Origin of the sequence: Streptomyces specialis (assembly GCF_001493375.1) — a bacterium.
Taxonomy (GTDB): domain Bacteria; phylum Actinomycetota; class Actinomycetes; order Streptomycetales; family Streptomycetaceae; genus Streptomyces; species Streptomyces specialis.
On sequence record NZ_LN929894.1, the window covers coordinates 147,882 to 203,339 of the forward strand.

Annotated in this window: 56 protein-coding genes, 1 pseudogene and 1 riboswitch (1 of these 58 cut by a window edge); of the genes and pseudogenes, 31 read left to right on the forward strand and 26 right to left on the reverse strand. The window is 72.3% G+C overall.

The features are described from left to right. Window positions 1-130: 130 nt before the first annotated feature. From BN2279_RS12735 to BN2279_RS30595, 6 genes are all read right to left on the reverse strand, one after another. Window positions 131-745, reverse strand: a complete 615-nt coding sequence (locus tag BN2279_RS12735; protein WP_059008990.1) for a YdcF family protein — start codon at window positions 743-745, stop codon at window positions 131-133. Window positions 746-829: 84 nt separating this feature from the next. Next, the gene (locus BN2279_RS12740) at window positions 830-1,192 is read right to left on the reverse strand and encodes a hypothetical protein (RefSeq protein ID WP_059008992.1); all 363 of its coding nucleotides are present in this window, start codon (window positions 1,190-1,192) and stop codon (window positions 830-832) included. After that, entirely contained in the window at window positions 1,189-2,118 is a 930-nt protein-coding gene (gene ribD / locus BN2279_RS27675) for a bifunctional diaminohydroxyphosphoribosylaminopyrimidine deaminase/5-amino-6-(5-phosphoribosylamino)uracil reductase RibD (RefSeq protein ID WP_079032118.1), read from the reverse strand. Before ribD ends, BN2279_RS12740 begins: the two co-directional genes overlap by 4 nt. Before the next feature lie 219 nt (window positions 2,119-2,337). Then, window positions 2,338-2,562, reverse strand: a complete 225-nt coding sequence (locus BN2279_RS27680; protein ID WP_079032119.1) for a DUF397 domain-containing protein — start codon at window positions 2,560-2,562, stop codon at window positions 2,338-2,340. Between the two features lie 97 nt (window positions 2,563-2,659). After that, entirely contained in the window at window positions 2,660-3,022 is a 363-nt protein-coding gene (locus BN2279_RS12750; protein ID WP_059008995.1) for a hypothetical protein, read from the reverse strand. A gap of 18 nt (window positions 3,023-3,040) precedes the next feature. Next, a complete protein-coding gene (locus BN2279_RS30595) occupies window positions 3,041-4,462 on the reverse strand; it encodes an NsdA family TPR-like regulatory protein (RefSeq protein WP_234347809.1) in 1,422 nt (473 codons plus the stop codon). Window positions 4,463-4,651: 189 nt separating this feature from the next. On the opposite strand from BN2279_RS30595, the gene BN2279_RS12755 reads away from it, so the two are divergent. The 3 genes from BN2279_RS12755 to BN2279_RS12770 all read left to right on the forward strand — a co-directional run bounded on the left by BN2279_RS12755 (window position 4,652) and on the right by BN2279_RS12770 (window position 6,789). Next, entirely contained in the window at window positions 4,652-4,990 is a 339-nt protein-coding gene (locus tag BN2279_RS12755; RefSeq protein ID WP_159037209.1) for a hypothetical protein, read from the forward strand. Between the two features lie 614 nt (window positions 4,991-5,604). Continuing rightward, entirely contained in the window at window positions 5,605-6,042 is a 438-nt protein-coding gene (locus BN2279_RS12765; protein ID WP_159037210.1) for an NUDIX hydrolase, read from the forward strand. 36 nt (window positions 6,043-6,078) lie between these two features. Further along, entirely contained in the window at window positions 6,079-6,789 is a 711-nt protein-coding gene (locus tag BN2279_RS12770) for a response regulator (protein WP_059009004.1), read from the forward strand. A 4-nt stretch (window positions 6,790-6,793) separates the two neighbouring features. On the opposite strand, the gene BN2279_RS12775 is transcribed toward BN2279_RS12770, so the two are convergent. The 3 genes from BN2279_RS12775 to nadA all read right to left on the reverse strand — a co-directional run bounded on the left by BN2279_RS12775 (window position 6,794) and on the right by nadA (window position 10,505). Beyond that, window positions 6,794-8,161: a S41 family peptidase gene (locus tag BN2279_RS12775; protein WP_059009009.1), complete on the reverse strand. Its 1,368-nt coding sequence runs from the start codon at window positions 8,159-8,161 to the stop codon at window positions 6,794-6,796. 258 nt (window positions 8,162-8,419) lie between these two features. Beyond that, entirely contained in the window at window positions 8,420-9,271 is an 852-nt protein-coding gene (locus BN2279_RS12780; protein WP_059009010.1) for a GNAT family N-acetyltransferase, read from the reverse strand. Between the two features lie 34 nt (window positions 9,272-9,305). Further along, entirely contained in the window at window positions 9,306-10,505 is a 1,200-nt protein-coding gene (gene nadA, locus BN2279_RS12785) for a quinolinate synthase NadA (protein ID WP_104531020.1), read from the reverse strand. A 247-nt stretch (window positions 10,506-10,752) separates the two neighbouring features. Here nadA and BN2279_RS12790 point away from each other — a divergent pair, with 247 nt between their 5' ends. Continuing rightward, entirely contained in the window at window positions 10,753-11,103 is a 351-nt protein-coding gene (locus BN2279_RS12790; protein WP_059009012.1) for a HesB/IscA family protein, read from the forward strand. Window positions 11,104-11,172: 69 nt separating this feature from the next. On the opposite strand, the gene BN2279_RS12795 is transcribed toward BN2279_RS12790, so the two are convergent. Then, window positions 11,173-12,762, reverse strand: coding sequence for a hypothetical protein (locus tag BN2279_RS12795; protein ID WP_059009013.1), 1,590 nt, complete (start codon window positions 12,760-12,762; stop codon window positions 11,173-11,175). Window positions 12,763-12,903: 141 nt separating this feature from the next. Between BN2279_RS12795 and BN2279_RS12800 the strand changes: the two genes are divergently transcribed. Then, complete coding sequence (locus BN2279_RS12800; RefSeq protein ID WP_059009015.1) at window positions 12,904-13,878, forward strand: carbohydrate kinase family protein; 975 nt, start codon at window positions 12,904-12,906, stop codon at window positions 13,876-13,878. Window positions 13,879-13,905: 27 nt separating this feature from the next. Here the strand turns inward: BN2279_RS12800 and BN2279_RS12805 are convergent, their stop codons facing one another. Then, window positions 13,906-15,318 carry a cysteine desulfurase/sulfurtransferase TusA family protein gene (locus BN2279_RS12805; RefSeq protein ID WP_059009632.1) on the reverse strand — a complete coding sequence of 471 codons (1,413 nt, stop codon included), beginning with the start codon at window positions 15,316-15,318 and terminating at the stop codon, window positions 13,906-13,908. Between the two features lie 189 nt (window positions 15,319-15,507). Between BN2279_RS12805 and ctaC the strand changes: the two genes are divergently transcribed. From ctaC to BN2279_RS12825, 4 genes are all read left to right on the forward strand, one after another. Continuing rightward, a complete protein-coding gene (gene ctaC / locus BN2279_RS12810; RefSeq protein WP_059009017.1) occupies window positions 15,508-16,473 on the forward strand; it encodes an aa3-type cytochrome oxidase subunit II in 966 nt (321 codons plus the stop codon). Continuing rightward, the gene (gene ctaD, locus BN2279_RS12815; protein ID WP_059009018.1) at window positions 16,470-18,197 is read left to right on the forward strand and encodes an aa3-type cytochrome oxidase subunit I; all 1,728 of its coding nucleotides are present in this window, start codon (window positions 16,470-16,472) and stop codon (window positions 18,195-18,197) included. The genes ctaC and ctaD overlap by 4 nt, the downstream gene beginning before the upstream one ends. Before the next feature lie 38 nt (window positions 18,198-18,235). Next, window positions 18,236-18,592, forward strand: a complete 357-nt coding sequence (ctaF, locus tag BN2279_RS12820) for an aa3-type cytochrome oxidase subunit IV (protein WP_407702250.1) — start codon at window positions 18,236-18,238, stop codon at window positions 18,590-18,592. Between the two features lie 128 nt (window positions 18,593-18,720). After that, window positions 18,721-19,971, forward strand: coding sequence for a L,D-transpeptidase (locus BN2279_RS12825; RefSeq protein ID WP_059009021.1), 1,251 nt, complete (start codon window positions 18,721-18,723; stop codon window positions 19,969-19,971). Window positions 19,972-19,994: 23 nt separating this feature from the next. Here the strand turns inward: BN2279_RS12825 and BN2279_RS12830 are convergent, their stop codons facing one another. Continuing rightward, window positions 19,995-20,396 (reverse strand): DNA-binding transcriptional response regulator, encoded by a 402-nt coding sequence (locus tag BN2279_RS12830; protein ID WP_059009023.1) that lies wholly within the window; start codon window positions 20,394-20,396, stop codon window positions 19,995-19,997. 146 nt (window positions 20,397-20,542) lie between these two features. Between BN2279_RS12830 and ctaE the strand changes: the two are divergent. The 5 genes and pseudogenes from ctaE to trpD all read left to right on the forward strand — a co-directional run bounded on the left by ctaE (window position 20,543) and on the right by trpD (window position 25,930). Then, window positions 20,543-21,162: pseudogene (gene ctaE, locus BN2279_RS12835) on the forward strand (aa3-type cytochrome oxidase subunit III). Window positions 21,163-21,230: 68 nt separating this feature from the next. Beyond that, window positions 21,231-22,040, forward strand: a complete 810-nt coding sequence (gene qcrC / locus BN2279_RS12840) for a cytochrome bc1 complex diheme cytochrome c subunit (RefSeq protein ID WP_059009024.1) — start codon at window positions 21,231-21,233, stop codon at window positions 22,038-22,040. Then, complete coding sequence (gene qcrA, locus BN2279_RS12845) at window positions 22,037-23,107, forward strand: cytochrome bc1 complex Rieske iron-sulfur subunit (RefSeq protein ID WP_079032120.1); 1,071 nt, start codon at window positions 22,037-22,039, stop codon at window positions 23,105-23,107. Before qcrC ends, qcrA begins: the two co-directional genes overlap by 4 nt. Continuing rightward, entirely contained in the window at window positions 23,104-24,741 is a 1,638-nt protein-coding gene (gene qcrB, locus BN2279_RS12850; RefSeq protein ID WP_059009026.1) for a cytochrome bc1 complex cytochrome b subunit, read from the forward strand. Before qcrA ends, qcrB begins: the two co-directional genes overlap by 4 nt. Window positions 24,742-24,865: 124 nt before the next feature. After that, a complete protein-coding gene (trpD, locus tag BN2279_RS12855; protein WP_059009027.1) occupies window positions 24,866-25,930 on the forward strand; it encodes an anthranilate phosphoribosyltransferase in 1,065 nt (354 codons plus the stop codon). A 61-nt stretch (window positions 25,931-25,991) separates the two neighbouring features. On the opposite strand, the gene BN2279_RS12860 is transcribed toward trpD, so the two are convergent. Further along, window positions 25,992-26,273 carry an Lrp/AsnC family transcriptional regulator gene (locus BN2279_RS12860; protein ID WP_059009028.1) on the reverse strand — a complete coding sequence of 94 codons (282 nt, stop codon included), beginning with the start codon at window positions 26,271-26,273 and terminating at the stop codon, window positions 25,992-25,994. Window positions 26,274-26,427: 154 nt separating this feature from the next. Here BN2279_RS12860 and BN2279_RS12865 point away from each other — a divergent pair, with 154 nt between their 5' ends. From BN2279_RS12865 to BN2279_RS12875, 3 genes are all read left to right on the forward strand, one after another. After that, window positions 26,428-27,774 carry an NYN domain-containing protein gene (locus BN2279_RS12865; protein ID WP_059009636.1) on the forward strand — a complete coding sequence of 449 codons (1,347 nt, stop codon included), beginning with the start codon at window positions 26,428-26,430 and terminating at the stop codon, window positions 27,772-27,774. 276 nt (window positions 27,775-28,050) lie between these two features. After that, entirely contained in the window at window positions 28,051-29,106 is a 1,056-nt protein-coding gene (locus BN2279_RS12870) for a C40 family peptidase (protein ID WP_059009030.1), read from the forward strand. Window positions 29,107-29,152: 46 nt separating this feature from the next. Then, on the forward strand, window positions 29,153-30,307 hold the full coding sequence (locus BN2279_RS12875) for a glycosyltransferase family 4 protein (protein WP_059009032.1): 1,155 nt from the start codon (window positions 29,153-29,155) through the stop codon (window positions 30,305-30,307). An 8-nt stretch (window positions 30,308-30,315) separates the two neighbouring features. Here BN2279_RS12875 and BN2279_RS12880 read toward each other — a convergent pair whose 3' ends face one another. Next, window positions 30,316-32,118 (reverse strand): AMP-dependent synthetase/ligase, encoded by a 1,803-nt coding sequence (locus BN2279_RS12880; protein WP_059009034.1) that lies wholly within the window; start codon window positions 32,116-32,118, stop codon window positions 30,316-30,318. A 136-nt stretch (window positions 32,119-32,254) separates the two neighbouring features. On the opposite strand from BN2279_RS12880, the gene BN2279_RS12885 reads away from it, so the two are divergent. The 5 genes from BN2279_RS12885 (at window position 32,255) to BN2279_RS12905 (ending at window position 36,275) form a co-directional block, all read left to right on the forward strand. Beyond that, a complete protein-coding gene (locus BN2279_RS12885) occupies window positions 32,255-32,707 on the forward strand; it encodes an SRPBCC family protein (RefSeq protein ID WP_059009035.1) in 453 nt (150 codons plus the stop codon). Then, on the forward strand, window positions 32,704-34,008 hold the full coding sequence (locus BN2279_RS12890) for an ArsA family ATPase (RefSeq protein WP_059009037.1): 1,305 nt from the start codon (window positions 32,704-32,706) through the stop codon (window positions 34,006-34,008). The genes BN2279_RS12885 and BN2279_RS12890 overlap by 4 nt, the downstream gene beginning before the upstream one ends. A gap of 35 nt (window positions 34,009-34,043) precedes the next feature. Further along, the gene (locus BN2279_RS12895) at window positions 34,044-34,508 is read left to right on the forward strand and encodes a DUF5304 family protein (RefSeq protein ID WP_059009638.1); all 465 of its coding nucleotides are present in this window, start codon (window positions 34,044-34,046) and stop codon (window positions 34,506-34,508) included. Window positions 34,509-34,583: 75 nt separating this feature from the next. Next, window positions 34,584-35,525 carry an ROK family glucokinase gene (locus BN2279_RS12900; protein ID WP_059009039.1) on the forward strand — a complete coding sequence of 314 codons (942 nt, stop codon included), beginning with the start codon at window positions 34,584-34,586 and terminating at the stop codon, window positions 35,523-35,525. Window positions 35,526-35,597: 72 nt separating this feature from the next. Continuing rightward, window positions 35,598-36,275 carry an endonuclease/exonuclease/phosphatase family protein gene (locus BN2279_RS12905; RefSeq protein WP_159037211.1) on the forward strand — a complete coding sequence of 226 codons (678 nt, stop codon included), beginning with the start codon at window positions 35,598-35,600 and terminating at the stop codon, window positions 36,273-36,275. Here the strand turns inward: BN2279_RS12905 and BN2279_RS12910 are convergent. Then, window positions 36,272-36,742 carry a hypothetical protein gene (locus BN2279_RS12910; protein ID WP_059009044.1) on the reverse strand — a complete coding sequence of 157 codons (471 nt, stop codon included), beginning with the start codon at window positions 36,740-36,742 and terminating at the stop codon, window positions 36,272-36,274. The genes BN2279_RS12905 and BN2279_RS12910 overlap by 4 nt on opposite strands. Beyond that, a complete protein-coding gene (locus tag BN2279_RS12915) occupies window positions 36,729-37,502 on the reverse strand; it encodes an alpha/beta hydrolase (RefSeq protein ID WP_059009046.1) in 774 nt (257 codons plus the stop codon). Before BN2279_RS12915 ends, BN2279_RS12910 begins: the two co-directional genes overlap by 14 nt. A gap of 110 nt (window positions 37,503-37,612) precedes the next feature. Between BN2279_RS12915 and BN2279_RS12920 the strand changes: the two genes are divergently transcribed. Then, window positions 37,613-38,323 carry a lysophospholipid acyltransferase family protein gene (locus BN2279_RS12920; RefSeq protein WP_059009048.1) on the forward strand — a complete coding sequence of 237 codons (711 nt, stop codon included), beginning with the start codon at window positions 37,613-37,615 and terminating at the stop codon, window positions 38,321-38,323. Window positions 38,324-38,373: 50 nt separating this feature from the next. On the opposite strand, the gene BN2279_RS12925 is transcribed toward BN2279_RS12920, so the two are convergent. Beyond that, window positions 38,374-40,311, reverse strand: coding sequence for an anthranilate synthase family protein (locus BN2279_RS12925; RefSeq protein ID WP_059009052.1), 1,938 nt, complete (start codon window positions 40,309-40,311; stop codon window positions 38,374-38,376). Between the two features lie 106 nt (window positions 40,312-40,417). Beyond that, window positions 40,418-40,474, reverse strand: coding sequence for a trp operon leader peptide (locus BN2279_RS31480; protein ID WP_159037222.1), 57 nt, complete (start codon window positions 40,472-40,474; stop codon window positions 40,418-40,420). Between the two features lie 96 nt (window positions 40,475-40,570). On the opposite strand from BN2279_RS31480, the gene BN2279_RS12930 reads away from it, so the two are divergent. After that, window positions 40,571-41,923, forward strand: coding sequence for a class II 3-deoxy-7-phosphoheptulonate synthase (locus BN2279_RS12930; RefSeq protein ID WP_059009054.1), 1,353 nt, complete (start codon window positions 40,571-40,573; stop codon window positions 41,921-41,923). A 117-nt stretch (window positions 41,924-42,040) separates the two neighbouring features. After that, window positions 42,041-42,265 carry a (2Fe-2S)-binding protein gene (locus tag BN2279_RS12935; RefSeq protein ID WP_059009056.1) on the forward strand — a complete coding sequence of 75 codons (225 nt, stop codon included), beginning with the start codon at window positions 42,041-42,043 and terminating at the stop codon, window positions 42,263-42,265. On the opposite strand, the gene bfr is transcribed toward BN2279_RS12935, so the two are convergent. Beyond that, window positions 42,221-42,751, reverse strand: coding sequence for a bacterioferritin (gene bfr, locus BN2279_RS12940; RefSeq protein ID WP_059009058.1), 531 nt, complete (start codon window positions 42,749-42,751; stop codon window positions 42,221-42,223). The genes BN2279_RS12935 and bfr overlap by 45 nt on opposite strands. A 201-nt stretch (window positions 42,752-42,952) precedes the next feature. On the opposite strand from bfr, the gene BN2279_RS12945 reads away from it, so the two are divergent. Next, window positions 42,953-43,594, forward strand: coding sequence for a sulfite oxidase-like oxidoreductase (locus tag BN2279_RS12945; RefSeq protein WP_059009060.1), 642 nt, complete (start codon window positions 42,953-42,955; stop codon window positions 43,592-43,594). 18 nt (window positions 43,595-43,612) lie between these two features. Here BN2279_RS12945 and BN2279_RS12950 read toward each other — a convergent pair whose 3' ends face one another. The 7 genes from BN2279_RS12950 to thiO form a co-directional block, all read right to left on the reverse strand. Further along, window positions 43,613-44,500, reverse strand: a complete 888-nt coding sequence (locus tag BN2279_RS12950; protein ID WP_059009061.1) for a deoxyribonuclease IV — start codon at window positions 44,498-44,500, stop codon at window positions 43,613-43,615. Between the two features lie 41 nt (window positions 44,501-44,541). Next, window positions 44,542-45,321 carry a transglycosylase SLT domain-containing protein gene (locus BN2279_RS12955; RefSeq protein WP_059009063.1) on the reverse strand — a complete coding sequence of 260 codons (780 nt, stop codon included), beginning with the start codon at window positions 45,319-45,321 and terminating at the stop codon, window positions 44,542-44,544. A 273-nt stretch (window positions 45,322-45,594) separates the two neighbouring features. Next, window positions 45,595-47,802: a Stk1 family PASTA domain-containing Ser/Thr kinase gene (locus tag BN2279_RS12960; protein WP_059009065.1), complete on the reverse strand. Its 2,208-nt coding sequence runs from the start codon at window positions 47,800-47,802 to the stop codon at window positions 45,595-45,597. Window positions 47,803-47,914: 112 nt separating this feature from the next. Continuing rightward, a complete protein-coding gene (locus BN2279_RS12965) occupies window positions 47,915-49,126 on the reverse strand; it encodes a septum formation family protein (RefSeq protein WP_059009066.1) in 1,212 nt (403 codons plus the stop codon). A 90-nt stretch (window positions 49,127-49,216) separates the two neighbouring features. Beyond that, window positions 49,217-49,963 carry a thiazole synthase gene (locus tag BN2279_RS12970; RefSeq protein ID WP_059009640.1) on the reverse strand — a complete coding sequence of 249 codons (747 nt, stop codon included), beginning with the start codon at window positions 49,961-49,963 and terminating at the stop codon, window positions 49,217-49,219. A 109-nt stretch (window positions 49,964-50,072) separates the two neighbouring features. Beyond that, entirely contained in the window at window positions 50,073-50,282 is a 210-nt protein-coding gene (gene thiS, locus BN2279_RS12975; RefSeq protein ID WP_059009067.1) for a sulfur carrier protein ThiS, read from the reverse strand. Continuing rightward, window positions 50,279-51,463: a glycine oxidase ThiO gene (gene thiO, locus BN2279_RS12980; protein WP_059009068.1), complete on the reverse strand. Its 1,185-nt coding sequence runs from the start codon at window positions 51,461-51,463 to the stop codon at window positions 50,279-50,281. The genes thiS and thiO overlap by 4 nt, the downstream gene beginning before the upstream one ends. Continuing rightward, window positions 51,432-51,543: riboswitch (TPP riboswitch) on the reverse strand. (Overlaps the previous gene by 32 nt.) Before the next feature lie 79 nt (window positions 51,544-51,622). Here thiO and BN2279_RS12985 point away from each other — a divergent pair. The 5 genes from BN2279_RS12985 to BN2279_RS27695 all read left to right on the forward strand — a co-directional run. Then, window positions 51,623-52,858, forward strand: a complete 1,236-nt coding sequence (locus tag BN2279_RS12985; RefSeq protein WP_059009069.1) for an NAD(P)/FAD-dependent oxidoreductase — start codon at window positions 51,623-51,625, stop codon at window positions 52,856-52,858. A 32-nt stretch (window positions 52,859-52,890) separates the two neighbouring features. Beyond that, window positions 52,891-53,256 carry an Rv2175c family DNA-binding protein gene (locus BN2279_RS12990; protein ID WP_059009071.1) on the forward strand — a complete coding sequence of 122 codons (366 nt, stop codon included), beginning with the start codon at window positions 52,891-52,893 and terminating at the stop codon, window positions 53,254-53,256. A gap of 120 nt (window positions 53,257-53,376) precedes the next feature. Next, the gene (thiE, locus tag BN2279_RS12995; protein WP_059009072.1) at window positions 53,377-54,027 is read left to right on the forward strand and encodes a thiamine phosphate synthase; all 651 of its coding nucleotides are present in this window, start codon (window positions 53,377-53,379) and stop codon (window positions 54,025-54,027) included. 26 nt (window positions 54,028-54,053) lie between these two features. Next, window positions 54,054-54,980 (forward strand): methylenetetrahydrofolate reductase [NAD(P)H], encoded by a 927-nt coding sequence (gene metF / locus BN2279_RS13000; RefSeq protein ID WP_059009073.1) that lies wholly within the window; start codon window positions 54,054-54,056, stop codon window positions 54,978-54,980. A 22-nt stretch (window positions 54,981-55,002) separates the two neighbouring features. Then, window positions 55,003-55,458, forward strand: partial view of a hypothetical protein gene (locus tag BN2279_RS27695; RefSeq protein WP_079032123.1) — the 5' portion only. 333 nt of this gene lie beyond the right edge of the window; the window shows 456 of its 789 coding nt (coding positions 1-456); its start codon is at window positions 55,003-55,005; its stop codon lies beyond the right edge, outside the window.

A 55,458-nucleotide genomic window follows, 5' to 3' on the forward strand; every position in this document is an offset into this window, starting at 1 on the left:
AGCGTGTGAGATGACGAGTGTTCTGTTTGTGTTGAAGAGGAAGAAGAGGGAATGTGTTAGTCCGGCGTGCCTGGGGGGGTGGGAAAGGTTAAAAAAAGAAGGGAGAAGCCCAGGGGACAGGCGGACGTACTCATAAGGGGGAGGGCCACGCGCCATCGACACGGCGCACGTCCCGGAAACTGCCGTCCTCGACACGGCGGGACACTTCCCGCCACTCGCGGATCACTCTCCGTCGGCCGTCCGGAATGGCGGGCCAGTCGGTACGAGTGGTCCGCTTGCCCGCATAGACGGGTTCCCACGCGATCGCATAAAAAGGTCCGAGGTCGGGCAGCAGGGTCGCGAGGGAGTGAACCGTGCGGCGGTGGAACCACTTGCTGATGGCTGTGATTCTCCATCCGGACTCCAGCGCCTCGCGCAGGAACGGGAGGGCGAACTCCACGTTCTGCCACGTGTTCGTAGACCTGTCCTCATGGCGGATGACGGAGTCGGGGACGCCACGCTCGATGAGCAGCCTGCGGAACTCGCTGCCTTCCACGATGCCGTTGTGGCGGTTGACGCCACCTGTTGCGATGATCAGGGGCGCCAGCCCCCGGTGGTACCGCTCGGCCGCGATCTCGACAGGCTGAAGCCGGTTGGTACCGAAGAGGAAGTGGGCGGTCGGCTCCCCCTCCGGCGGTGACGCCTCGATGTCGACAAATCTGGTGATTTCATCGACCTGACCAGGACTCAGTTCCTCTTCGCTCATGTGCGACCCCCAAGATTCTCGGCTGTCTCCGGGCCTTCGCGTTGACGCCTCTGGCCGGTCCGACGTCGGATCACCGGGGGAGCGTCACCCTGGAAGATCCTCGATAAATGTGAAGATGTCGGCGTCGGTTTCGCGCTGCCAATCCGGCAGGTCATCCCAATCGGCGACGTAGCTCGGTTTCGGGTCAGGGATGTGCTTGTGAATCTGCGCGACCCAGCAGACGGCCACGAAGCGCCCTTTCTGCTCGCGAGTGAGCTTCGAAGTCTTACCGTCGCTGATCTCGATGAACTGGCGCACCTGTTCGTACACGGCTGCGGCGGCTTGTTTTTCCCATGCGGGCATCTCTTCCCACGGTGCGATGTAGCCCGGCTTGGGCTCGCCCGGGAAATGTTCCTTCACGCCACGGATCCACGCTTCCCGAAAGAGGCGCCCCGGCTCGTCGGTCATGTCATCTCCTTATCGGTGCTGCGGTTACCCGACCAGGCCCTGTCCGCGACCAGCCGGGTGAATCCCTGAAGGCGTCGTACATCGGTGAGGCGATAGCCATCGAAGAGGTCCACGAATTGCCATGGAGGTGGCGCCCAGGAGGCCCGAGTGGCAGGCAGGTAGGCAATCACCCGGTCTGCCGGGTATGCGTCCATGAGAGTCAAGGCTTGAGGGGATGCGCCTTCGATCAGCAGTGAGCGTGCTCCCGCCTGCTGGCAGCCTTCCAGTGCTTTGCTCGGATCATCGGAGATCGGCCCGGCAGGCACGGTGAAGACATCCGGATTGTGGTTCCCGGGGTGGCCTTCTTCCAGCATTCCTTGCCGGGTCAGCACGAGGTCATGTGAGGAGCGAAGCGCCAGGGTTTCCTCGGCTACCGGGCCGATGACGGCGACGTCTGGGCTGCCGTCCGAGGCTGCCCCGTAGACCCAAGTAGTGAAGGGCCGTCCGGTATGGGTGGATGCCAGCCATGGACCTAGCACGAGGAGTGCTTCCTGTGCGAGAACGCCTTGTTCCACATGGATGCCGGCTTGTCGAAGCACAGCGGCACCGCCTTCGCCGCGCGAGGTGGGATCCATGACGGCAATGAGGACTTTGGCCACCCGGGCGTCGATGAGGGCTTGTCGGCACGGCGGAGTGCGACCGTAATGGTTGCAAGGCTCCAGAGTCACGACCGCTGTTCCACCGACCGCGCGTGGCCCGGCGGCAGCGAGCGCGTTGACTTCGGCGTGGGCCTGCCCTTTTCGCAGGTGGTATCCCTCGCCGATTGCGTTTCCTCGCTCATCGAGAATCACGCACCCCACCGGCGGGTTAGGGCTGGTGGATCCTAGCCCTTGGGCTGAGATCACGATCGCACGCCGCATCGCGGCCAATTCTTGCGTGTTTGCCATCTCAACACTCCGCAGAGACACCTCGGTATCAAGGGGTTCGGTGGTCTAATCTGGTCCCAGATGCCCATTACTTGTATGCAACCTTCAGGGAATGCAGGGCGTTGTCCAGGAGTGGATATCCAGAGACCCCCTTCCTGCTTTTTTCGGGCAGGGAGGGGGATTCCTCGTTTTGTCGGCTTCGAGGCCCTGCGGTCGGCTGTTCGGTGCGGAAGCCGAAGGCTAGCGGTCGAAACCTTGCGACCGAACAGCCGATACGAAGGATGCGAAGGATGCTGCCGAAGCCAAGATTATCGGGCCATGATCTGCCTTCTTGCTGTCGTGGATCGGAACCATGCCGGCAACTCCGTCCGCTACCTCGACGCAATCGCCGTTGTTCATCCCGCCGCCCTGGCGATAGCTGCTCTTCCGCCAGTTGAGGCCATCGGGAATCAGGTTCTCGCTCATTCGAACTCCATCACGTAGTCTCTGATCATGTCCAGGAATTCGATTACGGAAGCGGAGCTGCTATCCGCGCGTGCGGATGGCGATCCCGGATGGACCGTCAAGCTGAATGACTCTCGATCGCTTCGAAGATCTCCGTATCAGTTTCTCGCTGCCATTCCGGCAGGTCGTCCCAATCGGCAACGTAGCTCGGTTTCGGGTCGGGGATGTGCTTGTAGATCTGCGCGACCCAGCAGACGGCCACAAAACGTCCCTTTTGCTCACGAGTAAGCTTCGAGGTCTCACCATCACTGATTTCGATGAACTGACGAACCTGCTCATGTACGGCTGCGGCGGCTCGTTTTTCCCAGTCTGGCATGTCTTCCCATGGCGCGATGTAGCCCGGTTTGGGCTCGCCGGGGAAATATTTCTTTACCCCACGGATCCATGCATCACGAAAGAGGCGGCTCGGCTCGTCGGTCATGATCTCTCCTTTGGCAAGTCATCCCACATGACGAAGTGTCGAGATCTGGTCATTCAGTTGCAGAATTCGTTGATCGGTGAGTAGCGGCGCCAAGCGAACTTGCAGAGCTTGCAACTTACGCCCGACATATCCTGAGCCGGTTCGTTGAGCTAGCTCAACAGCCGCGTGAGCATAAGCCAGTATTTTCTCGACGTCTCGCTGCTGAATTCCAGTATCTGCCAGGTCGACAAGTACACCGCCTCTTCGACGCGAGGAAAGAGGTTGCTTGAGTGCTTCTGTCAGCGCCGCTTCCGCTTGGTCGGGCCTATCCAAGGCTGCGAAACACGTACCACGCTCCTCGGCAAGTCTGGAGCCGTCGAACCGCAGCCATCCGCCATTATGCATGCCACTACCGAGTGAGCGTACTTGCTCAGCTTTATCCAGTGAACGGCTACACGCCTCGTAGTCTCCTACTTTTGCGAACACTTCCGCCTGCACGGCAGCCACCCAGTGGCGAGTAGACAATTGACTGTCTCCACGCCGCGCGATTCGCTCGGCAGTTTCCAGCAAATGCACAGTGGTACTGTACGCGCCTTCATAAAGCCCGACGAAGGCATGTCGCGTAAGTGCGCATGCCCAAAGATCGAATGCGCCGGCTTCTTTGCTCGCGCTCGCGGCCACCGTGTAGCAGTGGGCTGCCTCGGTGTAGTGATTGCTGTCGAAAAAAATCTCTCCGGCGAGCTGGAAGAGATTCCCAGCAGCGCCACATAGACGCCTGTGTTGTTCTTCATCGGCGGCATTCTTCAGACCGTCCACGAGTCCCGCTAGCTGCCCTCTCACGACGGGATAAACCGCGTTCTTAGACGAGGAAAGTGCGAATACCTGCCAAAGGTGCGAGTTCATGCGATCACAATCCTCGATGAAGCCTCGACTATCGGCGGCAGGAAGACGCGTCTCGCAGAGCATGTTCACTTCGGGGGCTACAAGAGAAGCATTTGCTATGCTCATGAGCCGCAAGAATTCTCGCCTGATCATTTCGTCCAGAACGCTCGCATCCAGATAGTCCTCTCCCCGAGACGACGGGAACTTCGCTGCTGCACTTTGCGGTGAGGAATATGCTGCGACCTCACGCGAGGGACGTTCCTGGGAGGAACCCTCCCATGGCCTTCTCGGCAGGCCGAGCATTTCTCCGGGGATGCCGAAACCATCGGCAATGCGTTCGATGACGTGCTGGCCTCGAATGCCCCGAACCCCGCGAATCACGTCACTGATACGCGAATTGGTCATCTTGCCGATGGCGGCTGCCATATCAGCGTAGCTGGAGCCGGTACGTCGGTTGACGAGTCGGAAGATTTCCCGGAAGTCGCGGGCCTCGCAGGCTCGTCGCATGGCCTCGCTATTGAGCAACGCGGCGGGGATCGTGAGCGGGTAGCCGCTCCGCTGGGCTTCGCGTTCGTCCATGGGCCACCTCGCGGGACGGGATTGGACCAGTCCCAGGATAGTGCGTGGCCCGGGTGCGGGGTTCCCCAAAGCCGGTGGCACCGTTCCCCGTTCGCGGTTCCGTCCGAGGCTCCACCGCCTAGAAGCTCGTGGGACAGCGCATTCGTGCGGAACCAGCACCCCCGCGACCGGTCCGTGTCGGTCCGGGGCATGGACCACCTGAACGAAGGACAGGCAGTCATGACAAAGCCTTCGGCCCGAGGGGCCGGACTCGCCCCGCCGCCGGGCCTTCCGGTCGACGAGGAGGCGTTCTTGCGGTTGGTCTACGCCGACCTCACGCCCCGGCTCGGTTCCTTCCGCCTCCGCCGGGTCCGTGACCGGGCGACCGGGCGGGAAGGCACGTTGCGGGAGGCGTTCGTGCGTTTCACGACCGACAGCATGGGTCGGCGCAAGCGGGCGGACACCGAGATTTACATTCGTCCCACCGGCGGCGGATGTGAGTGGTGCACGGCTCCCGAAGAGATCGAGTTTCTCGGGGAGACGTCATGAACCTTCCCGTCGTGCGCCCCCGGTCGCGCAGGACCGCGATACCCACCCTGATCCACGTCGTCATCATTCGGGACCACCACCCACGGACGCAGAAGGACAGGGAAATGGGCAGCCGATGCGGGCACCACGGTTCTCACCTGGAAGATTCACCGGAGGGCAAGCGGTGCCCTCACTGCAAGACGGTCATCTACCTCCCCCGGGAACGCCACGTTCCCGCCGGTACGGAACAACGATCCGAAAGCGGGGAAGGCCAAGGCCCGGCCCACCACCGGAGCGGCGAGGACGCCCGCGCGTGGGTGGTCGCCCACAAGAAGCATGTCGTGGACCGCTACCTCCTCGATGAGGAGCCGATGAGCCGTCTCGCGCGGAGCCTCAACGTCTCCGCCACGTGGCTTTCGCATCAGTTCGACGCCTGGGGAGTGCCCCGGCGTGGAAGGGCGGAAGCCGCCGTGTTGCGAGGCCCCGGCGTCAATCCGTATCAGGGCCGGTAGAGAAACGGGCGGCGAGCGCCCGGGAATCCCGTCCCCCCGGGAGCACGGGCCTCACCTGTCGAATCAATGCGTAAGGCGAAGATGAATTCCCCCGATATCCGTGTCGTCGTCCGTGTTCTTGTCATGGCGATCGACGCGCCCTCCATCCTGTTCGTGCGGCTCCCCGGGGAGACCGGGCCGGTTCTGCCCGGGGGCTCCGTGCCTCGACGCACCCCTGTCAGGGAGTGCGCCGCGGACTATCTGCTGGCCCAGACGAACCTGCCCATTCCTGTGGGGCGACTCCTTGTCTTCGATCAGACCTTCGGGGACGGCCCCGCCGAGCAGCCGGAAACGCACACCTTGGTCATGGCCGCGGCGTGGGTGGACCGGGCGAAGATTCCCGTCACACTCCCCGCCGCGACCGAATGGCTCTCCGTCGAGAGCCAGGCCACATCCTCCGGAATCGTCAAGTACGCGGTGTACGCGGCGGGGGCCCGCGTCCCCTTCTCCGCCGTCCTGCTGAACGGCGAGGGGACCGACGAAGAACGACGGCAGGCGCAGGGGCCGTTCGCGCCCGCGTGAGAACTCGGTGCCGGCTGTTCGGCCTAGGCTGGGGGTATGACCGCTACGCGTCCCGAGGGGGCCGGTGGGCGACCGGTGCGAGTCGTGCTCGTCGATGACCAGGCGTTGTTGCGCAGTGCGTTCCGGGTGCTGGTCGAGTCCGATCCGGGCATGACCGTGACCGGTGAGGCGTCGGACGGTGCCGAGGCGCTGGAGGTGATCCGCGAGCGGGGCGCGGACGTGGTGCTGATGGACATCAGGATGCCGGGGCTCGACGGGCTGGCGGCGACCCGGGCCATCGGCGCGGATCCGGCGTTCGACGGGGTGAGGGTGGTGATCCTGACCACCTTCGAGTCGGACGACTACGTGGTGGAGGCGCTGCGGGCCGGGGCGTCCGGGTTTCTCGGCAAGGGCGCCGAGCCCGCCGAGCTGCTGAGCGCGATCCGGCTGGTGGCCGCCGGGGAGGCGCTGCTGTCACCGGCGGCGACCCGGGGGCTGATCGCGCGCTTCCTGGAGCAGCGGGACGACGGGCAGCGGGCGGCGCCGGACGCGTCCGCGCTGGACGTGCTCACGGTCCGCGAGCGCGAGGTGCTGGCCGAGGTGGCGGGCGGGCTGTCGAACGACGAGATCGCCGGCCGCCTGTCCGTCAGCCCCCTCACCGTCAAGACCCACATCAACCGGCTGCTCACCAAGCTCGCCGCCCGCGACCGCGCCCAGCTCGTCGTCCTGGCCTACGAGACGGGCCTGGTCCGCCCCCGCTCCGCCTGACGGGTCAGTCCAGCAGCCGCAGCGCCGTCTCCAGCGCGCTGTCCCGGCCCTCGGACAGCTCCTCCTCGGTGAAGACCGGGGTGAGGTGCTGCGGCGGGATGCCGGTCACGTCGTAGGTCGTGCCCTCGGCGGTCCGGTACTCCTCGTTGGGCAGCCGGAACTGCCAGCCGTTGGGCAGCGCGCGGTCCATCGTGTCGGAGAAGACGCCCTGGGTGTTCTGCCCGATCAGGATCGTCTCGGCGGGGCGTTCCGTCAGCGCCTGGGTGAACGTCTCGCCCGCGCTGATCGTCAGCGGCCCGGTGAGCACCGCGACCGGGCCGGTGTAACGGGGGCCCGGGGCCGGCCGGACGGTGATGGGCCGGCCCGCGGTGTACCCGGCGGGGTCGTCCGGGTCGTTCCGCACGTACTTGGTGTAGGCGGTGTAGGTCCGGCCGGTCAGCCGGGAGGCGATGCTCAGGGCCAGCGGGTCGGCGCCGCCGCCGTTGACCCGGACGTCCACGACGAGTCCGTCGAGCCGCCGCCAGGGGATCTCGTCCAGCGCGGTCTCCAGCTCCTCCTCCCACCGGACGTACGACGGTTCGTCGCTGAAGCCCACGAAGCGGGTGACGCGCAGGTAGCCGGTGCCGTCCGGCAGGCGGGCGAAGGAGAGCGCGCCGTTGGCGTAACTCGTCAGCGGGACGCCGACCGCCTCCTCGACGGCCGCGTCGATGCGGGCCAGGTCCTCCAGGTCGAAGGGCGGGGTGTCCTCCCGCATGCCGTTGAACTCGCGGTCGCCGCCGTCGGAGAGGCCGGTGTGGGCGTCGTGCAGCGGCTCGATCATCGCCCGCAGGACGGCGAACAGCTCGTCGTCGCCGGTGTCCTCGCCGATCAGGGGCCGGTACTGGTCGCGCACCGCCTGCCAGTCGACGCCCCGCTCGTCGAAGAAGGGGTAGTGCTCGGCGTAGGTCTGCCAGAAGACGTCGAAGACGGCGAGCGGATCGGTGTCGGGCTGTGTCCCGCAGATGTCCGGCAGTGCCGGGACGCGGTGCAGGGTGCGGGTGCCCACGCTGGAGGCGATGGCCAGCGTGGCGCTGCCGTCCCGGCTCGGGGTGACGGTGATCCGGCGGTCACCGGCGGCGGTGTAGCTCCGGGCGCCGTTCCGGCCGGTGGCGTCGGCCGACCGCTCGGCCGCCATGGTGCCCGGCAGGCAGCTCACGGCCGTGAGGTCGTACGTCGTGAGGCTGTCGGGGCCGACGACCACGGCCATGCCGTAGCCATCGGTCTGCCAGACGCCCTCGACCGACGGCGGAGCGGCGTGCGGCGGTGGGGCGGCGCCGGTGGCCGCGAGGGCGGCGACAACGGCGACGGAGGCGGCGAGCGTCTTGGCATGCATGATCGAATCTTTCCGTGGCGGGCCGGTGCGCGTCCATCCTGTTTGGTCGCGGCGGTCGGGGACGATGGCGCGAGCCCCCCGGCGGGGGCCGGGGGGGGGCCCCCCCCCCTTTCTTTTTCTCCTCCGGCGCCGGCCGCGGAAGAGGATAGTTGTGTTTCTGTGGGGTTGCGGTGGTTAACAACTGCGCTGGCTCCTCAGCCGGTTTCTTCTTTGCGTGACTCTCTTCCTTCTGTCGAGCACCTTCACAGGCCCCCTCCGTCACAAGAACTGGACCGACGGCAGGTACGGCGCGGGCGGGCGCCTGCCGCGCAGGCACAGGTAGCCGTCGGCGGACAGGTCCAGGCCGGCCGCGAACCCGACGTCGAGCGCCCACTCCTGTTCGGCGGTCAGGTGCCGCACGGTGGCCGTGGCGCCGGGCGGCAGGCTGAGCAGCGCCGATGTCAGCAGCCGTACGGCGATCCGGCGGGAGGTGGCGGCGAGGAGTTCGACGGTGCCGTCCTCGTCGAGGTAGCAGTACCCGCTGCCGGCCAGGTCGTCGGCCACGACCACCCGGCAGTGCAGCAGCAGTTCGCCGTGGTCGGGGCCGTGGGCGGCGCCGCGCAGCCGCCGGTCCACCGAGTCCATCAGGTCCCGCTGCGCCGGGCCGCCCTCGATCGCCGGGCCGTCCGGGACGGTGAGCCGGGTGGCGTCCACCGTTCCCGACAGCCGCATCGTCGGGTGCAGGCTGAACCCGGCGGCCCGGTAGACGCGGGCGGCGCCGGAGTGCGGCCGGGCGCAGATGACGCCGCGCAGCGTGCCCCGGCCGTACGCCGCCGCCCGGCGCATCAGCTCGGTGCCCACGCCCTTGCCCTGCGCGCCGGGCACCACCGCGAGCAGCGACAGCCCCCACAGGCCCTCGCGCAGGGACGCCAGGGCCACCCCGACCGGGTCGCCCGCGTCGTCCTCGGCGAGCCAGCACCCGGCCGGGTCGGTCCCGGCCAGGTGCCGGACCCGGCGCGTGAAACGGACGGTCCGCCGTTCGCTCCACTCGTCGCCTCCGAAGGCGGCGGCGGTCACGGTCCGCACGGCCTCGGCGTCCGCTCGGTTGTCTCGTACCCGGCGCAGGATCATGCGGTCCATGGTCGCCCGGAGCGCGGCGGGCGGGCTACGGCAGGGCGAGCATCCGGTCGAGGGCGAGCTTGGCGAAGTGCTCCGTCTCGGGGTCGACGGTGATGCGGTTGACGACCTTCCCGTCGGCCAGCGACTCCAGGGCCCACACCAGGTGCGGCAGGTCGATGCGGTTCATGGTGGAGCAGAAGCACACCGTCCGGTCGAGGAAGACGATCTCCTTGTCCTCGGCGGCGTAACGGTTCGCCAGCCGCCGGACCAGATTGAGTTCGGTGCCCACGGCCCACTTGGAGCCGGCGGGGGCGGCGTCCAGCGTCTTGATGATGTACTCCGTGGACCCGACGTGGTCGGCCGCCGCGACGACCTCGTGCCGGCACTCGGGGTGGACGAGCACGTTGACGCCGGGGACGCGGGCGCGGACCTCGTTCACCGAGTCGACCGAGAAGCGGCCGTGGACCGAGCAGTGGCCCCGCCACAGGATCATCCGGGCCCGGCGCAACTGGTCGGCGGTCAGCCCGCCGCCCGGCTTGTGCGGGTTGTAGACGACGCAGTCGTCCAGCGACATGCCCAGGTCCCGCACGGCGGTGTTCCGGCCGAGGTGCTGGTCGGGGAGGAACAGGACCTTGCCGTCGCCGTCGCCCCGCTGGGAGAACGCCCACTCCAGCGCGCGGGTGGCGTTCGAGGAGGTGCAGACGGTGCCGCCGTGCCGGCCGGTGAACGCCTTGATGTCGGCGGAGGAGTTCATATAGGTGACGGGGACCGTGACATCGGCCACGCCCGCGTCGGTCAGCACGTCCCACGCCTCGGCGACCTGCTCGGCGGTGGCCATGTCGGCCATGGAGCAGCCGGCCGCGAGGTCGGGGAGGACGACGGCCTGGGCGTCGGAGGTGAGGATGTCGGCCGACTCGGCCATGAAGTGCACACCGCAGAAGACGATGTACTCGGCCTGCGGCCGGGCAGCGGCGTCGCGGGCCAGCTTGAAGGAGTCCCCGGTGACGTCCGCGAACTGGATGACCTCGTCCCGCTGGTAGTGGTGGCCCAGCACGAACAGCCGCTCGCCGAGCCTGGCCTTGGCCGCGCGGGCCCGTTCCACCAGATCGGGGTCGGACGGCGCCGGCAGGTCGCCTGGACAGTCCACCCCGCGCTCGCTGGCCGGATCGGCGTTCCGGCCCAGCAGGAGGAGGGCGAGCGGGGTCGGCTCGACGTCGAGGGTCTGGGCGGTGTTCACGGCTCCCACCCCTTCTTTCTGTGCGCGTCCGACGCCTTTTCGTCGGATTGACGTTATGGATCATAACCTCTTCGCGTCAGCTTGACGATGGCCATAGCGTCACTGTGACGCATTCCGCGACGCGCCACGGTGTGCGAGCATGAGGGAAACGAGAAGAGACGCGCCGCGGCCGGAATGAAACCGGCCGGACTTCTGTTGGCGCACTCGGCAGAGCACTCCGCACACAGTGCACCCGGACTACTTGGGAGATACGCAGATGTCCGTAACGGAAGAGACCGTTAAGGACGGCATCGTCCTTTCCGACACGGCCGTGGCGAAGGTCAGGAGCCTGCTGGAGCAGGAGGGGCGTGACGACCTCGCGCTCCGCGTCGCGGTTCAGCCCGGTGGATGCTCCGGTCTGCGCTACCAGCTCTTCTTCGACGAGCGCTCGCTCGACGGCGACGTCGTCAAGGACTACGACGGCGTGAAGGTCGTCACCGACCGGATGAGCGCCCCCTACCTCGGTGGCGCCTCGATCGACTTCGTCGACACCATCGAGAAGCAGGGCTTCACCATCGACAACCCGAACGCCACCGGCTCCTGCGCCTGCGGCGACTCCTTCAGCTGATCGGCACGGCGGAGGCGGCGGACCGATCCATCCGGTCCGCCGCCTCCGCCGTCGCTTTTCCCGGTCCGCTCAGCGGACCGGGATGGGCTCGCCCCGCTCGTCCACCAGGGTGCGGGTCCCGACCGGCTCGTCGAGGGAGATCTCCGTCGTCTGCTCCTCGGCGACCAGGATGCACTGCCGGGTCGGGTCCGGGTTGGTGGCCTCCAGGGTCACCGTGATCTCGTCGTCCGACTCCTCGGCGACGGCGGCGTACTCGTCGCACACGCCGCCCCAGAAGCGCAGGGTCAGCTCCGTGTCCGACTCCTCGTACGGCGCGACCGACCAGCCGGTCTCCGTGACGTCCGGGCTCTCGCCCGGATCGCCCGGCTCGGTGCCCGCGCCGGAGCCCGGGTCGGCGGGTTCGGCGGGCTCCGCGGGTTCGGCGGGCGCGGGGGTGTCGGGCGTTCCGCCGGTCGTTCCGTACTCGACCGCCACCGCCGGGTGGCTCACCACGACCGGCACCCCGGCCGTCAGCGTCCCCGCGAAGAGCCAGGACGGCACCAGCACCGGCTCCTGCCCGGAGTAGTGCAGCGCCAGTCCGAACTCGGCCGTCACCTCCGTCGGCGCGGGCTTCTCCCCGTCGGACGGGCAGGCGGGCGCCGTCTCCGGCTCCGCCGGCGGCACCGGCTCGCCCGGCTCGGCCACCGGCTCCTGCTCGGCCGCCGGCTCCCGGGCGTCGTCGGGCGCCGGCTCGGCGCAGGCGATCTCGGGCACGGGCAGGTCGCCCAGCGTCTCGTTGTACTCCTCGACGGCCTCGGCCGCGCCGCGTGTGACCTCGCGCTCCTCGCCCGCCTCGGGCGCCGCCAGCGCGCCGGTGGCGCTGGTCACCTCGCCGTCCGCGTCCACGTGCAGCTCGGTCGCCAGGCCGTGCACCGGCAGCCCGTCCACGACGGGGAACGCCCGTACGACGCGCTGCGACGCCACGGTGAGCGTCGCGTCCAGCTCGGCGCCGGACAGGCCCAGCTCGTCCAGCAGCGGTCCGGCCGCGTCCAGGGCCTCCCGCTCGGACGGCGGGGAGCCGCCCGCGTCGTCCACCGGCATCTCCGGGCTCGCGACGGAGGCGTCCGGGTCGGCCGGGTCCATGTCGAGGTCGCTGGTGAAGATCGCCCCGCCGTACGACCAGGAGCCGGGCGCCTGGCCCGTCACGGTCAGCGACGCGCCGTCCGGCTCCGAGCCGGGCACCGTCCACGCCGTGCCGCCGTCGCCCGACACCTCGCCGTCCAGGCCGAAGACCTCCGCCAGCCCGGCGACCTGCTCCTCGGTGACCTCCGCGAAGCCGTACGCCGCCGCCCGCTCCGGGCCGTCCGGCGGGTCCCCGGCCAGCCGCAGGGCACCGGGGCCGGCCAGTTCCAGGGCCGTGTCCGCGTCCCACTGGGCGTCGACGCGGGACGCGGCGAGGCCGTCCAGCAGCAGGGGGGCCGACGCGTCGCCGGCCACGGTCCCGGCCGGGGCACCGTCCTCGTCGCCGTCGCCGCCCAGCAGGCCGCTCACTCCGTACAGACCGCCCGCGACGACCGCGACAGCCACCGCCACGCCCGTGATCACCGGCCACCGGGCGCGGCCGTTCCCGTCCCGGCCCTCGGGGGTGTCCGCGTCCTCGCGGGTCTCCTCGTCAGCCACGTCATCGCTCCTCGGATCAGCGGATGGTATGCCGGTTGGACGGGGCGGCCAGCGCCCCGGTTCCACCGCCAACCGGCGCTTCACACAGGGCCGGTAGCCTGGTGCCCCCTGTCACCTGACGCCCTCGGGAGCGGAACCGCCGTGCGTATCGCCGTCTCGGGCTCGATCGCCCATGACCATCTGATGACCTTTCCCGGCCGGTTCGCCGACCAGCTCGTCGGGGATCAGCTCCACACCGTCTCGCTGTCCTTCCTCGTGGACTCCCTCGAAGTGCGCCGGGGTGGCGTCGGCGCCAACATCTGCTACGGCATGGGCCAGTTGGGCGCGTCCCCGATCCTCGTCGGGGCGGCGGGCGCGGACTTCGAGGAGTACCGGGCCTGGCTGGACCGGCACGGCGTGGACACCGCCTCGGTCCGCATCTCCGAACTCCTGCACACCGCCCGTTTCGTGTGCACCACCGACGCCTCCCACAATCAGATCGGCTCCTTCTACACGGGCGCCATGAGCGAGGCCCGGCTGATCGAGCTCCAGGCCGTCGCCGACCGGGTCGGCGGCCTGGACCTGGTGCACATCGGCGCCGACGACCCGGAGGCGATGCTCCGCCACACCGAGGAGTGCCGGACCCGGGGCATCCCGTTCGCCGCCGACTTCTCCCAGCAGCTCGCCCGGATGGAGGGCGACGAGATCCGGACCCTGACCGAGGGGGCGGCGTACCTGTTCCACAACGAGTACGAGAAGGCGCTCGTCGAGAGCAAGACCGGCTGGTCGGCCGATGAGGTCCTCGACCGGGTCGGCACCCGCGTCACCACGCTCGGCGCGCGCGGGGTGCGGATCGAGCGGTCCGGCGAGGAGCCGCTCGAGGTCGGCTGCCCCGAGGAGGAGACCAAGGCCGACCCGACCGGCGTCGGCGACGCGTTCCGCGCCGGTTTCCTCTCCGGCCTGGCCTGGGGCGCCTCCCTCGAACGCAGCGCGCAGGTCGGCTGCATGGTCGCCACGCTGGTGATCGAGACGGTCGGCACCCAGGAGTACACGCTGCGCCGGGGCCCGTTCCTGGAGCGCTTCGCCAAGGCGTACGGCGCGGACGCGGCCGACGAGGTCCGCGAGCGCCTCGGCTGAGCCGCCGCCCCCGCGCGCCGGGGAGCGTCAGGACACGCGGCGGACCCGGTAGGCCGTACCGGGCCCGTCGCCGTGAGGGCTCTCGCCCCCGTACTCCTGGCCGCGCATCGCGCACCAGGCCGGGATGTCGAGGCGGGCCGCCGCGTCGTCCGACAGAACGGTGATCACACCGCCCACCGGCACGCGGCCGATCGCCTTCGCCAGCTCGATCACCGGGATCGGGCACCGCTTGCCCAGCGAGTCCACGGTCAGCGCGTCCCCGGCCCCCTCCCGTTCGTCCGGCACCACCGAGGGCCGGGCCGGAGCCGGGGCCGGCGGGGCGAGCGCCGCGCGGACCGAGGCGACCGCGCCGGGCAGCGCGGCGAGGAAGCGCTCCACGTCCTCCTCCGCCGTCCCGGGCGGCAGCGACAGCCGGACGTTGCCCTCCGACAGCACGCCCATGGCCCGCAGCACATGGCTGGGCGTCAGCGTGCTCGACGTGCACGACGAGCCGGACGACACGGCGAAGCCCTCCCGGTCCAGCGCGTACAGCAACGCCTCCCCGTCGGCGTACAGGCAGGAGAACGTCACCAGGTGCGGCAGCCGGCGCACCGGGTCGCCGACCACCTCCACGTCGGGCACCAGCTCCGGCACCCGTTCCCTGATCCGGTCCACCAGCGTCCGCAGCCGGGCCGCCTCCGCGTCCGCCGTTTCCCGCACCGCCCGCAGCGAGGCCGCCGCCGCGACCACGGCCGGGATGTTCTCGAAGCCCGCCGCCCGGCCCGACTCCCGCTCGTCCACCGGCCGCGCGGGCGCGAACCGCACCCCCTTGCGCACCGCGAGCAGCCCCACCCCGGGCGGGCCGCCCCACTTGTGGGCGCTGGCCGCCAGCAGCGACCAGCCGTCCTCCACCGGCCCCCAGGCCAGCGACTGCGCCGCGTCCACCAGCAGCGGCACGCCCGCCGCGCGGCACACGGACGCGATGGCGCCCACCGGCTGACGGGTCCCCACCTCATGGTTGGCCGACTGCACGCACACCAGCGCCGTGTCGTCGCCCAGCGCCGCCGCCACCGCCTCCGGCGCGACGCGCCCGGCCCGGTCCACGCCGACCTCGGTGACCTCGCCGCCCGCGTCCCGGTGCGCCCCGGCGGCGTGCAGCACCGCCGAGTGCTCCACGGCCGACACCACCAGCCGCCGCCCGGCCCGCGCCCGGCCCGCGAGCGCGCCCGCCACGCCGGTGTGCAGGGCGCGCGTCCCCGAGGAGGTGAACGTCAGCTCGTCCGGGCGGCAGCCCACGGCCTCGGCCGCCGTCTCCCGGGCCGCGTCCAGCAGCATCCGGGCCCGCCGGCCCTCGCGGTGCGGACGGGCCGGGTCCGCCCAGCCGTCCTCCAGCGCGGCGGCCAGCGCCTGCCGGGCGACGGGGTGGAGCGGGAGCGAGGACGCGGCGTCGAAGTAGGGCACGTCCGCCACGCTAACAATCCCCCTGTTCCGCCACCCCGGCGCGTTGGGTGACCCTCCCCGCGTGGCCCCGGGGGACGTCCAGTAGGGTTTGGTCCGCATAAACATCCAAACCCCTGCCCGTGTCAGGGCCGGCCCCGCTCCGCGCGAAGGCAGCCCGGACCATGGGCGAGACTCTCGGGAAGGCGCTACGTGAGTCCCAACGGCTCCGACCGCTCGTCGCGGCGCCCGATGCGGCGGATCCTGCCGCAGGCGCTCATCGCGGGCCTGGTCCTGGCAACCGCGACAGGTTGCACATCGGAGGACTTCCCCCGCCTCGGCATGCCCACCCCGGTGACGGAGGAGGCGCCCCGCATCCTGTCCCTGTGGCAGGGCTCGTGGGCCGCCGCGCTCGCCACGGGGGTGCTGGTCTGGGGCCTCATCCTGTGGAGCGTTTTCTTCCACCGCCGCTCCCGGACGAAGGTCGAGGTTCCCCCGCAGAACCGGTACAACCTCCCCATCGAGGCCCTGTACACGCTCGTCCCGCTGATCATCGTCTCGGTGCTCTTCTACTTCACCGCCCGGGACCAGACCGAGCTGCTGGAGACCTCGGACGAGCCCGATCACGTGATCAACGTGGTCGGCTTCCAGTGGAGCTGGGGTTTCAACTACATCGAGCACGTGGGCGACCACGAGGGCGACGCCCGGGAGGCGTCCGAGCTGGAGGCGATCCCCGACCGCATCCAGGAGCGCTTCCCGGCGGACGCGAACGGCGTCTACGAGATCGGCACCCCCGCCGACCGGAACCCCGACACCGGCAACCCGGGCCCCACCCTGGTGCTGCCGGTGGGGGAGACCGTCCAGTTCGTCCTCACCTCCCGCGACGTCATCCACTCCTTCTGGGTCGTGCCGTTCCTGATGAAGCAGGACGTCATCCCCGGGCACACCAACACCTTCGAGGTCACCCCCACCCGTGAGGGCACCTTCCTGGGCAAGTGCGCGGAGCTGTGCGGCGTCGACCACTCCCGCATGCTCTTCAACGTCCAGGTCGTGTCGCCCGAGGAGTACGACGCGTACCTGGAGGACCTGGCGGAGCAGGGCCAGACGGGGTACATCCCGGCCGGTATCGAGCAGACCGACGCCGCCCGCAACTCCCAGACCAACGAGGGGCAGTCGTGAGTATCCTCGAAAAGAACCAGGAGTCGGACGTCGCGCCCGCGATCCGCGCCGCCGCGCGCCGCCCGCAGCCGGGGTCCGTCGTGGTCAAGTGGCTCACCACCACCGACCACAAGACGATCGGCTCGATGTACCTCATCACGTCGTTCTTCTTCTTCATCGTCGGTGGCGTCCTCGCCCTGCTGATGCGCGCCGAACTCGGCCGGCCGGGCAACCAGTACCTGAGCAACGAGCAGTTCAACCAGCTCTTCACCATGCACGGCACGGTGATGCTGCTGCTCTTCGCGACCCCGCTGTTCGCCGGCTTCGCCAACTGGATCATGCCGCTCCAGATCGGCGCCCCGGACGTGGCGTTCCCCCGGCTGAACATGCTGGCCTACTGGCTGTACCTGTTCGGCGGCCTGATGGTCGTCGGCGGCTTCTTCACCCCGCAGGGCGCGGCCAGCTTCGGCTGGTTCGCCTACACCCCGCTGTCCGACGCGGTCCGCTCGCCGGGCGTCGGCGCCGACATGTGGGTGATGGGCCTGGCCCTCGGCGGCTTCGGCACCATCCTCGGCGCGGTGAACTTCATCACCACGATCATCTGCATGCGCGCGCCCGGCATGACGATGTTCCGGATGCCGATCTTCACCTGGAACGTGCTGCTCACCGGTGTGCTGGTGCTGCTGGCCTTCCCGGTGCTCGCCGCCGCCCTGTTCGCGCTGGCGGCCGACCGGGTCTTCGGGGCACATATCTTCGACGCGGCCAATGGCGGCGCGATCCTGTGGCAACACCTGTTCTGGTTCTTCGGCCACCCCGAGGTGTACATCATCGCGCTGCCGTTCTTCGGCATCGTCTCCGAGATCATCCCGGTCTTCAGCCGCAAGCCGATCTTCGGCTACATCGGCCTGGTCGCCGCGACCATCATGATCGCGGGCCTCTCGGTGACGGTGTGGGCGCACCACATGTACGTCACGGGCGCGGTGCTGCTGCCGTTCTTCTCCTTCATGACCTTCCTGATCGCGGTCCCGACCGGTGTGAAGTTCTTCAACTGGCTCGGCACCATGTGGAAGGGCTCGCTCAGTTTCGAGACCCCGATGCTCTGGTCGGTCGGCTTCCTGATCACGTTCCTCTTCGGTGGTCTCACCGGTGTGATCCTGGCCTCGCCGCCGCTGGACTTCGCCATCTCCGACAGCTACTTCGTGGTGGCCCACTTCCACTACGTGGTGTTCGGCACGGTCGTCTTCGCGATGTTCGCCGGATTCCACTTCTGGTGGCCGAAGTGGACGGGCAAGATGCTGGACGAGCGGCTGGGCAAGATCACCTTCTGGACGCTGTTCGTCGGTTTCCACACGACCTTCCTCGTCCAGCACTGGCTGGGCGCCGAGGGCATGCCGCGCCGCATCCCCGACTACCTGGCCGCGGACGGGTTCACCGCCCTCAACACCGTGTCCACCATCGGGTCGTTCCTGCTCGGCATGTCGATGCTCCCGTTCTTCTACAACGTCTGGAAGACCTGGAAGTACGGCGAGAAGATCACCACCGACGACCCGTGGGGCTACGGCCGTTCGCTCGAATGGGCGACGTCGTGCCCGCCGCCCCGGCACAACTTCACCACGCTGCCCAGGATTCGTTCCGAGTCCCCGGCGTTCGACCTGCACCACCCCGAGGTGGCGGCGCTCGACCAGCTTGAGAACGACGCCCGCCACGAGGCCGAGGCGCTCACCGGAAAGGAGGCCGGCCAGTGAGGGTGCAAGGGCATCTCTTCGCCTGGGTCGCGGTCTTCATGCTCGCCGTGGCCGTCGTCTACGGGCTGTGGTCCAAGGAGCCGGTCGGCACGACGGCCCTGTTCCTGTCGTTCGGCCTGACGGCGATGATCGGGTTCTACCTGATCTTCACCGCCCGCCGGGTCGACACGGGCGCCCAGGACGACAAGGACGCCGACGTCGCCGACGACGCGGGCGAGCTGGGCTTCTTCAGCCCGCACAGTTGGGCCCCGCTGGTCCTCGGCGCGGGCGCGGCGGCGGCGTTCATGGGTCCGGTCTTCGGCTGGTGGTTCCTGTACTTCACCGCGCCGCTGGTCGCCATCGGCCTGTGGCTGTGGGTCTTCGAGTACTACCGCGGCGAGAACCAGAACCAGTGACGCCCCGCGCCGGACACGGCGCTCCCGCGTGACATGGGGTGGCCCCCCGGAGGCGAGTCCTCCGGGGGGCCACCCCATTCGCAGCAAGCCGACGCGCCCTTTCGGGCCAATGTTCTTAGTTTGTGGCTATGAGTCACATATCTCGGACCACGCTCAGCGCCGCTCTGCTGGCCGCTCCGCTGCTGGCCGGGCTGACCGCCTGCGGTGAAGGCGACCACCCCCTGTCGGCCGACCCGTACGACGCCACGGAGGCCCTCTCCTTCGGCGCCGCGGACGGCGACGAGGCCACCGCCGTCGATCCCGACTCGCCCCTGAAGATCAGCGCCAAGGGCGACGACACCCGCATCACGGACGTCGTCGCCACCGACACCACCGGCCGCCCCCTGGCGGGCGAGCTGGCCGCCGACGGCCGCGGCTGGCGCAGCACCTCGCCCCTGGCCGCCGACGCCACCTACACCGTCCGCGTCAGCACGGAGAACGGCGGCGGCGCCCCCGGACGCGGCGTCCACAGCTTCACCACCCGCGCCTCGGACACCAAGCGCCTGGACGTCAGCTTCGGCCCGGAGGCGGGCACCTACGGCGTCGGGCAGCCCATCACCGCGACCCTCAGCCGCGCGATCTCCGACGAGAAGGAACGGGCGCTGGTCGAGGCGGCCCTGACGGTCCGCTCCGAGCCCGCCGTCGAGGGCGCCTGGCACTGGGTGGACGACAAGGAGCTGCACTACCGGCCCGAGGAGTACTGGCCCGCCCACGCCCGCATCTCCGTGGCGTCCAACCTGGAGGGCCTCAGCATCCGGGACGGCCTGCGCGGCGGCAGCGGCGAGCCGCTGGAGCTGCGGACCGGCGACCGGGTCGAGGCCGTCGCCGACATCAGCTCCCACACCATGACGGTCTCCCGCAACGGCGAGGAGCTGCGCACGATCCCCATCACCACCGGCAAGGAGGGCTTCCGCACACGCAGCGGCAAGAAGGTCGTCCTCGGCCGCGAGGCGCGGGTGCGGATGACCGGCACCAGCATCGGCATCCCCGCCGGCAGCGCCGACTCCTACGACCTGAACGTCGAGTGGGCCGCCCGCCTCACCTGGAGCGGCGAGTACGTCCACGGCGCCCCCTGGTCGGTCGGCTCCCAGGGCGTGGACAACGTCAGCCACGGCTGCACCGGACTGAGCACCGCGAACGCCCGCTGGTTCTACGAGCTGATCAAGCCGGGCGACATCGTGGAACACGTCAACGGCTTCGGCGAGGACATGGCCCCGTTCGGCAACGGCTTCGGCGACTGGAACCTGTCCTGGGACGCCTGGCTGGACGGCAGCGCCCTCCAGGGCGGCGACCACCCCGCGGCCGGCCCGGCCGAGGGCCGGCTCGCGCCGGGCATCTGAAACGGCGGCCCGCCGTGCCCCGCTCAGACCGCGCTGGGCAGCCGCCCGCGCAGCAGGGACGCCAGGGACGAGGCCAGCTCCGCCGGGTCCACCGGGTGCGCCACCGCGGCCTCCGCGCGGCTCCAGGTGGCGAGCCAGGCGTCCTGCGGGCGCCCGATCAGCAGCAGCACCGGCGGGCACTCGAAGATCTCGTCCTTGATCTGACGGCACACGCCCATGCCCCCGGCCGGCACGGCCTCGCCGTCCAGCACGCAGACGTCCACGCCGCCCTTCTCCAGCTCCGACAGCACGGCCGGCAGGGTGGCGCACTCCAGGTACTCGATCGCCGGGACATCGTCCGCGGGACGCCGCCCCGCCGCGAGGCGCACCTGCTCGCGGGTGTTGGCGTCGTCGCTGTAGACCAGCACCGTGGCGGTGCTCTGCATCGTTCCTCCGCGGGGTCGGGCGGGTGTCGTCGCCGCGGATGCTACTCCGTCCAGGCGGCCCTGGGCAGGCCGTCGGCGTGCCGCCGGGTCACGGGGACGCGCCGAACCGGACCCCCGGGGCGAGCCCCGGAAAACCGCCCGACATAATGACGGGCGTGGCGACAGCAACAGCAGTAGATACCGGGCACGCGATCCCCTCGGTCAACAGGCCGAACGTCACCAGCGTCGGGACCGTCATCTGGCTGAGTTCCGAGCTGATGTTCTTCGCGGCCCTCTTCGCGATGTACTTCACCCTGCGGTCGGTGATGGGTGCGGAGTACTGGCAGGAGAGCGCGGAAGCGCTCAACCTGCCCTTCTCCGCGCCAATACGACGATCCTGGTGCTTTCCTCCCTGACCTGCCAGCTCGGCGTGTTCGCCGCCGAGCGCGGGGACGTGAAGAAGCTCCGCGGTTGGTTCGTGGTCACCTTCATCATGGGAGCCGTCTTCATCGGCGGCCAGGTCACCGAATACGTGGAACTGGTGGAGCACGAGGGCATCTCCCTCTCCTCCGGTCCCTACGGTTCGGCGTTCTACCTGACGACCGGCTTCCACGGTATGCACGTGCTGGGCGGACTGATCGCCTTCTTGTTCGTGCTGGGCCGGACCTACGCCGCGCGGCGCTTCACCCACGAACAGGCCACCACGGCCATCGTCGTGTCGTACTACTGGCACTTCGTCGACGTCGTCTGGATCGGCCTCTTCGCCACCATCTACCTGATCCAGTAGCGGCCGGTCGACGCACTGTACGTACTTATCAAGCACCGACGCAGAAGATCCTGACACCGGGGTAATCCGTGAAAAAGCTCTCCGCACGACGACGCCATCCCATGGCGGCACTCGTCGTCCTCCTCCTCGCGCTGGCGGCCACAGGGGGGCTGTACGCCGCGTTCGCGCCCGCGGACGAGGCCAAGGCCGACGACGCGGCCCAGTCCCTCGCCATCGAGGAGGGCAAAAGGCTCTACGACGTCGGCTGCTCAAGCTGCCACGGCGCGGGCGGCCAGGGAAGCAGCGACGGCCCCAGCCTGGTGGGCGTCGGCGCCGCGGCCGTCGACTTCCAGGTCGGCACCGGCCGTATGCCCATGCAGCAGCCGGGCCCGCAGGCGCCCGACAAGCCCGCGGTGTACACGCAGGCCGAGATCGATCAGCTCGCCGCGTACATCGCCTCGCTCGGCCCCGGCCCCGCGCAGCCGAACCCCAGCGCCTACGACCCCGCCGAGGGCAACGCGGCGGAGGGCGGTGAGCTGTTCCGGACCAACTGCTCGCAGTGCCACAACTTCACCGGTCAGGGCGGCGCCCTGACGCACGGGAAGGAAGCGCCCGGGCTCGACGACGTCGATCCCCGGTACATCTACGAGGCCCTGCTCACCGGCCCGCAGAACATGCCCTCCTTCCCCGACTCGACTCTCCCCGAGGAGCAGAAGCAGGACATCATCGCGTTCCTCCAGGAGGTCAACACCTCGGAGTCCGAGAACCCGGGAGGCTTCACGCTCGGCGGCTTCGGTCCCGTCAGCGAGGGTCTCTTCGCCTTCACGTTCGGCATCGGCGCCCTGATCGCCGTCACCGTGTGGGTCGGCGCCAGGACCGCGAAGGCCAGGAAGTCATGAGTAGCAACGACAACGAACGAAACGACCAGGTGCTCTCCGACGACCACCTGCCCGCGAGCCCGGAGGGGAAGAGCCAGGTCGCCGTCGCCGACGACCCGTTCGCCGACCCGGGGCTGCCGCACCACGAGCCGCGCCGCCAGGACATCGACGAGCGCGCCGCGAAGCGCTCCGAGCGCACGATCTCGCTGCTCTTCACACTGGCGATGCTGTCCACGGTCGGCTTCATCGCGGTCTACTCGACCGTCAGCGTCGAGAAGATCGTCTACATCTTCCCGTTCGGGCACGTCAGCGCGACGAACTTCGGGCTCGGACTGACGCTCGCCCTGGCGCTGTTCGCCACCGGCGCCGGCGCCGTCCACTGGGCCAGGACCCTGATGTCCGACCTGGAGGTCGCCGACGAGCGGCACGCGGTCGAGGCCGCGCCCGAGGTCCGGCAGAAGGTCTTCGACGACTGGAAGCAGGGCGTCGCCGAATCCCAGTGGACCCGCCGGAAGATGGTCCGCAACACGATGCTCGGCGCGCTCACCCTGGTCCCGCTGACCGGTGTCGTGCTGCTGCGCGACCTCGGCCCGCTGCCGTACAGCAGGCTGCGGCACACGGCGTGGGAGGAGGGCTCGCTGATCATCAACGAGGCCACCATGCAGCCGCTGCGCCCCGAGGACATCGTGGTCGGCTCGCTCACCCAGGCCATGCCCGAGGGTCTCGACCCGCACGCCGAGGACTTCCACGCGGAGATCGCCAAGGCCGCGGTCATGCTGGTGCGGCTGGAGCCCGAGGACATCAAGGACGCGCGCTCGGCCGAGTGGGGCCACGAGGGCATCCTGTGCTACTCGAAGATCTGCACGCACATCGGCTGCCCGGCCACGCTCTACGAGCAGCAGACGCACCACGCGCTCTGCCCCTGCCACCAGTCGACGTTCGACCTCGCGGACGGCGCGCGGGTGCTCTTCGGCCCGGCAGGCCACCCCCTGCCGCAGCTTCGCATTTCGGTGAACGACGAAGGCTATCTCCAAGCGCTCGGCGACTTCGAGGAGCCGCCCGGCCCGAGCTTCTGGGAGCGCGGATGAGTACGACAACTGACGCCCCGAAGACGAGGGGCAAGGCCGGCCCGGGCGAGCGTCTCGCCGACTGGACCGACGGCCGGCTGGGGCTCTACACCCTGGCCAAGGCCAACATGCGGAAGATCTTCCCGGACCACTGGTCGTTCCTGCTGGGCGAGATCTGCCTCTACAGCTTCACCATCCTGATCCTCACCGGCACCTACCTGACGCTCTTCTTCGTGCCGAGCATGGCCGAGATCGAGTACGACGGCCCCTACGTGCCGATGCAGGGCGTCATGATGACGGAGGCGTACGCCTCGACGCTCGACATCAGCTTCGAGGTCCGCGGCGGTCTGCTGGTCCGGCAGATCCACCACTGGGCCGCGCTGATCTTCGTCGTCGGCCTGCTGTTCCACATGTTCCGGGTGTTCTTCACCGGCGCGTTCCGCAAGCCGCGCGAGCTGAACTGGCTGTTCGGCTGGACGCTGCTGATCCTGGCCATCTTCACCGGCCTCACCGGCTACTCGCTGCCGGACGACCTGCTCTCCGGCACCGGTATCCGGTTCATGGAGGGCGCGATCCTGGCGACACCGGTGATCGGCACCTATCTCCAGATGTTCCTGTTCGGCGGGGAGTTCCCCGGGCACGACATCATCCCGAGATTCTTCGTCATCCACGTGCTGCTGCTGCCGGGCATCATGCTGGGGCTGGTCGCCGCCCACCTGATCCTGGTCGTCTACCACAAGCACACCCAGTACGCCGGGCCCGGCAAGACGAACACCAACGTCGTCGGCATGCCGTTCCTGCCCGTGTACATGGCGAAGGCCGGTGGCTTCTTCTTCCTCGTCTTCGGCGTCATCACGGCGATCGCGGCGACCGTCACCATCAACCCGGTGTGGGTGCTGGGGCCGTACCGGCCGGACCAGGTGTCCACCAACGCCCAGCCGGACTGGTATCTCGGCTTCTCCGAGGGCCTGGTGCGCCTGATGCCCGGCTGGGAGTGGGTGCTGCCCGGCGGGTACACGCTCAACCTGGGCCTGATGATCCCGCTCGGCGTCTTCCCGGGCATGCTGGTCCTGATCGGCCTGTACCCGTTCTTCGAGTCCTGGGTCACCAAGGACCGGCGCGAGCACCACATCGCGGAGCGCCCGCGCAACAGCCCGACCCGGACCGGCTTCGGCGTGGCGTGGCTGACCGCGTACGTGGTGAGCCTGATCGCGGGCGGCAACGACGTGTGGGCGGTCAACTTCAACCTGTCGATCAACGCCATCACCTGGTTCTGCCGCGTCGGATTCTTCGTGCTGCCCGTCCTCGCGTTCATCGCGACCCGGCGGATTTGTCTCGGCCTCCAGCGGCGCGACATGGAGAAGGTGCTGCACGGCCGCGAGACCGGCATCATCAAGCGGCTCCCGCACGGCGAGTTCGTCGAGGTGCACGAGCCGCTGCCGCCGGAGCGGCTGTACACGCTCGTGGCGCACGACCAGCAGAAGCCCGCCGAGCTGGGTCCGGAGACGGACGAGAACGGCGTGCGGCGCAAGATCAGCCCGCTGGAGCGGCTCCGGGTCCGGATCAGCCGCGGCTACTTCGGCGAGCACGCGCAGATCCCGAAGCCGACCGCCGAGGAGTACCGCGCCATCACCAGCGGCGAGGGACACCACTAGGCGACCCGCGCGGCGGCCGAGGGCCGTGGTCACCGCCCGTTCCCGGGCGGCGGCCACGGCCCTCGGCGTTTGGCCCTAGGCTCTGCTCCGACGAGACCGACTGCCTGCCCAGGAGTGAAGTCCCATGAGCGTTGTGACCCCGGCCGGAGGCGACCCCGCGAGCGCGCGCACCTGGCCCGACCTGCTGGCGTCGCTGATGGCCGGCCGGGATCTGACGGCCGACGACGCGGCCTGGGCGATGGACCGGATCATGCGCGGCGACGCGTCGGACGTGCAGATCGCCGGCTTCGCCGTCGCGCTGCGCGCCAAGGGCGAGACGGTCGAGGAGGTCACCGGCCTGGTGCGGACGATGTACGCGCACGCGAACCTGATCGAGGTGCCGGGACCGGCCGTGGACATCGTCGGCACCGGCGGCGACCGCGCCAAGACGGTCAACATCTCGACCATGTCGGCGATCGTCGTCGCCGGGACGGGCACCCGCGTCGTCAAGCACGGCAGCCGGGCGGCGTCCAGCGCCAGCGGCGCGTCGGACGTGCTGGAGAAGCTCGGCGTCAACCTGGACCTGACCCCGGAGCGGGTGGCGGAGGTCGCGGTGCGGGCCGGGATCAGCTTCTGTTTCGCGGTCCGCTTCCACCCGGCGCTGCGCCATGTGGCGGGGGCACGGGCGGAACTGGGGGTGCCGACGACGTTCAACTTCCTGGGCCCCCTCACCAACCCGGCCCGCGTCGGCGCCCAGGCGACGGGTGTCGCGGACGCGCGGATGGCGCCGATCATGGCGGGCGTGCTGGCCGAACGCGGCACGTCGGCGCTGGTGTTCCGGGGCGACGACGGCCTGGACGAGCTGACCGTCACCTCGACCTCGACGGTGTGGGTCGTGCGCGACGGCAAAGTGCGCGAGGAGAAGTTCGACCCGCGCGACGTCGGTGTGGAGCCGGCCCCGATCGAGGCCCTGCGCGGCGCGGACGCCGCCTACAACGCGGAGGTCGCCCGCCGCCTGCTCGACGGCGAGCGGGGCCCGGTCCGCGACGCCGTCCTGATGAACGCGGCGGCGGGCCTGGTCGCCCTCGATCCGCGCGACACGCCGCTGCCGGAGCAGATCGCGGCGGGCATGGCGCGGGCCGCCGAATCGATCGACTCGGGCGCGGCCAGGGCGGCGCTGGAACGGTGGGTCGCGGCGAGCCGGGCGTGACCCGCCCGGTGCCCCGAGGCCCCCGCGGTACGACGCGGTCCCGCCGGCCGGCGGGACCGCGTCACGCGTCCAGGCCGATCGAGAAGGCGGCCTCCAGGTCGTGGCGCGAGTATGTGCGGAACGCGATATGGGTTTCGGTGGACTCCACTCCCGGTACCTTGCTGATGCGGCCCGGGATCACCTCCGCGAGGTCCTCGTGGCAGCGGACCCGGACCAGGGCGATAAGGTCATGGGGGCCGGTCACCGAGTAGACCTCGCTGACCCCCTCCAGCGCCGCGATCTGCTCCGCGACCTCCGGGACGCGGTCCACGCTGGTCTTGATGAGCACGATCGAAGTGATCACGGCTGAGCCTTCCCTGTGCGGCGACGCGGTACGCAGGGCTCACCTTAGCCCGCTGTCCGGGCCGTGGCGCGGGCGTGGCGCGTAGGGTGACAGTGGATAACGACAGGGCTGACGGACGGTGTGAGCGGTGGCGGATCCCACGGATGACGACGAGGTGAGGGGACGGCCCGAGCCCGATTCCGGGGAGCCGGCCGAGACCCTCGACCGGCCGCTGCCCGAGCGGGTGCGGCACCGCGTCATCCTGCTGGCGGGCGACTCCTTCGCCGGGATGACCATCGCGGAGCTGCCCGTCACTCTGCGGCAGTATGCCCGATTCACGCCCTCCCGGCGGGTGAAGTTCGGCGGCAGCGCCATGGCCGCCGCCCTGGAGAACGACACGGTCTTCCGGCAGCGCGTCGCCGCCCGGCTGCGGGCCGCCGAGCCGGAGCTGGCGGATGCCGTCGAGCAGGGCAGCCCGCCGCCCGCCGCCGACCCGGTCGAGGGCGCCGCCGCCGCGTTCGGGCTCCGCCCGCCCCGCTGGGCCAAGCCCGTGGCCGCCGCGGGCGAGGAGGCGCAGCGGGCCCAGGCCGAACGCGCCGAGCAGGAACGGGAGCGGGAAGTCGCGCGGCTGCGGGAGGAGCTGGCGCAGACGCAGGCGGCCGCCCGCGCGGACGGCGAACGGCTGCGCGCGGAGCTGGATCTGGCCCGTAAGGAGGCGGACGCCGTGCACCGCAAGCTGCGCAGCGCGGTCAGCGACGTCCGGCGCGGCGAGGCCACGGCGCGGAAGCTGCGCGCGGAGCTGGAGGAGGCACGGGCCGAGGCGGCGAGCGCCAGGGCCGCCGCGGACGGCGAGGCGAGACGGCTGCGGGCGCGGCTGGCGCAGGCCGAGGCGGCGCTGGAGGCCGGCCGCAAAGCGGTCCGTGAGGGACGCGGCATCGAGGACATGCGGCTGCGGCTGCTGCTGGACACGGTGCTGGACGCCGCGCAGGGCCTGCGGCGCGAACTGGCCCTGCCGCCGGCCCGGTTGAGACCGGCCCAGACCGTGGACGCGGTGGAGCCGGGCGGGATGACGCCGCAGGACGTGGCGCAGCGCGCGCTGGCGGAGGACGACCCGGCGCTGCTGGACCAGTTGCTCGCGCTGCCGCAGGCGCATCTGGTCGTGGACGGCTACAACGTGACCAAGACCGGTTATCCCGCGCTGCCGTTGGAGAAGCAGCGGCTGCGGCTCCTGGGCGGGCTGGCCGTTCTCGCGGCGCAGACCGGCGCGGAGATGACGTGCGTCTTCGACGGCGCGGAACTGGCCGCCCCCGTGCTGGTCACTCCGCCGCGCGGCGTTCGGGTGCTCTTCAGCAGACCGGGCCAGACCGCGGACGAACTCATCCGGCAGTTGGTGCGGGCCGAGCCGCGCGGGCGCCCGCTGGTGGTGGTCTCCTCGGACCGCGAGGTCGCCGACGGCGTCGCGGGCGCCGGCGCCCGCCCGGTCGCGTCGGCTCTGTTGGTCAAACGGCTCGCGCGGACGTAGCGGCGCCGCCCGGACCGCGGCGGGCGACTGTCCGTTAGGCCCGTTCCGTCGCACTCGCCCCCCACGGAGGGTGCTGGGGCGACCGCGCCCGGTGTGAGCTAAGTAAAAATTACTTGCGAGGATTTGAACCTGGTAAACCTCCCTCGCTAGGGTCGGGCGTCGAACCTTCGCGCGGGAGCCCATCCGACCCGGGTGGCCGTGAGGCAGCGCCGGTTCCGCGGCAGTTCGCGCGGAGCGGTGGCTGAGGAAAAACTGAGGAAAAAGGAGCGCGCTCCAGTGGCGTCTCACCGTCGTCCCAAGTCTCCTGGCCGGGCCCGTGTGACCATCTTCGGTGCCACCGCAGCCGCCACCGTCGCCATCACCTCGCAGACCGCGCAGGCCGACCCCGAGCCGACGCTCGACGAGGTGCGGGAGCAGGTGGACGACCTGCGTCACGAGGCCGAGGTCGTCACCGAGGAGTACAACGGCGCCAAGGAGCGGGCCGAGGAGCTCCAGGCCGAGGTGGACGAGCTCCAGGACTCCACCGCGCGCGGCCAGGAGGAGCTCAACGACCTGCGGTCCGGCCTCGGTTCGGTCGCCGCGGCCCAGTACCGCAACGGCGGCATCGACCCGTCGCTCCAGCTCTTCCTCTCCGCCGACCCCGACGCCTATCTCGACCAGGCGTCCACCCTCGACCAGGTGAGCGACAAGCAGGCCGAGACCCTGCGCCTGATCGAGGACCGGCAGCGCACCCTGGACCAGCAGCGCCAGGAGGCCGGCGACAGGCTCGCCGAGCTGGAGGAGCTGCGGTCCCAGCTCGACGAGCAGAAGGAAACCATCCAGGGCAAGCTGAACGAGGCGCAGTCGCTCCTCAACCAGCTCACCCAGGAGGAGCAGGACCGGCTCGCCGCCGAGGAGGCGGCCGAGGCCGAACGCGCCGCCGACGCCGCGCGCGCCGACCGCTCCTCCGACACCCGCACCGAGATCGTCGACCTGCCCGGCTCCTCGCGGGGCGAGGCCGCGCTCTCCGCCGCCGCCGGCAAGATCGGGGCGCCGTACGTGTGGGGCGCCACCGGCCCCGGCGCGTTCGACTGCTCGGGCCTGACGTCCTGGGCCTACGCCCAGGCCGGTGTCTCCCTGCCGCGGACCTCGCAGTCCCAGGCCGGCATCGGCACCCGCGTCGGCCTCAACGAACTGGCCCCCGGCGACCTGGTGTTCTACTACGACGGCCTCACGCACGTCGGCCTGTACGCCGGCAACGGCCAGATCCTCCACGCCCCTTCGTCCGGCTCGTTCGTCCGGTACGACTCGGTGACGTCCATGCCGTTCCAGTTCGGCGTCCGGGTCGGCTGAACCACGCGTCCTGCCACCGCCCTTCCTGGCGGTATCGTCTCGTCCGATGCGTAAGACGTTGATCGTGACGAACGACTTCCCCCCGCGCCCCGGAGGGATCCAGGCCTTCCTGCACAGCATGGCGCTGCGTCTGGACCCGCGGCGGGTGGTGGTGTACGCCTCCACCTGGAAGCGGGACGCCGAAGGACTGCGCGCCACCGCCGAGTTCGACGCCGAGCAGCCGTTCCCCGTGGTGCGGGACCGGACCACGATGCTGCTGCCGACCCCGGCCGTGACCCGGCGCGCCGCCGGGCTGCTGCGGGAACACGGCTGCACCGCCGTGTGGTTCGGCGCGGCGGCGCCCCTGGGCCTGATGGCTCCCGCGCTGCGCGCGGCGGGCGCCGGGCGGATCGTGGCCACCACGCACGGCCACGAAGCGGCCTGGGCGCAACTCCCCGGCTCCCGCGCCTTGTTGCGGCGCATCGGGGACCACACGGACACCGTCACCTACCTCGGCGAGTACACCCGCTCCCGCATCGCGCGGGCGCTGAGCCCGACGGCCGCGGCGCGGATGACGCAACTGCCGCCCGGCGTGGACGAGAAGACGTTCCACCCCGACTCGGGCGGCTCGGCCGTCCGCGCGGCGCTGGGTCTGACCGACCGGCCGGTCGTGGTGTGCGTGTCGCGGCTGGTGCCGCGCAAGGGGCAGGACACGCTGATCCGGGCGCTGCCGCGGGTCCTGGCGGCGGAGCCGGAGACGGTGCTGCTGATCGTCGGCGGCGGGCCGTACCGGGCGGACCTGGAGAAGCTGGCGTCCCGGCTGGGCGTGAGCGCCTCGGTGCGGTTCACCGGCCCGGTGCCGTGGGAGGAGCTGCCCGCGCACTTCGGGGCCGGTGACGTCTTCGCGATGCCGTGCCGGACGCGGCGGCGCGGCCTGGACGTGGAGGGCCTGGGCATGGTCTACCTGGAGGCGTCCGCGACCGGCCTCCCGGTCGTGGCCGGCGACTCCGGCGGCGCCCCCGACGCGGTCCTGGACGGCGAGACGGGCTGGGTGGTCCGCGCCGGCGACGCGACGGCCGCCGAGGAGACGGCCGACCGCCTGCTGGCCCTGCTGTCCGACGCCGAACTCCGCCGCCGCATGGGCGAGCGGGGCCGCGCCTGGGTGGAGGAACGCTGGCGCTGGGACCTGCTGGTGGACCGCCTGCGCACCCTCCTGGACTGAGCGCCGGATCAGCGGTACAACGCGTCGATCTCCGCCGCGAAGTCCTTCGCCACCACGTGCCGCCTCAGCTTCAGGGACGGCGTCAGGTGACCGGACTCCTGCGTGAACGCGCCCGGCAGCACGCGGAACGCGCGGACCGACTCGGCGCGGGAGACCGCCGCGTTGCCGCTGTCGACCGCCTCCTGGACCGCCGCCAGCAGCCGGGGGTGGGACGTCAACTCCTCGCGGGACAGGGCGGACAGGCCCCGCGCGTCCGCCCAGCGGGGCAGGAACTCGTCGTCCAGCGTGATCAGCGCGCCCACGAACGGGCGACCCTCGCCGACCACCATGCACTCGGCCACCAGGGCGTGCGCCCTGACCCGGTCCTCGATCACGGCGGGCGCCACGTTCTTGCCGCCCGCCGTCACCAGGATCTCCTTCTTCCGGCCGGTGATCGTCAGATAGCCGTCCGCGTCCAGGGACCCGAGGTCGCCCGTGCGGTACCAACCGCCGTCCATCGCCCGCGCGGTGGCCTCGGCGTCGCGCCAGTACCCGGTGAACAGGTGCTCCCCGCGCACCAGGACCTCGCCGTCCTCCGCGATCCGCACCGACGAGCCCGGCAGCGGCAGGCCCACCGTGCCGATGCGGGGCGCGTCCCACGGGTTGAACGTGGTCGCGGCGCACGTCTCCGTCAGGCCGTACCCCTCCAGCACGGTGAAGCCGATGCCCCGGTAGAAGTGCCCGAGCCGCTCGCCGAGCGGCGCGCCGCCGGAGATGGCGTGCGTGGCCCGGCCGCCCAGCGCCGCCCGCAGCCTGCGGTACACCAGCCGGTCGAATACCCGGTGCCGCAGCCGCAGTCCGGCCGACGGGCCGGACGGCGTGTCCAGCGCGCGGCTGTACGCGATCGCCGCGTCGGCGGCCCGGTCGAAGATCCGGCCCCTGCCGCTGTCCTGGGCCTTGGCCCGCGCCGCGTTGTACACCTTCTCGAAGACCCGCGGCACGCCCAGCACGATCGTCGGCCGGAACGAGGCCAGGTCCGCGGTGAGCGAGCGGATGTCGGGCGTGTGCCCGAGCCGGATCGGGCCGAGCAGCGCCGCCACGGCGACGACCCGGCCGAATACGTGGGCCAGCGGCAGGAACAGCAGCACCGAGCTGGAGCCGGTGCGGAACAACGGCCCCAGCGCCGCGACGATGTTGCCGCACTCGGCGAGGAACGCCCGATGGCTGAGCACGCAGCCCTTGGGCCTGCCGGTGGTGCCCGAGGTGTAGATGACGGTGGCGGGAGAGGCGGCGGTCAGGCCGGCGGTCGCGGCGTCCAGCGCCTCGTCGGTCACGTCCGCCCCGGCGGCCCGCAGCAGCGCGACCGCGTTCTCCTCGCCCGGCACCTCCAGGCACCACACCCGGAGCGGCCCCGGCAGCGTCCCGCGCGCGGACTCGACGGCCGCCCGGTGCCCCGCGGTCTCGACGACGACGCCGGCCGCGCCGGAGTCCCGCAGGTTCCAGCCGACCTGTTCCGGCGAACTGGACTCGTACACCGGGACGGTGACCGCGCCCGCCGACCAGATCGCGAAGTCCAGCAGCGTCCACTCGTAGCGCGTACGGGACATCAGGGCGATCCGCTCGCCGGGCCGCACGCCCCGCGCGATCAGCCCCTTGGCGACGGCCCGCACCTCGGCGCGGAACTCCGCCGCCGTCACGTCCTCCCACACCCCGCCGCGCCGGCGGCCGATGACCGCGACGTCCGGATGGCGCTCCGCGGTGGTGCGCAGCAGGTCCACCAGGGTCGCGCCCGGCGGCACTTCACAACGGGCCGGAAGGCTGGATTCCCGCACTGCCGCTGCTCCTCACCTGTGGTGTTCCCGGCCCCCGCGCGCAGCCTACTGTGCCGCTCCCGTGATGGCCGGACGAGTCGCGCGCGGTAGCCTTCCCCCGGACGGCACGGGGAGAGAAGCGCGAGGAGCCACGGCGATGGCGGAACACACCAGGTCCAGTATCACCATCGATGCCACGCCGGCCGATGTCATGGCGGTGATCGCCGACTTCGGCCGCTACCCGGAGTGGACCGGGGAGGTCAAGGAGGCCGAGGTGCTCGCCACCGACGCCCGGGGCCGGGCCGAGCAGGTGCGGCTGCTGCTGGACGCGGGCGCCATCAAGGACGAGCACACCCTCGCCTACACGTGGAAGAGCGGCGAGGAGGTGAGCTGGTCGCTGGTCAAGTCCCGCATGCTGCGCGCCCTGGACGGCTCCTACCGGCTGGCGCCGGTCGCCGGCGGGAAGCAGACCGAGGTCACCTACCAGCTCACCGTGGACGTCAAGATCCCCATGCTGGGCACCATCAAGCGCAAGGCCGAGAAGGTCATCATCGACCGGGCCCTGGACGGCCTGAAGAAGCGGGTGGAGAGCTTCCCCGCCCAGCCATGACCGGCACGGCCCCCGGGCGCACCCTGTTCGTCACCGGCCCCGGCGGCGACGGCGCCACCACGGTGGCCGCCGCGACCGCGCTGGCCGCCGCGCGCGCCGGGCGGTCCACGCTCCTGCTGAGCCGGGAACCGGCCGCCGGGCTCGCCCCCCTCCTCGGCGCCGCCCCGCCCGCCTGGCCGGACGAGCCCGCCGAGGTGGCGCCCGGACTGCACGTGGCCGCGACCGACCCGGCCGCCCGCTTCCGGGCGGGCGTCCTGGCCGCGCAGCGGCACGCCAGGCCCGCGCTGGACGCGCTCGGCGCGGTGACCCTGGACGACGACGAGCTGACCGAGCTGCCCGGCTCCGGCGCCGCCGCCCTGCTGACGGCCCTGAGCGCGGCCCACGCCACCGGCCGGTGGCGGCTGGTCGTGGTCGATCTCCCGCCCGCCGCCGACGCGGTCCGGCTCCTCGCCCTGCCCGCGCAGGTGAGCCGTTATCTGCGCCGCCTGCTGCCGCGCGAGCGCCGGACCGCCCGCGCGCTGCGTCCGCTGCTCGCCCAGTTGGCCGGGGTGCCGCGGCCCGCCGAGGGCCTGTACGAGGCGGCGGACCGCTGGGAGGCGGGTCTGGCGGCCGTGCGGGAGCTGATCGAGGGGCCGGGGTCGGCCGTCCGCCTGGTCCTCGACCCGGGCGACCGTTCCGCCGGGGCGCTGCGCGCCGTCCGCGCCGGGCTGGCGCTGCACGGCCTGGCCGTGGAGTCCCTCGTCGCCAACCGGCTGCTGCCGGAAGGCGCCGCCGACCCGTGGCGGGCCGCGGTCGCCGCGCGCGGGGGCGGGGCGCGCCCGGCGCCCCGGCCGCTCCCACCGGCCCAGCGGCGCCGCATCCGCAGCGACACCCCGGGCGCGGGGCTCGCCGCCCTGTCCGCCGCCACCGGCCTGGCCGCGCCGCATCCCGTGCCGCACCTGGGGCGCGAGCCGCGGCTGCCGGACCTGGCGGAGCTGTCCGTGCCGCCGCCCGGCGACGTGGGAGCCGCGTCCCGGCCGGAGCCGGAGCTGACCGACCGGCTGGCCGGGGACGGCGTCCTCGTCTGGCACCTGCCGCTGCCGGGCGCCACCCGCGACGGCCTGGGCCTGGTCCGCCGGGGCGACGAACTCATCGTGGACACCGGGCCGTTCCGCCGCGTGCTGTCGCTGCCCCCGGCGCTGCGCCGGCGCTCGGTGGCGGGCGCGTCCTACGTCGGGAACGGCGGCCTCGCCGTCCGTTTCGCGCCGGATCCGGACCGCTGGCCGGAGCGGGCGGGGCCCGACAAGCGCCCGTTCGGGTAACGTCGGCCGTGACGGTCGAGTCCCAGGAGGCCGCGATGAGCGACGACACCGAACAGCCCAGCCCGACCACCCCGCCGCCGGACCCCGACGCCTGGGCCACGGCGTGCGAGGAGGACCTCGCCGCCGAGCGCGCCCGCCGGCGCGAGCGGTACGGCGCCCCGCCCGGCGATCCCGCCGCCGAACTGCGGGCCCTCGCCGACACCGTGGCCGAGCGGATCCCCCGCCTCGGCGCGGCCCTCGGCCCGGGCATCGGCATGGCGGCCGGACCGCTCGCCGACCGGGCGCGGGCGGCGCTCGACCCGGTGATCGAGCGGAACGCCGACGCGTTCCAGCACCTCGCCAACGCCGGACAGGAGCTGCTCGCGGCCTACCGGGCGACCGTGCTCGGCCACGAGCGCCGCTGGTCCCGCCCGGACCCGGGGGAGCCGCGCGGGGCCAATCGGGACGATGGGGGAGAAGCCGGGGAGGGCCCGGGCTCCGAGCGCATCGACCTCGACTGATCACGGGGTCCACGCCGTTCACCCTCCGGTACGGTGGTCGCCAGGCGGGATCCACTGACTTCACTTGAGGGACATATGGGACTGACCATCGGTGTCGACATCGGCGGGACGAAGATCGCGGCCGGGGTGGTCGACGAGGACGGGACGATCCTCGACATCTCCCGGGTGGCGACCCCGCCGACCCCCGAGGGCGTCGTGGAGGCCATCGCCGACGCGATCAAGACCGTCGGCAAGGGCGTCTCCGCGGAGGCCGTCGGCATCGGGGCGGCCGGATATGTGGACGACAAGCGCGCCACGATCCTGTTCGCGCCGAACATCCTGTGGCGCCACGAGGCCCTCAAGGACAAGATCGAGCAGCGGGTCGGCCTGTCCGTCGTCGTGGAGAACGACGCGAACGCCGCCGCGTGGGGGGAGTACCGTTTCGGCGCGGGCGCCGGCTACGACGACGTCATCTGCGTCACCCTCGGCACCGGGCTGGGCGGCGGCATCATCATCGGCGGCAAGCTGCGCCGCGGACGGTTCGGCATCGCCGGGGAGTTCGGCCACGTGCGGGTCGTGCCGGACGGGCTGCTGTGCGGCTGCGGCAGCCAGGGCTGCTGGGAGCAGTACGCCTCCGGCCGCGCCCTGGTCCGCTACGCCAGACAGCGCGCCACCGCCACCCCGGACGCGGCCACGATCCTGCTCGGCCTCGGCGACGGCACCCCCGAGGGGATCGAGGGCACGCACGTGAGCGCCGCCGCCCGGCAGGGCGACAAGGTCGCGATCGACTCGTTCCGCGAGCTGGCCCGCTGGGCGGGGGCCGGACTGGCGGATCTCGCCTCGCTGTTCGACCCGTCCGCGTTCATCGTCGGCGGCGGGGTCTCCGACGAGGGCGATCTGGTGCTCGACCCGATCCGCAAGTCGTTCCGGCGCTGGCTGGTCGGCAGCAGGTACCGGCCGCACGCGCAGGGCCTGGCGGCCCGGCTGGGCGGCCGGGCCGGCCTGGTGGGCGCGGCGGACCTCGCCCGCCAGGGCTGACCGGCGGGGACGGGCGCGGGGGGCACGGAGATCCGTCTGCTGCGCTACAACGTCCGTTCCCTGCGTGACGACATGGGGGCGCTGGCCCGGGTGATCCGGGCCTGTGCCCCCGATGTCGTCTGCGTGCAGGAGGCGCCGCGCTTCCCCGGCTGGCGCCGCCGCACCGCCCGGCTGGAGCGGGCCACCGGCCTCGGGTACGTCAGCGGCGGCGCGTCGTCGTGCGGCACGATGATCATGTCGGCGCTGGGGCCGACGGTCGAGTACGCGGGAGACGTCACCTGGCCGCTCACCCCGGGACAGCACCGGCGCGGTCTGGCGCTGGCCGTGCTGCGCTTCGGATCGGGCGCGCGGCTCGCGGTCGTGAGCTGCCACCTGAGTCTGCTGGCGGCGGAGCGGTACCGGCAGGCGGAGCTGCTGCTCGAACGCCTTGGCCTGCTCGCCGCCCGGATGCCGGGCGTGGTGGCCGGGGGCCTCAACGAACGCCCGCACGGCCGCGCGTTCCGGCTGCTCGCCGGGCGGCTGACGGACGCCGGGCGGCACGCCCCCGAGGGCGGCCCGTTCACCTTCTCCTCCGCCGCGCCGGACCGCAGGATCGACGCCGTGCTGTGCACGCCCGGCGTCGAGGTGCTGGGCTGCGGCGTCCCGGCGGACCTGCCCGGCACGCGCCCCGGCGATCCCGTCCGCGCCACGGACCACCTCCCCGTCCTCGCCCGGCTGCGCCTGCCCCCCGAGCGGCCGTCCGGCGCCTAGACGACGGCGCCGCTGCCCGGGTCGGCCCAGTCGTCGTCCCGGCCGTCCCGCATCCGTGTCACCAGCGTGGCGAAGCCACCGAGGAAGCCGCCCACGCCCAGCGTCACGATCCACCACGTCATCTGCCGCTGGAGCAGCACGGTCAGGATCAGCAGCAGCGGCCCGCCGAGCACCGCGATCCACGCCAGTTTGGTCGCCAGGTCGGCCGCCGGGAGCGGTGGGGGCTCCGGGGGGACGAAGTGCCCCTCGTCCTCGTCCTCCGCGGCCTCCCAGTCGCGCGGCCCCTGCGCGGGTGGCACGTCCACGGCGGTGCCGGGCAGGTCGTCCGCCGTCAGAGGCACGCCCAGCGGCCAGACGCCCGGCGGATCGGCGGGCTCCTCGCCGTATCCGGCGACGATCTCGGCCCAGGCGGCTTCCTCGTCGATCGGATCGCGGCCGTCGCCGCGCTCCTGGTCACGTTCCGTCACGGGCTGTCTTCCTTGTCACGAGGCGGGTGATGAAGGCGTCCGTCTCCTGAAAGATACGCTCCGCGTCGTGGTCCAGGGTGGCCACGTGGTAGCTCGACTCCAGCACATGCTCGGTGACGTCGGCCGACGACACCGACGCCAGCACGGCCGCCGAGTCCGAGGGCGGCACGACATGGTCGACGCGGCTGTGCAACAGCAGCAACGGCTGTGTCACCTGGGCCAGTTCGCCCCGCACCAGCGCGAACAGGGCGCGCGCGGAGTGCGCGGCGTGCAACGGCACACGCTCGTACCCCGACTCCTCGACGCCTTCCCTGGCGATGTCCGAGATCAACCCCCGCGCGCTGGGCACCAGATGGCGCAGCACCGGCAGCGCGTAGCCCTGGAGCCGTGGAAATGTGATCGCCGGATTGACCAGCGCGACGCCGCTGACGGCGGACCCGTGCCGGGCGGCGAGCCGCAGGGCGAGGGCGCCGCCCATGGACAGGCCGCACACGAAGACCTGCTCGCAGCGCCGGGACAGGGCGCGCAGCTCGCGGTCGACCGTGGCGTACCAGTCCTGCCAGCCGGTGCGTTGCAGGTCCTGCCAGCGCGTGCCGTGGCCGGGCAGGAGCGGCAGCGACACCGTCAGGTCCCGGGCGGCGAGGTGCTCGGCCCAGGGGCGCAGGGACTGGGGGGAGCCGGTGAATCCGTGACAGAGCAGGACGCCGGTCGGCGAACCGTCGTGTGTGAAGGGCTCGGCCCCGGGAAGAAGCTGTCGCATCGGCTCGCCTCCGTCGGTGGTGGGCGCTTGTCACCCTACGCGCGCGGATCCTGACCGCGCCATGCCCGGCTGCCCAGTAGGGTCGGCGGGACGATTCGGGAGGTGGCGCGGTGCTGTACGGCGCGATGAAGGTGTCCGTGGGGGCCGGTCTGAAGCTCGCGTTCCGGCCGTGGGTGGAGGGCGGGGAGCACGTTCCGGACGAGGGGCCGGCGATCCTGGCGAGCAACCATCTGTCGTTCTCCGACTCCTTCTTCCTGCCGGCGGTGCTGGACCGGAAGGTGACGTTCATCGCCAAGGCCGAGTACTTCACGTCGCCGGGGCTGAAGGGGAAGCTGACGGCCGCGTTCTTCAAGGGGGTCGGGCAGCTCCCGGTGGACCGCTCGGGGGCGCGCGGCGCCGGGGAGGCGGCGATCAGCAGCGCGATCGCGGTGCTGGAGCGCGGCGAGCTGTTCGGCATCTACCCGGAGGGCACCCGTTCCCCCGACGGCCGCCTGTACCGGGGCAAGTCCGGTGGCCTGGCCCGGGTGGCGCTGGCCACGGGCGCGCCGGTGATCCCGGTCGCGATGATCGACACGGAGAAGATCCAGCCGCCCGGCAAGGTCGTCCCGAAGCTGATGCGGCCCGGCATCCGGATCGGCGAGCCGCTGACGTTCGACCGTTACCGGGGCATGGAGAACGACCGCTTCGTCCTGCGTTCGCTGACCGACGAGGTGATGTACGCGATCATGCGGCTGTCCGGCCAGGAGTACGTGGACATCTACGCCACGGCCGCGAAACGGGCCCTCGCCGAGGAGGCGAAGAAGCGGCCCCAGGGCGGGTGAGCCCGCCCGTCCGCCCCGCGCGGATGAGGGCGGACGGGCGCGTCGCGCGTTCAGCGGGGTGACGGCACCGCGTCCGGGGTCAGCAGGTGCCGGACGATCCCCGGGCCGTCCAGCGTCAGCACGGACTCGGGGTGGAACTGCACGCCGGCGAAGCCGGGGCCGCGCAGGGCGTGGACCTCGTCGGTCGCGGGGTCGCGGCTCACCGTGACGCCCCGCCGGGCCAGGTCCGCGGCCGTCGCCGCGTCGCACCGGGCGGTGTACGAGTTGTAGAAGCCGACCGTCTCCCGGCGGCCGAAGAAGTCGATCCGCTCCTGGGCGCCCTGGTACGGCCGCGCCTTGCGGACCAGGGGGAGGCCGATCCGCGCCGCGAGCAGTTCGTGGCCGAGGCAGACGCCGATCACCGTGTGCGCGTGGCCCGCCAGCAGGTCCCCGGCCAGCGCGCCCAGCAGCCGCATCCTCGGGTCGGCGGTGTCGCCCGGGTCGCCGGGTCCCGGACCGAGGACCACCGGGCCCGGGTGGGCGAGGGCCCGTTCCCGCAGGCCGGGCGCGTCGTACCGCGCCACGTCCACCTCGGCGCCGGTGGAGCGCAGCAGGTGGGCGAGCATCGAGGTGAACGTGTCCTCGCCGTCCACCACCAGCACGTGCCCCGCGTGCCCGGCGCCGCCCGCCGGGACCGGCTCCCGCATCCGCAGCCAGAACGGCGCCAGCCCGGACGTGCGCTCGGCCAGCGCCGCCCGCACCCGCGGGTCGTCGGCGAGCCGGGGAGCGGCCCGCCCGGCGGCCGGGGCCGCCGCGCCCGGCCGCACGCCCAGCGCGGCCAGCACGCCGGCCGCCTTGGCGTGGGTCTCGGCGACCTCGCTCGCCGGGTCGGAGGCCCGTACCAGCGTCGCGCCCACGGGGACCCGCAGCCGGCCGTCCGTCGCGTCGATGTCGGCGGTGCGGATCAGGATGGGGGAGTCCAGCGTGGGGGCGCCGCCCGCGTCGCGGCCCACCAGCGCCAGCGCCCCCGCGTAGTAGCCGCGCCCGCCGCGCTCGTGGCGGCCGATCACGCGGCAGGCGTTCTCCACCGGGCTGCCCGTGACGGTGGCGGCGAACATCGTCTCGCGCAGCACCTCCCGCACGTCGAGCGTGGTGCGCCCGCGCAGCTCGAACTCGGTGTGCGCCAGGTGCGCCATCTCGCGCAGCCGTGGCCCGACGACGACGCCGCCCCGGTCGCCCACGGCGCACATCATCTTCAGCTCCTCGTCCACCACCATGGACAGTTCCTCGGTCTCCTTGCGGTCCCCGAGGAACGCCAGCAGCCCGGCCGTGTCGGGCCCCTGCGGCGGATAGCGGTAGGTGCCGCTGATGGGGTTCATCACGACCGTCCCGCCGCTCATCCGGACGTGGACCTCCGGGCTCGCGCCGACCAGCACCCGCCGCCCGGTGTGCACGACGAACGTCCAGTACGCGCCGCGCTCGGCGGCCAGCAGGCGGCGGAACAGCGCCAGCGCGTCGGCGCGGCCGAAGCCGTCCACGCGGCCGGTGAACGTGCGGCGGATCACGAAGTTGGCGCCCTGGCCCGCGCCGATCTCGTCGCGCACCACGTCGGCGACGATCCGGGCGTACGCGTCGTCGGGCACGTCGAACGCGCCGTCGCGCACCTCGACCGGATGCCGGGGCAGCGCGGCGAGCACGTCGTCCAGCGGCAGTTCGCGGATCGCGCCGGGCAGCAGCACGGCGAGCGGGGTGCCGTCGTCGGTCACGGCGAAGCCGCGCTCGGCGATCTGCCGGAACGGCACCAGCGCCAGCGCGCCGTGGTGGTCGGGGATCTCGGCCAGCCGGTCGATCTCCACGACCGGGCCGGTGAGGACCTCGACGAGACCGTGGTCGCGGCCGGGCGTGCGGCGGCGGAGCAGGGCGAACGGGGTGTCGTCCGTCACCAGCCGGCGGATCACGGCCCCGGCGGATTCCGGGGCGGCGGGAACGTCAAGGGCGGCGTGTCGCATGGGGCGTGGTCCCTTCCGGTGCGGTGGCAAGAGGGGACGGCCCGCGAACGCGCCGAAGGCCGCCCCTCGGGCGGCCTTCGCGTCGATCGTCTCGTGGAACGCGCAGTCAGTGGGCCGCCGGGTGAGCGGTCCACCACCAGTTCCGGGTGTGCTGCGCGATCATGCGGCGCACCCTATCGCACCGCCGCACCCGTGCGCGGGTGTCTCACTCCCCGATCGGCCGGGAGCACGGCGCGGCGCACCCCGTAATCTGGACGGCGTGACCGTGAACGCTGACAGCAGCACATCGATCGCCACCACCTCCTGGCGAGACCTCCCCGCGGCGCAGCAGCCCGATTACCCGGACCTTCAGGCTCTGCGCGCTGTGATCGCGGACCTCGAAACCTATCCGCCGCTCGTCTTCGCGGGCGAGTGCGACGCGTTGCGCGCCCGGCTGGGGGCTGTCGCCCGGGGTGAGGCGTTCCTGTTGCAGGGCGGTGACTGCGCCGAGGCGTTCGACCAGGTCGGCGCGGACCAGATCCGGGCCAAGCTGAAGACGCTGCTCCAGATGAGCGCGGTGCTCACGTACGCGGCGGCGGTGCCGGTCGTGAAGGTGGGCCGGATCGCCGGGCAGTACTCCAAGCCCCGCTCGAAGCCGACCGAGACCAGGGACGGCGTGACCCTGCCGTCGTACCGGGGCGACTCGGTCAACGGCGCGGAGTTCACCGAGGCGGCCCGGGTGCCCGACCCGGAGCGGCTGCGGCGGATGTACCACACCTCGGCCTCCACGCTGAACCTGGTGCGCGGCTTCACCACCGGCGGCTACGCGGACCTGCGCCAGGTCCACGCGTGGAACCAGGACTTCGTGCGGAACTCGGCGTCCGGGCAGCGGTACGAGGCGCTGGCCCGCGAGATCGACAACGCGCTGAACTTCATGAAGGCGTGCGGCGCGGACCCGGCCGAGTTCCACTCGGTGGAGTTCTACGCGTCGCACGAGGCGCTGCTGCTGGACTACGAGGGCGCGCTGACCCGCACCGACTCGCGCAGCGGCTCGCTGTACGACGTGTCCGGCCACATGGTGTGGATCGGTGAGCGGACCCGGCAGCTCGACGGCGCGCATGTCGCGTTCGCCGCCTCGATCCGCAACCCGATCGGCGTGAAGCTCGGCCCGACCACCACGCCGGAGGAGGCGCTGACGCTGATCGACCGCCTCGACCCCGAGCGCGAGCCCGGCCGGCTGACGTTCATCACCCGCATGGGCGCGGACAAGGTCAGGGACCGGCTGCCCGCCCTGGTCGAGAAGGTGACCGCGTCCGGCGCCCAGGTCGCCTGGGTCTGCGACCCGATGCACGGCAACACCTTCGAGGCGGCCTCCGGCCACAAGACGCGCCGCTTCGACGACGTGCTGGACGAGGTCAAGGGCTTCTTCGAGGTGCACAAGGGCCTGGGCACGCACCCCGGCGGCATCCACGTGGAGCTGACCGGCGACGACGTGACGGAGTGCGTGGGCGGCGGCGACGAGATCTTCGTCGACGACCTGCACCAGCGGTACGAGACGGCCTGCGACCCGCGGCTGAACCGCAGCCAGTCCCTGGACCTCGCGTTCCTGGTGGCGGAGATGTACCGGTCCTGAGCCTGCAAGGGAAGTGCCCCGGAGTGTGGCTCTCGCCACTTTCCGGGGCACTTTTCCGTCTTCTCCGGCGCGGGGTAAGGTTAGGTTTACCTCAGTACGCCACCGGAGGGGTGAAGCGTGTACGTCTGCTCGTGCTTCGGTATCACGGAGCAGCAGGTGCGTGACCACGCCGCGGCCGGAGCCTGCACTCCTCGCCAGATCGCGTCGGAGTCCAAGGCCGGCACGGACTGCGGTTCGTGCGTGCGGCGCATCCAGGGGCTGCTGGGCCGTGGCGCCTGCCCGCGCGACCGCTCCGCGTCAGTGGCCGGCGCCCCGGTGAGCGCCGTACCCGCCGTGGCCTGAGCCGCCGTCGTCGCTGGGCTGCTCGATCTGCTGCGCGATGTACAGCGGCTCCCCCAGCTTCGCCACGAGTTCGAGCTGGGAGTCGAGGTAGTCGATGTGGTGCTCCTCGTCGGCGAGGATCGCCTCGAAGATGTTGGCCGAGGTGATGTCCTTCTTGGCCCGCATCACCTCGATGCCGCGCCGCAGGCGGTCGATCGCCTCGACCTCGACCTGCCGGTCCGCCTGGAACATCTCGGTGACCGTCTGCCCGACGCGGACGTGGAAGAGCCGCTGGTAGTTCGGCAGCCCCTCCAGGAAGAGAATCCGGTCGGTGAGCACCTCCGCGTGCCGCATCTCGTCGAACGACTCGGCGCGGGTGTACTTCGCGAGCCTCGTCCAGCCGAAGTGCTCCTGCATCTTCGCGTGCAGGAAGTACTGGTTGATGGCGGTCAGCTCGGCGGTGAGCTGCTCGTTCAGGAACTCGATGACCTCGGGGTCGCCCTGCATGGCGGCGCGCTCCTTCCCTGGGCGGGGGCGTTTGTCCGCGCATCGTGGCACCGGGAGAGCGGCGCGTCCAGTAAGTGAAGGCTTACCGAAACGCCCGGATTCCCGGTGTTCACCAGGGTTTTTGGCCCTTTCCCGGGAGGTGGCCCCGGCGTGGCGGGGTGGCGGTGCGAGCGCGTCGCGGGGGTCTGTCACCATGGAGGCATGGGTCAGCCGGACAGCCGCGCGGGGGAGGCGCCGCAGCGGCGCGCGGACGACCGTCTCCCGCCGGGCCAGCGCCCCCAGCGCGGCTGGCCGGTCACGCACTACGGCCCGGTGCCCAGGTTCCGCGCCGAGCGCTGGGAGTTCCGCGTCTTCGGGGCCACGGCGGACGGCGACAAGCACTGCTGGACCCACGAGGAGTTCGCCGCCCTGCCGTACGAGACGGTGGTGGCGGATCTGCACTGCGTCACCAAGTTCAGCCTGCTGGACGTCGAGTGGGGCGGGGTGCGCGCGGCCACGGTGCTGGCGCTGGCCCCGCCCGCGCCGGACGTCACCCATGTGATGGTGTGGGCCGAGTACGGCTACAGCGCCAATCTGCGGCTCGCCGACTTCGCCGACGCGCGCACCCTCTTCGCCACCCACCGCGACGGGGAGCTGCTGACCGCCGAGCACGGCTTCCCGCTGCGCCTGGTCGTACCGCACCTGTACGCCTGGAAGGGTCCGAAGTGGGTGCGCGGCGTGGAGTACATGACGGCCGACCGCCGCGGCTTCTGGGAGGAGCGCGGCTACCACAACGTCGCCGACCCGTGGCGCGAGCAGCGCTACTCCTACCAGGAGGAGCCGGGCGACGGCCCCGAGCAGTGAGCCCCGCCGCGCGGCGCCTCAGCCGCCGCGCAGCTCCTTGAGCCGGGCCACGTCGGCCGCGTGCCCCTCCTTGCCGCCCGGTGTCTCGATGATCAGCGGAACGCCCTCGGTGGCCGGGTGCCCGAACAGGTCCGCGAACGGCCCGGCGCCGATGTGCCCGGCCCCCACGTTGGCGTGCCGGTCCCGGTGCGCGCCCGCCACGTCCTGGGAGTCGTTGGCGTGGATCAGCCGCAGTCGGCCCGGCCCGGCGGTCTCCTCCAGCTCGTCCAGCAGCGCCTTGACGCCGCCCGGGGCCGCCAGGTCGTGCCCGGCGGCGAAGACGTGGCAGGTGTCGAGGCAGATCCCGAGGCGGGGGTGCCGGTCCAGGGCCGCCAGGTAGGGCCCGAGGTCCTCCACGCGGGAGCAGAGCGACGCGCCCTGGCCCGCCGTGGGCTCCAGCAGCAGCGGCGGGTCCTCGTCGGGCAGCTCGTCCAGCAGCGGCAGCAGCAGCTCCCGCACCTGGGACAGGGCCGTCTCACGGCTCCGGCCGCCGGTCGCGGAGCCGGTGTGGACGACGACGCCGCGCGCGCCGATGGCGCGGGCGCGGCGCAGGGAGTGGCGCAGCGAGACGACGGAGAGCCGCGCGGTGTTCTCGTTGTGCGAGCCCGGGTTGATCAGGTACGGCGCGTGCACGTACGCGGGCAGGTCCGCCTCGGCGCAGGCCGCGCGGAACAGCTCGTCCTGGCGCGGGTCCCCGGCCGGGGTGGCCCAGCCGCGCGGGTTGGCCACGAACACCTGGAGCGCCTCGGCGCCCATCGCGCGGGCGTAGGGAACGCCGACGGCGGCCAGGCCCCCGGCCACGGGGACATGGCCGCCGACGGGATTGCGGTCGCGGGGGCCGGGCCGACGCCGTTGTGCTGCGCTCACCCTTCCAGCATGCCAGCCCGGAGCGGTACGTCCCGGGGGGCTCAGTACGCCCCGAAGACGTTGTCGATCGAGCCGTAGCGGTCGGCCGCGTAATTCGCGGCGGCGACGAGATTCGCCACCGGGTCGTAGATGTCGTACGGGGTGCCCGGGACGTAATACGCGTCGAAAGTCGGCTGGATCACCTGGAGAAGTCCGATGGACGGGGTGCCGTTCATCGCGTTGATGTCCCAGAGATTGATCGCGTTCGGGTCGCCGCTCGACTCGCGCAGGATATTCCGGTGCAGGCCGTCGTACGTGCCGGGAATTCCGTTCGCCGCCATGATGTCCAGCGCCTCACGGATCCAGCCGTCGAGGTCGTCGGTGTAGACGGGGGCGGGCGGCGCCGCCGGCTCGGCGGGGGCCGCGGGGTCGGCCGGCACCACCGGTTCGGTGGAGACGGTCGTGGCCCGCGCCACCGCCTGATCGGCGTCGAGCCGCGCGGCCTCGGCGGCGTCGCCGGCCCGTGCCGCGGCGTCGGCGTGCCGCCGCTCGGCCGCGCCGGCCAGCACGGATCCGGCCTCCGTGGCGCGCTCGGCGCGCTCCGCGGCCCGCCGGGTGTCACCGTCGGACGCCGGGCGCTGGCCCGGTATCCCGGCGGCGGCCAGGTCGAACGGGACCGCCCGGTCGTTCTGGACGCGGACCGAGGGCCGCTGCCCGGAGTCGGCGGCGGCCGGGACGGCGGTCGGGGCCAGGGCCGCCACACCGGCCGAGGCGAGGGCGGCGGTGGCGGCACCGCGCCCCCGGAGGGAGCGGGGCTTGGGGGTGCTGCGGAAAGCGGGCATTCGGGGGGACCTTACGTTCTCGTCCGGTCTGCGGGTGGCCCCTTCGTAACAGCCCGGGAAAAGGGAAGGCAAAGACCCCTCGTACTACCCGGCATCGTTCCCGGCGTGCTGCCGGGAGCGCGGAAATGCCCGGAATTCGGGGCGGAAGGCGACGGGAACGGGGACGGCGCCGGCACTATCCCGTTTCGTAGAGGACCTTGGTCCTATGACAGGGCTCACAGCGCGTCGGCCCGTTCACGGCGGCGAAGCGGCGGCGGGGCGGCGGGTCGCGGGTCAGCGGACCCAGATGGTGATGGTGGAGCCGCGCGGGGCGCTGTCGCCGCTGTGGACGGACTGGTTGAACACCTCGCCGGTGAAGAACAGCCGGTTGACGTCCACCTCGAAGCCCGCCTCCTCCAGGACGTCGCGCGCCTCGTCCTCCTGCATGCCGCGCACGTCGGGCACGACGATCATCTCCGGCCCCTTGGACAGGGCCAGCCGGACGGTGTCGCCCTCCCCGGCGCTCTGCCCGGCGCGGACGGACTGCTCGGCGACGGTGCCCGCGTCCTCCTCGGAGTGCACCCGTTCCGGCTCGACCTCGGCCTCCAGGCCCACGCCCTCCAGCGCCCGGGTCGCCGCGGCCTCGCCGAGGCCGGTGACGTCCGGCACGGTCACCTCGCGGCCCTTGCTGACGACCAGGTCCACGGCCTGGTTCGGGCGCCGCTCCTCGCCCGCGGGCGGGTCGGTCTCGATGACCGAGCCGCGCGGCACCTCCTCGGAGTACCGCCCGCTCTCCTCGCCCGGGGTCAGCCCGGCCTCCTCGATCTCCCGCCGCGCGTCCGCCAGCGGCATGCCCCGGACATTGGGCACCTCGGCCACCTCGGGGCCCAGGGAGACGGTGATGGTGACCGTCGCGTTCTTCCGGATCCGCTCACCGCGCCCGGGATCGGTGGCGATCACATGGCCGGGCTCCACCGTCTCGGAGAAGTCCTCCGCGACCCGCACGTCGAGCCCCGCGTCCCGCAGCACCTCCTCGGCCTCGGCCCGCGGCAGGTCGTACACGCCGGGGGTGCGCAGGAACTGGCCCGAGTTGATGTACCAGATCCCGAGGCCGCCCAGGACCAGCACCAGCGCGGCGGCGATCAGCGGCACCAGGCGGCGCCGCGGCATCCGCCGGCCGGGCGCGGCGGCGGGGGGCAGCGGGGGCGGGGGCAGCGGCGGCAGGTCGATGCGGGCGGTGACGCCGACGCCGTCGGCGCCGTGGCCCGCCGCCGGGCGTGCCAGGACACCGGTCGGGTCCTCGGGGCCGACCGCGCCGTCGGGGGCGGTGTGCCCGGTGGCCCGGGGCGGCTCGGTGTCGAGCTGCTCCCCGGTCAGCGCGGCGCGGACGGCGAGCGTCAGCGCCAGCAGCGCCTCGGCGTCGGCCGGGCGGACCCTCGGGTCGCGCGCGGTGGCACGCGCCACCAGGCCGTCCNCCGGGCACACCGCCCCCGACGGCGCGGTCGGCCCCGAGGACCCGACCGGTGTCCTGGCACGCCCGGCGCCGTGGCCCGCCGCCGGGCGTGCCAGGACACCGGTCGGGTCCTCGGGGCCGACCGCGCCGTCGGGGGCGGTGTGCCCGGTGGCCCGGGGCGGCTCGGTGTCGAGCTGCTCCCCGGTCAGCGCGGCGCGGACGGCGAGCGTCAGCGCCAGCAGCGCCTCGGCGTCGGCCGGGCGGACCCTCGGGTCGCGCGCGGTGGCACGCGCCACCAGGCCGTCCAGTTCGGCCGCCAGCTCCGGCACGGCCAGGGACGGCGGCGGCACGTCCTCGTTCACATGGGCGTACAGCACCCGCGCCGGGGAGTCCCCGGTGTGCGGCTTGGCGCCGGTCAGCGTCTCGTACAGCAGCACGCCGCAGGCGTAGACGTCGGTGCGGGCGTCCACCGTGCCGCCGTCGATCTGCTCGGGCGCCAGGTAGGAGACGGTGCCCAGCAGTGATCCGGTGGTGGCTGAGGTGTGCGTGTCGACGCCGCGCACCAGGCCGAAGTCGGCGACCTTCACCCGGCCGTCGTCGCCGATCAGGACGTTCTCCGGCTTCATGTCGCGGTGGATCAGGCCCGCGCGGTGGGCGGCGGCCAGCCCGGCGAGCAGCGGTTCCAGGATGTCGAGGGCCGCCCGGGGCGACAGCGCCCCACGGGCGCGCAGCACGTCCCGCAGGGTGCAGCCCGCGACGTACTCCATGGCGAGGTAGACGTACGGGCCGTCGGTGCCCTGGTCGAGGACGCCCACGATGTTGGGGTGGTCCAGCCGGGCCGCGGACTTCGCCTCGCGGATGAACCGCTCGACGAACGCGGCGTCCTCGGCCAGCGCCGGGTGCATCACCTTCAGGGCGAGCACGCGGTCGAGCCGGGTGTCGAGCGCCCGGTAGACCGTCGCCATGCCGCCCACGGCGATCCGCTCCTCGACCCGGTAGCGGCCGTCGACAACGTGCCCGATCAGCGGGTCGTGAAGGGTGGCGTCCACGGCACACGAGTGTACGAGGAACGCAACGGGCCCCCGCCGCCCCGGACCGGTCCGGAGCGGGACTGAAGCCGAACGGTGACGGAAGCCGCCGCGCGGCCGTTCAACGGCCCCCTCACAGACCCGTGCTGAGGCCGAGGACCGAGCGGATGGCGATCTCCCGGTCGACGCCGAGGAGGCCGTAGCCGTCCTCGACCGCCGCGTCGAACGCGGCCACGCCGGGCGCGTCCGCCGCGTCCCGCCAGCGGCGCAGGCTGTCCTCGCGGGCCCGGACCAGATCCGGCATCAGCGCGCCGACCTCGGCGGACCAGCTCTGGTCCGAGAGCTCCTGGATCTCCCGCTCGATGTGCCCGGCCATCTCGCCGGCCCACTCGCGGCGCTCGGACAGCCCGGTGCCGCCGGGCGGCTCGCCCCAGATGCACAGCTCCAGCGGCGTGGTGATCTCCAGGTAGCGCGTGGCCTCGGGGCCCAGGGCGCCGGCGTCGCCGCGCAGGCTCCCGGTGAGTTCCGGGCCCTCGGCGTGGCCGAGGAAGCACAGGACCTCGCGGTCGCCGTACTGCCAGGTCTCGGCGGAGGGGAAGTAGTAGTAGGACGAGACCTCGTAGGGCAGTTCCCAGGTGTCGAGGATGTAGCCCTGGAGCAGCTCGTCGCACCGGCCGAGCGAGACGTCGCTGATCTCGTCCTCGCCGGGGAAGGCGTCGTAGCCCTCGATGCGGGTGGCGCCGTACGCCTCGGCCTCGTGCGGTTCGTCGCAGGGCAGGCGGGTGACCGTCATCTCGCCCGGGCCGTCGCCGAAGCTGTCGAGACCTATGCCGGAGTCGAAGCAGTCGCCGACGCCGAGGTCGAAGACGTCGATCTCGGTGCCGCCGGAACCGGGGCCGGAGCCGGGGTCGTCGGGGCCGCCGTTCTCGTCGGGGCGGTCCTCGCTCAGCGCCTCACTGACGAACTCGCCGTCGTGGTCGGGGATGAAGAAGCCGAGCGGGACGGCGACGGCGAGCATCAGGATCTGCGCGGAGGCGATGACGACGGCGGCGACGGCGAGGCCCTTGCCGCGCCGGGGCGGCGTGGCGAGGCGGGTGAGGGCGAGGATGCCGAGCACCAGCCCGGCCGGGAAGACGAGCAGCGACAGGACGAACGCGGTGATCGCCATCCCGCTGACCGGCACGGCCACCGGCGGCCCGGGCCACGGCGGAACAGCGGGGTAGGCGCAGTGGCCCCACTCCGGCGGCGGGGGCGTCGGGTACGCGTCCGGTGCCGCCGGGGACGTGGGGGGCGTCCCGGGACCGGCCCGCTCGGGCTCCGGCTCCGGAGCCCGCTCCGGGGGCATGCCCGGGGGACCCTGTTCCGGATCCTGTGGTGTGCTCACGAGTTCCCCCACAAAACGTCCAGTCCCCCCGGCGACAGCGTGGATCGTATATCAGTACGAGAACGCCGGCCGTTCCGGATCCAGCGCCGCCAGGCCCGTGACCGGCGACGACGCCTCCGCGAAGTGCCGGCGGGGAACCCTGCCCGCGGGGTGGGCCAGGCGGCCCGCCGCCACGGCGTGGCGCATCGCCGAGGCCATCATCGCCGGGCGCTGCGCCCGTGTCACCGCCGAGGCCAGCATCACGCCCGCGCAGCCCAGCTCCATCGCCACCGCCGCGTCCGACGCGGTGCCCGCGCCCGCGTCCAGGATCACGGGGACGGAGGCGCGTTCGACGATGAGCTGGAAGTTGTGCGGGTTGCGGATGCCGAGGCCCGAGCCGATGGGGGAGCCCAGCGGCATGATCGCCGCGCAGCCCGCGTCCTCCAGCCGCCGGGCCAGGACCGGATCGTCGTTCGTGTACGGCAGCACCGTGAATCCGTCGTCCACCAGCGCCTCCGCCGCGTCCAGCGTCGCCACCGGGTCGGGCAGCAGCGTGCGCTCGTCGGCGATGACCTCCAGCTTGATCAGGTCCGTGCCCAGCGCCTCCCGCGCCAGGCGCGCCGTCAGCACGGCCTCGCCCGCCGTGTAGCAGCCCGCCGTGTTCGGCAGCGGGCTGATGCCCAGGTCGGTGAGCACGGACAGCACGGAGCCCCGCACGCGCGGGTCGAGGCGGCGCATCGCCACCGTCGTCAGCTCCGTGCCGGACGCCACCAGCGCGTCGCGCAGCACGTCGAGGCTGGGCGCGCCGCCGGTGCCCATGATCAGGCGCGAGGACAGCCGCAGGCCGCCCAGCACCAGCGCGTCGGTGTCGGTGGTGTCAGCGGTGGTCCCGGTGGTGGTCCCGGTGGTGGTGTCGGTGTCGTTCAACTCAGCCTCCCTGCACGGCGGTCAGCACCTCGACGCGGTCCCCGTCGGCCAGGGCCGTGTCCGGCCACCGGCCGCGCGGGACCACGGTCTCGTTGACGGCGGCGGCGACCCCGCCGGACGCCGTCGTCAGCTCCGCGACCAGCGCCGCAAGCGTGGTGCCGGCCGGGACCTCGCGGGGCTCGCCGTTCACCGAGAGCGCGACGGACCTCACGCCATCACCTCCCGGGCGGCGCGCGCGAAGCGGTGCGCGTGGAACGGACGGGCGTAGTCCGGCAGTTCGCCCGTGGTCAGGGACGCGGCGAGCGCGTCGCCGGTGACCGGGGCCAGCAGCACGCCGTTGCGGTGGTGCCCGGTCGCCAGGAACAGGCCGGGCAGCTCGCTCGGGCCGAGCAGCGGCGCGTTGTCCGGGGTGGTCGGGCGCAGCCCGGCGCGGGTCTCCACCAGCGGCAGTTCCGTGATGCCCGGCACCGGCTCGCGGGCGTCCCGCAGCAGTGGGTAGACCCCGCCGGCCGTCACCGCCGTGTCCCAGCCGCGCTCCTCCGACGTGGCGCCCACGACCAGCTCCCCGCTGACGCGCGGCACCAGATAGATCTGCCCCCCGCGCCCCACCGCCCGCACCGTGCGGGAGAGGAACGGCGTCAGCTCGGGCAGCATCCGCAGCCGCAGGATCTGCCCCTTCACCGGCCGCACCGGCACCGTCCCCCCGGGCGGCAGCCCCGCCAGGTCGGCGCTGCGGGAGCCACCGGCGAGCACCGTCCGCCCCGCCGCCACCGCCGTCCCGTCGTCCAGCACGACCCCGGTGGCCCGTTCCCCGGACCCCGACAGCGTCAACTCCCGCGCCTCGCGCCGCCGGAACACCACCCCGGCCCGCTCGCACGCGGTCAGCAGCGCGGCCGTCAGCAGCCGGGGATCGGCCTGGTGATCGCCGTCCACGCGCAGCCCGCCCCGGATGCCGGGCGCCAGCATCGGCTCCAGCTTCCGGCACTCCCGGCCCGTCAGCCACTGCGTGTCCAGCCCGCAGCGCCGCTGCAACTGGTGCAGGTCCCGCAGCAGCGCCCGGTCGTCGGCGTCCAGCGCCACCGCCAGCGTGCCGCACTCCCGGTACCCGGTGCCCGTGCCCGCCGCCTCCGCCAGCTCCGCCGCGAAGTCCGGCCAGCGGGCGGCGGACGCGAGATTGAGGTCGAGCAACGCCTCCTCGCCGTGGTGCAGTTCGGTCACGGCCGCGAGCATCCCGGCGGCCACCTGCGCCGCCCCGCCCCCGGGCCGCGGATCCACCACGGCCACCCGCGCGCCTCGCTGCGCGACCCGCCAGGCCGTCACCAGCCCGATGACCCCGCCCCCGACGACCACCACGTCACACGCCGTCAACGCGACTCCTCCCTTCGCCGGCATGACCCGGATCAGGTTCGTACGGTCGGAGGCCGGCCAGCCTCCCTCTCAGCCCGGTCGTCCGGGCTCCCGCGGTGCCTTACCGCCGTCTCAGCCTAGTACGGGCCGCGCCGCGGCGTCCCCGGTGCCCGGTCGTAGGCTGGCGGCGTGACGCGGAACGGGATGGCGCAGGAGCGCGTGGTCGTCGCCGGAGCCGGGCTGGCCGGGGTCCAGACGGCCGTCGAACTCAGGCAACGCGGCTGGGAGGGCGGCATCACCCTCGTCGGCGCCGAGCCGCACCGGCCCTACGACCGGCCGCCGCTCTCCAAGGACGTGCTGCTGGGCACCGCCGACAGCACCGCCCTCGACGTGGACTTCGCCGCCCTCGGCGTCGAGCTGCTGCTCGGCCGCACCGCGACCGGCGTGAGCGTCGCCGAACGGCTGCTGCGCACCGACGCCGGCCCGCTGCCCTACGACCACCTCGTGCTCGCCACCGGCTCCGAACCCGTCACGCTGCCCGGCACCGCCTCGATGCCCGGCGTGCACGTGCTGCGCACGCTGGACGACGCCCGCCGCCTCAAGCCCGTCCTCGACGCGCGCGGCAGCGTCGTCGCGGTCGGCCCCGGCTGGATCGGCGCCGAGGCCGCCACCGCCGCCCGCGCGGCCGGCTGCCGCGTCACCGTCGTCGAGGCCGGGCACCACCCGCTGGCCGGGGCGCTGCCCGGCGAGGTCACCGAGCCCATGCGCCGCTGGTACGCCGACGCGGGCGCGGAGCTGCGCACCGGGCAGCGCGTCACCGCCGTCCGCGACGGCGAGGTGGAGCTGGCCGGCGGCGAGGTCCTCGGCGCCGACGCCGTCCTGGTGGGCATCGGCTCCCGCCCGGCCACCGGCTGGCTGGCTGGCTCCGGCATTGGCCTCGCCCCGGACGGCTCCGTCCGCGCGGACGAACGGCTCCGCACGGACGCGCCCGGCGTCTGGGCGGCGGGCGACTGCGCCTCGTTCCCCTCGGCCCGCTACGGGCGGCGGCTCCTCGTCCACCACTGGGACAACGCGCTGACCGGCCCGCGCGCCGTCGCCGAGGGCATTCTCGGCGGCCCGGACGCCGCGGACGCCGTCCACGATCCGGTGCCGTACTTCTGGTCCGAGCAGTTCGGCCACCACGTCCAGTACGCCGGGCACCACGGCCCGGACGACCGGCCGCTGTGGCGCGGCGAGCCGGGCGGCGCGGACGGCTGGACCGTGGTGTGGCTGCCCGGCGACGGCCCCGGCACCCCGCCGGCCGCCGTTCCGACGGCCGTGCTGACGGTCGACCGGCCCCGGGACCTCGCACAGGGCCGCCGCGCGATCGAACGCGGCACGGTCCTTGATCCGGGCCGCGTCGCCGACCCGTCCGTACCACTCAAGGCCGCCGCCCGCTGACGACTGTCGGTGGGAGATGGCAGGCTTGAGACGTGACCGAGATTGATGCAAGGATCGACGCTCTCGTCCCCGCCTGGCTCACCCTTCCCGATATCGCCGAGCAGCTCGGCGTCGAGGTGACCCGCGTCCGGCAGTTGGTCAAGGAGGGCCAGCTCATCGCCGTCCGCCGGGGGGAGAACCGGGTTCTCCAGGTGCCCGCGGCCTTCCTCGACGGCGAGAAGATCGTCAAGGGCCTGGTCGGCTGCCTGACCCTGTTGCGGGACGACGGCTTCACCGACCAGGAGATGCTGGAGTGGCTGTTCACCCCCGACGACAGCCTGCCGGGCACGCCCGCCCAGGCCCTGGGTGAGAATCGCGGGACCGAGGTGAAGCGCCGCGCCCAGGCGCTCGCCGTGTGATCCGGCCGAGCGGCGGCGCGGACGGGCCCCGCCCGCGCCGCCGCCGACCCGTACCGCCGTACCCGTTCCCGCGGTGTCCGTCACACCGCTGTGCCCGCTGACCGACCCCGGGGGAGACGCATGCTCGCCGACGCACGGCTCTATCTGTGCACCGACGCCAGGAAGAAGCAGGGCGACCTGCCGGATTTCCTGGACGCCGTGCTGGCGAACGGCGTGGACATCGTCCAGTTGCGCGACAAGGGCATGGAGGCCGCCGAGGAGCTGCACTGGCTGGAGGTGTTCGCCGAGGCGTGCCGGCGGCACGGCAGGCTCCTCGCGGTCAACGACCGGGCCGACGTCGCGCACGCGGCCCGGTCCGACGTGCTGCACCTGGGCCAGGGCGACCTGCCCGTCCCCGCCGCCCGGGCCCTCCTGGGCGGCGAGGTGCTCATCGGCCGCTCCACCCACGCGGAGGCCGAGGTGGACGCGGCCGTCGCCGACCCGGCGGTGGACTACTTCTGCGTGGGCCCCTGCTGGCCCACGCCCACCAAGCCGGGGCGCCCCGCGCCCGGCCTGCCCCTGGTGCGGTACGCCGCGTCGGCGGCCGGTGAACGGCCGTGGTTCGCGATCGGCGGTATCGACGCCGGGAATCTCGACGAGGTGCTCGACGCCGGGGCCCGGCGCGTGGTCGTCGTGCGGGCGCTGACCGAGGCCGGTGACCCGGGCGAGGCGGCGGCCGGGCTGGCCCGGCGGCTGCGGGAGCGTCCGCAGACCGGACGGGAGGGGATCTGAAGGTGCCGCGTGGGTAACCTGCGGTTATGGCCCTTGGGATTCCCAGCACGATGATAGGAAGTGCGCGGACGGTGCGCGAGCTGCTCGCCGCCGGGGAGCGCACCTTCTCCTTCGAGTTCACCCCGCCGAAGACCGAGCAGGGCGAGCGCACGCTGTGGAACGCCATCCGCAGGGTCGAGGCGATGGGGCCGACATTCGTCTCGGTCACCTACGGCGCCGGTGGCTCGTCGCGCGAGCGGACCGTGCGCGCCACCGAGCGGATCGCCACCGAGACGACGCTGACCCCGGTCGCCCACCTGACCGCCGTGAACCACTCCGTGGCCGAGCTGCGCAACATCATCGGGCAGTACGCGGGCGCCGGCATCCGGAACATGCTGGCACTGCGCGGCGACCCGCCGGGCGACCCGATGGGCGAGTGGACGCGGCACCCCGAGGGCGTGACGTACGCGGCGGAGCTGGTCAGCCTCATCAAGGAGTCGGGTGACTTCTGCGTCGGCGTGGCGGCGTTCCCCGAGATGCACCCCCGGTCCACGGACTGGGAGGCGGACGTGCGGCACTTCGTCGCCAAGTGCCGCGCGGGCGCCGACTACGCGATCACCCAGATGTTCTTCTACCCGGAGGACTACCTGCGGTTGCGCGACCGGGTGGCCGCGGCGGGCTGCGACACGCCGATCATCCCCGAGGTCATGCCGATCACGAGCGTGCGGCAGATCGAGCGGTTCACACAACTCAGCAACGCGGCGTTCCCTCCCGAGTTGGAAAGGCGCATACTCGCGGTCAAGGACGACCCGTTGGCTGTACGCTCGGTCGGGATCGAGTTCGCCACGGAGTTGGGCGCGAAGTTGATGGACGAAGACATCCCCGGGCTGCACTTCATCACGCTGAACACGTCGGCCCATTCGACGGCGACGCTGGACGTCTACCGGAACCTGGGGCTGCACCAACGCACTTAGACCGCCGCGGAGAGGGGCGCACATGGGCTGGACGGTCCTCTACATCGCGTTCGGAATCGTCGCCCTGTGGCTGCTCGGTGAGGTCCTGCTCCAGTACAAGGCGAGACTGCGCTGGCGTGTGCTGGCGTTCAGCGGCTTCCTCGGCGTGGTGCTGGGCGTGCTGATGTCCTCGGTGTTCGTGATCGCCCTGGGCGCCGTCGCCTTCGCCACCGGCCAGACGTTCGTGACGCTGTCCTTCCGGCGCGGCTTCTCCACCGGCTGGGCCCTGGGCGGCAAGCCCCGCACCAGCCGGCGCCGCCGCCCGGTCGCCCCGGGCGCCGCCGCCCCCCCTCCGCCGCCGCCGGTCCCCGACGAAGTGCCGGACTTCGCCCCGGAGTTCACGCCCGAGTTGACGCAGGAGCTACAGGCCAGGGACCTGGCCGACGACACCCCGGCCGAGGGCATCCGATTCCAGGCGTTCGGCGCCGACGAGATATAC

What these genes read in the sequence shown, in the direction of transcription:
- BN2279_RS12735 (WP_059008990.1), bottom strand. Translation starts at nt 745, where the DNA reads ATGAGCGAAGAGGAACTGAGTCCTGGTCAGGTCGATGAAATCACCAGA.
- BN2279_RS12740 (WP_059008992.1), bottom strand. Translation starts at nt 1,192, where the DNA reads ATGACCGACGAGCCGGGGCGCCTCTTTCGGGAAGCGTGGATCCGTGGC.
- ribD (WP_079032118.1), bottom strand. Translation starts at nt 2,118, where the DNA reads ATGGCAAACACGCAAGAATTGGCCGCGATGCGGCGTGCGATCGTGATC.
- BN2279_RS27680 (WP_079032119.1), bottom strand. Translation starts at nt 2,562, where the DNA reads ATGAGCGAGAACCTGATTCCCGATGGCCTCAACTGGCGGAAGAGCAGC.
- BN2279_RS12750 (WP_059008995.1), bottom strand. Translation starts at nt 3,022, where the DNA reads ATGACCGACGAGCCGAGCCGCCTCTTTCGTGATGCATGGATCCGTGGG.
- BN2279_RS30595 (WP_234347809.1), bottom strand. Translation starts at nt 4,462, where the DNA reads ATGGACGAACGCGAAGCCCAGCGGAGCGGCTACCCGCTCACGATCCCC.
- BN2279_RS12755 (WP_159037209.1), top strand. Translation starts at nt 4,652, where the DNA reads ATGGACCACCTGAACGAAGGACAGGCAGTCATGACAAAGCCTTCGGCC.
- BN2279_RS12765 (WP_159037210.1), top strand. Translation starts at nt 5,605, where the DNA reads ATGGCGATCGACGCGCCCTCCATCCTGTTCGTGCGGCTCCCCGGGGAG.
- BN2279_RS12770 (WP_059009004.1), top strand. Translation starts at nt 6,079, where the DNA reads ATGACCGCTACGCGTCCCGAGGGGGCCGGTGGGCGACCGGTGCGAGTC.
- BN2279_RS12775 (WP_059009009.1), bottom strand. Translation starts at nt 8,161, where the DNA reads ATGCATGCCAAGACGCTCGCCGCCTCCGTCGCCGTTGTCGCCGCCCTC.
- BN2279_RS12780 (WP_059009010.1), bottom strand. Translation starts at nt 9,271, where the DNA reads ATGATCCTGCGCCGGGTACGAGACAACCGAGCGGACGCCGAGGCCGTG.
- BN2279_RS12790 (WP_059009012.1), top strand. Translation starts at nt 10,753, where the DNA reads ATGTCCGTAACGGAAGAGACCGTTAAGGACGGCATCGTCCTTTCCGAC.
- ctaF (WP_407702250.1), top strand. Translation starts at nt 18,236, where the DNA reads ATGCTCGCCGTGGCCGTCGTCTACGGGCTGTGGTCCAAGGAGCCGGTC.
- BN2279_RS12825 (WP_059009021.1), top strand. Translation starts at nt 18,721, where the DNA reads ATGAGTCACATATCTCGGACCACGCTCAGCGCCGCTCTGCTGGCCGCT.
- BN2279_RS12830 (WP_059009023.1), bottom strand. Translation starts at nt 20,396, where the DNA reads ATGCAGAGCACCGCCACGGTGCTGGTCTACAGCGACGACGCCAACACC.
- qcrA (WP_079032120.1), top strand. Translation starts at nt 22,037, where the DNA reads ATGAGTAGCAACGACAACGAACGAAACGACCAGGTGCTCTCCGACGAC.
- qcrB (WP_059009026.1), top strand. Translation starts at nt 23,104, where the DNA reads ATGAGTACGACAACTGACGCCCCGAAGACGAGGGGCAAGGCCGGCCCG.
- trpD (WP_059009027.1), top strand. Translation starts at nt 24,866, where the DNA reads ATGAGCGTTGTGACCCCGGCCGGAGGCGACCCCGCGAGCGCGCGCACC.
- BN2279_RS12875 (WP_059009032.1), top strand. Translation starts at nt 29,153, where the DNA reads ATGCGTAAGACGTTGATCGTGACGAACGACTTCCCCCCGCGCCCCGGA.
- BN2279_RS12885 (WP_059009035.1), top strand. Translation starts at nt 32,255, where the DNA reads ATGGCGGAACACACCAGGTCCAGTATCACCATCGATGCCACGCCGGCC.
- BN2279_RS12890 (WP_059009037.1), top strand. Translation starts at nt 32,704, where the DNA reads ATGACCGGCACGGCCCCCGGGCGCACCCTGTTCGTCACCGGCCCCGGC.
- BN2279_RS12895 (WP_059009638.1), top strand. Translation starts at nt 34,044, where the DNA reads ATGAGCGACGACACCGAACAGCCCAGCCCGACCACCCCGCCGCCGGAC.
- BN2279_RS12900 (WP_059009039.1), top strand. Translation starts at nt 34,584, where the DNA reads ATGGGACTGACCATCGGTGTCGACATCGGCGGGACGAAGATCGCGGCC.
- BN2279_RS12905 (WP_159037211.1), top strand. Translation starts at nt 35,598, where the DNA reads ATGGGGGCGCTGGCCCGGGTGATCCGGGCCTGTGCCCCCGATGTCGTC.
- BN2279_RS12915 (WP_059009046.1), bottom strand. Translation starts at nt 37,502, where the DNA reads ATGCGACAGCTTCTTCCCGGGGCCGAGCCCTTCACACACGACGGTTCG.
- BN2279_RS12925 (WP_059009052.1), bottom strand. Translation starts at nt 40,311, where the DNA reads ATGCGACACGCCGCCCTTGACGTTCCCGCCGCCCCGGAATCCGCCGGG.
- bfr (WP_059009058.1), bottom strand. Translation starts at nt 42,751, where the DNA reads ATGCAGGGCGACCCCGAGGTCATCGAGTTCCTGAACGAGCAGCTCACC.
- BN2279_RS12945 (WP_059009060.1), top strand. Translation starts at nt 42,953, where the DNA reads ATGGGTCAGCCGGACAGCCGCGCGGGGGAGGCGCCGCAGCGGCGCGCG.
- BN2279_RS12955 (WP_059009063.1), bottom strand. Translation starts at nt 45,321, where the DNA reads ATGCCCGCTTTCCGCAGCACCCCCAAGCCCCGCTCCCTCCGGGGGCGC.
- BN2279_RS12965 (WP_059009066.1), bottom strand. Translation starts at nt 49,126, where the DNA reads ATGCCCCCGGAGCGGGCTCCGGAGCCGGAGCCCGAGCGGGCCGGTCCC.
- BN2279_RS12970 (WP_059009640.1), bottom strand. Translation starts at nt 49,963, where the DNA reads ATGGGCACCGGCGGCGCGCCCAGCCTCGACGTGCTGCGCGACGCGCTG.
- thiO (WP_059009068.1), bottom strand. Translation starts at nt 51,463, where the DNA reads ATGCCGGCGAAGGGAGGAGTCGCGTTGACGGCGTGTGACGTGGTGGTC.
- BN2279_RS12985 (WP_059009069.1), top strand. Translation starts at nt 51,623, where the DNA reads ATGGCGCAGGAGCGCGTGGTCGTCGCCGGAGCCGGGCTGGCCGGGGTC.
- thiE (WP_059009072.1), top strand. Translation starts at nt 53,377, where the DNA reads ATGCTCGCCGACGCACGGCTCTATCTGTGCACCGACGCCAGGAAGAAG.
- metF (WP_059009073.1), top strand. Translation starts at nt 54,054, where the DNA reads ATGGCCCTTGGGATTCCCAGCACGATGATAGGAAGTGCGCGGACGGTG.